Origin of the sequence: Halobacillus litoralis (assembly GCF_009856415.1) — a bacterium.
In the GTDB taxonomy this organism is placed as follows: domain Bacteria; phylum Bacillota; class Bacilli; order Bacillales; family Halobacillaceae; genus Halobacillus; species Halobacillus litoralis_C.
Genome location: NZ_WMEZ01000012.1, coordinates 1 through 56,047 on the forward strand (window position 1 = coordinate 1; position 56,047 = coordinate 56,047).

The following is a 56,047-nucleotide window of genomic DNA, read 5'->3' on the forward strand; positions in this document are numbered from 1 at the left end:
CACCCCGAAGGGATCCACTCGCTTCCCGCGCTCGACTTGCATGTATTAGGCACGCCGCCAGCGTTCGTCCTGAGCCAGGATCAAACTCTCCATAAAAGTTAAGTTTGACTTGCTCATTTGCACACCGAATGTGCTTTGTTTCAAATCTCTTCTATAAAGAAGAAATGTTTTGACGTACTGGTTGGTTCGTTCAGTTTTCAAAGATCAAATGTTTTGCCCGCCGCTTTATCAGCGACTTTATTAGTTTATCACTTTCGGTTGTTTGTGTCAACAACTTTTTTGTGATGTTTTTTCGATGTCGTTTTGGCGACAAGTAATAATTTATCATGCCTGCCTCGCAGTGTCAACAACTTTTCCCGAAAGAATTTCTGTTGTTTTGTTGCGTTGTTTTGTTTTCCGACAACGTTTAATAATATATCACAGCCTAAAAAAGAAAAGCAATGCTTTTTTAGAAATTCATTTAAAAAAAGTTGTTCCAATGAGAAAACGTGCATATGAAAAGCCCTGATCTACATTCAGGGCTTAGTTTTTGACCTTTAGCATTATTGATAAGCTGAAATGATTATAGCATTAATTTTGTTTCTTTTTCCTGGGCATATACTGTAGACACTCTTCTCTTGTTGCAAATCTGCGGAAGATTTGAAAAAGCACTTCATACCTTTCTTCCATCGCTTTTTTCAGTCCTTGGTCGATTCTGTGGTCTCCGAGGTCAAACGTGATTTCTTCCATTTCTCTCTTTAACAAATACTCAATTTCACGACGTTCCTGTTCATTAATCATTAAACCATGCACCTTAAAGGACCTCCCTTGAACAACTCTCTATATTTTTACCCTAAATCTTGTGTTTTTAGCATAGGTTGTCCTTTTTTTCATATGTATAGAACATATTGGAAGGAAGGTGAATCGTGCAATGAGTTTCTACACTTGGAAAGCTGAGCGGATGAAACGCTATGGAATTGTGGTGGCTTTGGCATTTTTCTGTGCCCTCTTTTTGTGGATCGGACAGTGGAGCCAACTCCCCGTCTTTTCTAATGAAGGAGAGCCCCGTGCATTGACACAAGGAAGTGATAAAAATTCGAACGTTGCACTGACATTTAATATAAGTTGGGGGACAGAAAAGGTTCACGACGTGTTGAAGCAGTTAGAAGCCAACAAGGCTCAGGCAACTTTTTTCGTTAGTGGTGAATGGGCAGAGCGTCACCCCGATATTATTAAGGCTATTCATGAAGAGAACCACGAAATCGGGATGATGGGATATAAATACGAAAGTTACCTCGAACAGAAGCCCGCACAAGTACAACAAGATTTGAACCAAGCGAAGGAAGCTTTTGAGAAATTGGGGTTTGAAGAAATCAAATGGATCCGTCCCCCTCATGGTCATATGGACAAAGAGGTATTGAAGATGATCGAAAACGAGGGGATGCAAGCGGTGCAATGGAGCATCAACCCAAGGGACTGGGAAAATCCAGGAACAAACACCATCATAGATACTGTTCTGAATGAGGGGTCTAAAGGAGATATCATTTTAATGCATGCTTCTGACTCGGTGAAACAGACAGCGAAAGCACTTGAGGTCATCTTGCCCGGATTGAAACAAAAAGGACTGAAATTCGTAAACATTACTGAACTAGTCAGTGGTGGTGAATCAGAGACCACTCAAATTGAATAACAAATAAAAAACAACCACCGCTCTTCCTATGCGGTGGTTGTTTTTTATGCAGCTTTTTCAGATGTTTTCGTTATACGGTGCAGTAAAATGAGTTGATAAGCATTACAGATGAACAAAGGGATAATCATCAGCCATACATAATCACTGCCCTGAGCTCTCAAAGCGGGGACCCACTCCACACTCGTGACAACGATCATAAAAAACAGAGCAGGTATAAATGCATGCCACTTCGTTTCCTTTGCTTTTATATAAGCAACGATGACTGAAAGACCAAGAAGTCCTAAGGCTGTCCATAAAAATGGCCAGATGGATGCCCCTTCTGCGGCTTGATATCTAAAGTACACAAGGTCAAAGAGCGTAAAAGCGATTAAGAAGAGTTGAACCGGGATCCATAACGAACGGAAGATTCCCTTCCCAAACTGATTGACTGTCAAATAGGCGAAGAAACCCATTTGACTAATGATGCTGAATATAAATCCAAGGCCCGCAAAAAATAACAATAAGCCAAAGAGCTCAAAGAGTTGGAACGGCTTAAGCACTTCAGCATAAGAATCATATTTAAAAATAAAGCTGATGATCAACGTCGTCAAACCGCCGATCCATAAGGTCGTTAAAAACAACCTTACCCATTTACGACTATTCACGAAAGTTCCCCCTATTATACAAAAGACTTTTCCACCGTATTTTACCACGAAGTCGAGCTTTTTTCCTCCAGTCTTCGTATAATTTCTGTCGAATCGCAAATAGTAAACGTAAGGAGAACTTAAGAAAGGGGACATGCAAAATGTCCAAACTCCGATTCTTATGTCCCGTCCTGCTTCTTGTACTCCTCGCTGCTTGCAGCGGCGCATCAGGTGCAAGTGAACAGACGGATTATGATACAACGAAAAAGATGATCGTTGATATTCTGAAATCGGACGACGGGAAAAAAGCGATGACTGAAGTCCTTTCTGATGAAAAAATGCAGCAACAGATGGCTCTTGAGTCAGAAGTTGTCTCGCAGGCGGTCCAACAGACACTCGTATCTGAAGAAGGAAAAGCTTTTTGGAGTAAATTGTTCTCCGATCCGAAGTTCGTCCAAGAGTTCAGTAAAGTCCTTGAAGATCAGCAGAAAAAGCTGATGAAAGGGTTAATGAAAGATGCTGAGTACCAAAAATTGATGATTGAGCTTTATAAAAACCCTGAAATGATGAAGGAAATGGTTACCGTCATGGAAGGGCAGCAATTCCGTTCGCATCTGCAGAAGACAATTGATGAGACATTGAACAGTCCTGTTTTCCAAGCGAAAATGAGTGAAACCTTATTGAAAGCAGCGGAAAAAATGCAGAGTGGTGGCGGTGGTAAATCCGATTCCTCCAGCGAAGGCGGACAAAGTAGTGGTGAAGAACAATCCGGCGGCGGGAGCAGCGGTGAAGGTGAAAAGAGTCAGCAAGGTTAACCACATGCCAAAAAAAACACGCACTTCTTTTAAGAAGTGCGTGTTTTGATATTAATACTTATCGATTACTTTTGCAGCCATATTACGGTAAATGACACCGATGGGATGATCTGCCTGATAGACAGATGGAGCGAAAACATCCTCTTCTTCGTAAGGCTGTTGAAGCGGCACATGTCCAAGAACACCTGTTTGCAGCGTTTCCGCGAGCTTTACGCCGCCACCTCTACCGAAGACGAACTCTTTGTTTCCGGTCTCTTTACTTTCAAAATAAGCCATGTTTTCAACGACACCAAGAATTTCATGTTCCGTTTTCAGCGCCATTTGCCCAGCACGTGCAGCTACAAAAGCAGCCGTCGGGTGCGGAGTCGTAACGATGATTTCTTTAGAAGATGGAAGCATGGAATGGACATCCAATGCCACATCACCGGTTCCTGGCGGCAAATCAAGAAGCAGATAATCGAGGTCACCCCACTCCACTTCTTTGAAAAAGCTCGTCAACATTTTTCCGAGCATAGGTCCACGCCAGATGATTGGAGAGTTATCTTCTACAAAGAAACCCATCGATACAAGCTTCACGCCGAACCGTTCTACAGGAATAATCTTCTCCCCGCGTACGACTGGTCGTTCTTCTACCCCCATCATATCGGGCACACTGAATCCATAAATATCTGCATCAATGATCCCGACTTTCTTACCAAGGCGTGTTAAAGCTACAGCAAGGTTGACCGTGACCGTAGATTTACCTACGCCACCCTTACCACTCGCAATGGAGATGAATTTCGTTTCTGTATTTCCACCTAGAAGAGAGGCTTCTTGTTCCTGCTCCGCTTCAGGTTGGAACCTTTGAATAACATCATCTGGAAGCTGGTCGAAACGCAAGCCAACCGTTGCCGCTCCCCCGCTTTTCAGCGCATTGACAATTTTCTGCTGCAATTCCATCTGTTCAGCCGTATTTGTCTTTCCGATCAATATTTTTACGCTGACATGATTTTTTTCTTCCTTGATTTTTATCTCTTCAACTCCACCGGTTTCTTCCAACGTTTTATGTAAAAACGGGTCTTCGATTGAATGGAGGATTTCTAGTACTTTTCCTTCTGTCATCAAGCCGGTTCACCATCCTTAGAAATATGTTTCACTATGGCTAGTATAACATATATGAAACGCTTTCTAAGTGATTTGCTTCAATCAGTCTTCAGAAGGAAGCTCTCTTTCTGTGACATACCGGAGCACTCCCTGATAGATGGAGGCTGACATTTTCCTTTGGTAATCATTATCCTTTAACAATTCTCGCTCCCCTGGGTTCGACAAAAACCCGGCTTCCACTAAAACACCTGGGGCTTTTGCGTGTTTAAGTATATAAATATTAGATAAACCAAAAGCTCCGCGATCCGTATTCCCTATATTCTCCTTGATTTCGGATTGAATGAACTTGGCCAAGGTTTTACTTTCCTCATTCTTTGGATAGTAAAAGGTCTGGGCCCCGCTCCACTTCTCAGATGGTATAGCATTCAAATGTAAACTGATGTATAAATCCGCTTCTTTTTCTTCAATGTACTGAACCCTGTTACGGACGTCTTCCGCCTGCCTGCGTCTTGCCTTTTCCGCTTCATCTGAAGCAAGGTCATTGTCATCATCACGGGTAAGGTACACGAGCGCTCCCGCTTGCTGCAAATAATCACGAAGGTACTCAGCCATTTGCAGGGTTATGACCTTCTCTTCCGTCCCATCTTTGCCAGAAGCACCAGCATCAGGTCCCCCATGCCCCGGATCCAGTACAATCACTTTCCCGGAGAGAGGGGACGACCAAACTGTCCACGCATCCTTCGCTTCTTGAATCGGATAGGACACGGCGCACACCAGTACAATGATTCCTGCTAACCATAAAAATGTTTTCAACCTAGGTTTCCGCATGCCTCACACTCCCTTATACTCCTCCCTTTTTCACTATATGGGACAGGGTGGACAAATATGTGAAGGCATGAGAAAGCTTTTTAACAGTTAGGAATCCTGGAAATCATTATCTATCAAATTCACACATGCAACCGAACCCAATTATTTGATGGGTCCATGGTGTAGATGACTCCTTCTTTCTCATCGACAGAAGCTCCCATTTTCCGGATTCTATGGATCGCTTCTTTCCTTGAGTGGTCCTGAGGAAAATGAATATCAAACCATTTCAATCCTGCTTCCTGATCTTCTGGAGCCGGGGCATCGGCGCCCTTCCATGTATTAAGTCCAATATGATGATGGTACTTGGCCGCTGATATAAACAGTGCCTGGTCACCGAGACGGCTCACTATATCAAATCCTAGACCGTCACAATAAAATTGCTTCGCTTGTTCAAGATCAGATACATGGAGATGAATATGTCCCATGACCGTGCGTCCGGGCAGACCCATCCAGCCGGCGTTGGTTTCGAAACGGAACAACTCCTCAAAGTCCAATGGGTCGACCGTCATCTTCACCTCATCCCCCGTCCATTCCCATAAGGACGAGGGACGATCAATATACACTTCAATACCATTTCCATCAGGGTCAGAAAAGTAGATCGCTTCACTAACGAGATGATCAGCTGAAGCCACCTGGACGTTGTTCTTGATCAAGTGTTTAACCAAATCTGCAAGGTCTGCCTTTTCCGGCAAAAGGAGGGCATAATGATACAGCCCCGTTGCTTTTCTATTTGGTGGTATACCATCCTTATCCTCTTCAAGAACAAGAAGCGGTTTTTCTTCCCCTGCACTTAAGGAGACGGTATTACTGGAACGCTCCCATATTTGAAACCCGAAGATGTTTGTATAAAACTCCAACGACCGCTTCAGATCCATGACTCTTAATGTGACTTGAGTAACATGGATGTTTTCTTTTTCATGAAAAAGCATGTGAACCCCTCCATACGTATATCTTTCCCCTCAGTATATCGGAATAGGAATTGTACAGGTATTCATATGCTTTTACGTATGCCTGACCCCGGCTTTGCTTCTATTGGTGCCAGGCACTCGGTCCACAAGATTCAGTGCCTGGCACCACTTATCTGACACCACTTATCAGCAGCCGAAGGTCACTACCATGAGCTAAAAGCATAAAAAAGACTCCCAACCGAGTCGGTTGAGAGTCTTTGGTATAAGCATTGATTAACGCTTGGAGAATTGTGGAGCGCGACGAGCACCTTTAAGACCGTATTTCTTACGCTCTTTCATACGTGCGTCACGAGTCAATAGACCAGCGCGCTTCAATGGTGTACGGTATTCAGGATCCGCTTGTAACAATGCACGAGCGATTCCGTGACGGATCGCACCTGCTTGTCCTGTAAATCCACCGCCATCTACGTTTACATATACATCATAGTTACCTTCAGTTTCTGTAACAGCTAGAGGCTGTTTCAGAATCATACGAAGCGTTTCATATGGGAAAAAGTCTTCAGCATCACGTTTGTTTACTACTACACGACCAGTTCCTGGAACAAGACGTACACGAGCTGTTGAGCTCTTACGACGACCAGTACCTGAGTATTGTACTTGTGCCACTAAGATTACCTCCTTTGATTATCCGCGAAGTTCGTAAACTTCTGGTTTTTGTGCTTCATGCTTGTGGTCCGCACCAGCGTAAACATGAAGTTTCTTGCCCATCTTACGTCCAAGACTTCCTTTTGGAAGCATCCCTTTAACAGCAAGCTCTAGCATTTGCTCAGGGTATTTCGTACGCATTTCGTTAGCCGTACGGGATTTCAAACCACCTACGTGGTTAGAGTGACGATAATAGATCTTATCGTTGATTTTGTTACCTGTAAGTTGGATCTCACCAGCATTGATGATGATGACATGGTCACCTGTGTCAACGTGTGGTGTGTATGTTGGTTTATTTTTACCGCGAAGGATCGCAGCAACTTCGCTCGCTAAACGGCCGAGTGTTTGCCCTGCAGCATCCACAACATACCATTTACGTTCAACGTTGTTTTCATTTGCCATGAAAGTTGTGCGCATATCGGTTTCCCTCCTGAAATGTTTGATTTCTCATAGACTTCGTTACTACTTTATCATTTATCTCAAATACGATTAGTTTTCCGGGGCTAACCGTGGTACAGAAATAAAATGCCATAGAATATAATATAACACCTTGTAACTATATGTCAAGGGCATGCACACCTGGATTCGTTGTTTTTTTAAAAAGGAGTGCACATTTTTGGTTCAAATCCTTCTAGTAAAACACTTCCCATAGGAATAATCCTTGTGGCGGTGCCGTTTTCCCTGCTTCGTTACGGTTTTTCGATTCGATGATCCGTTTTATATCTTCAGGCTTACGTTCGTTTCTGCCGATCTCCAGCAAAGTTCCGACAAGAATTCGAACCATGTTATAGAGAAAGCCTGAGCCACGGAAGACAAAAACCATGTCATTTCCCTCTTTGGTTATCTCTGCTTTATAAATCGTCCGAACCTTGGCCCCTTTGATGTCTGTCTTCGGTGAACAAAAAGAGGTGAAATCATGCTCTCCCTCAAGATGCCTGCACGCTTCTCTCATCCGGTTGATGTCAAGTTCTGCGCGTACGTGGTGAGTATAATGACGGCGGAAGAGATCCGGCTCATGAGCCTGATGGACATAATAGCGGTACTCTTTCCCTTTCGTATCATATCTTGCATGGAATTCTTCAGAAACCTGATCGGCAGAAACGACTTGAATATCATCCGGAAGAAGCGAGTCCAATGCTCTTTTCCAATTAGCCATAGGAATATGGAGGGGCGTATCAAAGTGAATGACCTGACCGATCGCATGCACACGAGCATCCGTCCGTCCTGACGCGACCACTCTCACCTGATCTCCTTTATGCACTTTTCTTAACGCCTTTTCAAGCTCCGCCTGAATGGTATTCCCATTGGGCTGAACTTGATAGCCGGCGTAATTCGTCCCATCATATCGGATGACCATTCGAATTCTTTTCATAGAAAGTTCCTCCACATCAGCTTCTCATCATGAATAGGGCGATGACTAATAGAGCAAACAGGACGTACAAAGAAATATCAAGCTTTGATATCCTCAGCTCCCTTAGCTTTGTACGGCCTTCTCCTCCTTGATACCCGCGTGCTTCCATCGCCATAGCGAGCTCCTCTGCGCGTTTAAAGGCGCTAACGAACAAAGGGACTAGAAGAGGTACAATCGCCTTCACACGGTCCTTTAAAGCGCCTGTGCGAAAATCTACACCTCGAGAGGCCTGGGCTTTGGAAATTTTCTCTGTCTCCTGCATCAATGTGGGAATGAAGCGGAGAGAGATCGACATCATCAACGCCAGTTCATGGACAGGGAACTTCACTTTTTTCAAGGGACCTAACAGCTCCTCGATCGCATCAGTGATTTCAATCGGCGTTGTTGTCAACGTAAGCAGTGAGGTTACAAGGATTAGGAGGAAGAATCTTAACGAAATAGCTCCTCCCTGCACGAGACCCTCTCTGTAAATATCCCAGCCAAATATGGAATAAACAACATCCCCTTCCCTCGTCACAAACAAATGAAGGAGGAAAGTAAACACAATGAGGAACCAGACCGGTTTCAAACCTTTCATAATGTATCGAAATGGCACACGCGAAAGCAAGGCGCTTCCGATAGCAAAGAGAGCAAGGACCCCGTAGCTCATAACAGAGTTAGCAAAAAATACGATCACAACATAAAAGAAAATGATAGCGATTTTCGAACGAGGGTCAAGGCGATGGATCACGGAATCTGTCGGGATATATTGACCGATTATCAAGGAGCTACTCATGATCGCTGCCCCCTCTCACTTTGCGGGCTAATTCTTTTGCTAACTCCGCTATGGTTTCACCTTTATATTCAAGTTCAATTCCAAATTCTTTCTCCGCTTTACTCAAAAAAGCGATGACTTCCGGAACATCCAACTGAACTTTCTCAAGGTCTTCCTTCTGGCGGAAGATCTCCAGTGGTGTCCCTTCTTTGTAAAGTTCCCCTTGGTTCATAATCAAAATGTAGTCGGCGTAGGCAAGGGCATCTTCCATACTATGAGTAACTAGAATGGTTGTCAGTCCCTTTTCATGATGAAGGTCATAAAACATGTCCATCACTTCTCTTTGGCCGCTTGGGTCGAGTCCTGCGGTGGGTTCATCTAAAACAAGGACCTCAGGTTCCATCGCGAGCACCCCCGATATAGCTACACGGCGCATCTGACCACCACTCAAGTCGAATGGCGAACGATCGAGCAACTCTTCAGGCAGCTTCGTTGCTTTAACCGCTGCTTTCGTCCGGCGCTCGATCTCATCTTGGGGAACGCCAAAATTTTGCGGACCGAAAGCAATGTCTTTAGCAACTGTTTCTTCAAACAATTGGTGTTCAGGATATTGAAAAACAACGCCGACTTTTTCACGAAGTTCTCTCAATTGCTTGTTTTTAACACCAGCTTCAATGGTATAGTCACCCAGCTGTATTTTCCCTTCGGTTGGCTGCAGCAGTCCGTTCAAGTGCTGGATCAGCGTCGACTTCCCTGAACCTGTGTGGCCAATCACAGCTACAAAAGATCCAGATTCGATTGAGAAGCTCATATCCTTCAGCGCTTTGTGTTCGAATGGACTGTTCGGTTGATAGGTATAGCTTACGTGGTCAAACGAGATGTGCATAAGTCCTCCAACAACTCCTGGTGATTGAGTGGCTCACGAGATAGGCTCAAACCTTCTGCTTTAAGGTGATCAGCCATTTTACTTACAAACGGAGTATCCAAGCCAATTTCAGTCAACTGTTCTTTTCTAGAGAATACGTCACGCGGTGACCCTTCCATCCAAACTTCGCCACCATTCATGACAATCACTCTTGAAGCCATTGTCACTTCTTGAAGGTCATGGGTGATGGTCACTAATGACAGGTCTCTTTCCCGCTGGACGTCGCTTACGGTCTGCATGATTTCTTTTCTACCTTTTGGGTCAAGCATGGCGGTTGCTTCATCAAGAATAATGAATTCGGGTGATACAGCAAGAACGCTGGCGATAGCCACCCGCTGTTTTTGACCGCCCGATAATCGGTGGGGTTCATGCTTTTCGTAAGCTTCCATACGTACAGAACTCAGGCTTTCTTTGATGCGCTCAACCATAAGTTCTCGACGCATGCCGTGGTTTTCCATTCCGAATGCGACGTCATCTCTGACCGTGGTCCCTACAAATTGGTTATCCGGATTTTGAAAAACCATCCCAACCTGTTTTCTGACTTCCCATACGGTCTCAGGCGTCACTTTCATTCCATCAACAAAAATTTCCCCTTCTTGAGGAAATAAAAGTCCATTCATTAATTTAGCAATCGTCGACTTGCCAGAACCATTGTGACCGATGATGGCCACCCACTCATCTGGACCTATAGTGAAACTCACGTCCTTTAAAACCCAGGGCATGTCTTCCTGGTATTTAAAAGACACATGACGAAACTCGACTTGTCTCTCTCCCATCTGTGTTCCTCCTCTGCTCAACTGACTATTTCCCAGGAAATATGACACCATTTCCTATCAACCGAAGGATGGAACACCTAAATGTCGACCCCATCCTGACGGTATTTTCAACTATTTGGATATAAAAAAAGGGCTGGATGTAACCTCGCGATGAGATTCAGTCCTGCCCTTTAACCCTCATGGTATTCATTAAACTAGTTCAATGATCGCCATTTTCGCTCCATCACCTTTACGCTCGCCTAGCTTAAGCACGCGAGTGTAACCACCTTGACGGTCTTCATAGCGTGGGCCGATGTCAGAGAATAGCTTTTGCAAAGCTGTTTGCTCCCCTTCTTCGTCGGCTTGCGCGTTGTAAAGGAATGATTCAGCTTGACGACGGGCATGTAGATCGCCGCGTTTCCCTAGTGTAATCATTTTTTCTACAACAGAACGAAGCTCTTTCGCTTTAGCTTCTGTTGTTTCCAAACGTTCGTGAATGATCAAGTCTGTCGCTAAGTTGCGAAGTAGCGCCATACGCTGATCACTTGTACGTCCTAGTTTTCTAGCCATTGATAATCCCTCCCTTATCTGAAACTCTTAGATGTGTTCTATCTATTAATCGTCTTTTCTTAGACCTAAGCCAAGTTCGTCCAACTTGTGCTTCACTTCTTCAAGTGACTTGCGACCAAGGTTACGTACCTTCATCATGTCTTCTTCAGACTTATTCGCAAGTTCCTGCACTGTGTTGATGCCAGCGCGTTTCAAGCAGTTGTAAGAACGGACAGAAAGGTCAAGTTCTTCGATCGTCATTTCTAGAACTTTTTCTTTTTGGTCCTCTTCTTTTTCAACCATGATTTCAGCTTTTTGAGCTTCATCTGTAAGGCCTACAAAGATGTTGAGGTGTTCCATATAGATTTTAGCCCCAAGAGAGATCGCTTCTTCCGGACGAATGCTGCCATCCGTCCATACATCCAACGTCAACTTATCAAAGTTAGATGTTTGACCGATTCTAGTGTTCTCTACTTGATACGTTACACGGGATACCGGCGTAAAAATAGAGTCAACTGGAATGACGCCAATTGGTTGATCCTCATGGTTGTTTCCTTCAGCCGGACGATATCCTCGGCCGCGTTCTGCTGTAATACGTGCACGGAAGCTGGAGTTGCTATCTAATGTTGCGATGTGAAGATCTGGATTCAGAACTTCTACATCACTGTCGTGCGTAATGTCAGCCGCTGTAACTTTTCCTTCACCCTGTACATCAATCTCCAAAGTCTTCTCTTCGTCGGAATAAACCTTCAAAGCTAGTTTCTTCAGATTCAGAATGACTGTGGTTACGTCTTCGACGACACCTTCAATGGTTGAGAACTCATGAAGGACCCCGTCAATTTGAACTGATGTGACAGCAGAGCCGGGAAGTGAGGATAATAGGATACGACGCAAGGAGTTCCCTAGAGTTGTACCATACCCACGCTCAAGCGGTTCTACGACGAACTTACCAAAAGTAGACTCATCGCTGATCTCGACCGTTTCAATCTTTGGCTTTTCAATTTCGATCATTTACACTAAACCCTCCTTCAAAACGTCGAAACCCCGGTTAGACAATAGGTCTAACCGAAATTCCTCAGGTAGGCAGTCCCGATAAAAAGACAACTGCATATTTTCTCTGTCTACTGCGGTGCTGATATAAAAGCTATCATAACCCATTATAGACAGGGTGACAAATTCTATTCAGAACTATTATACGCGACGACGTTTTGGTGGGCGGCAACCATTGTGTGGTACTGGAGTTACGTCACGGATTGCCGTGATTTCAAGACCTGCTGCCTGCAGAGAGCGGATCGCTGCTTCACGACCAGCACCAGGGCCTTTAACTGTTACTTCAAGAGTTTTCATACCGTTGTCCATAGCGTCTTTCGCCGCAGCTTCAGAAGCCATTTGAGCAGCGAATGGAGTAGATTTACGGGAACCTTTGAAACCAAGGGATCCAGCACTGCTCCACGCAATAACGTTACCTTGAACATCAGTGATCGTTACGATTGTGTTGTTGAAAGTAGAGCGGATGTGTGCCACACCGGTCTCTATATTCTTTTTCACGCGACGCTTACGACTACGAGTGTTTCCTTTACGTGCCATATAGTTAGCTTACCTCCTTTGTGTTGCTTATTATTTACGTTTGTTAGCCACGGTACGACGTGGGCCTTTACGTGTACGAGAGTTGTTTTTCGTCTTCTGTCCGCGAAGTGGAAGTCCACGACGGTGACGGATTCCGCGATAAGAACCGATCTCGATCAAACGCTTGATGTTAAGAGAGTTCTCACGACGAAGGTCACCTTCCGTGTTGTGTTGTTCCACTGCTTTACGGATTTTACCTAGTTCGTCTTCTGTAAGATCGCGAACGCGAGTGCTTTCAGAAACGCCAGCTTCAGCTAGTACGTCTTTGGCAAGGGATTTACCGATACCGTAAACGTAAGTTAGGGATACGACTACTCGCTTGTCACGAGGAATATCTACACCTGCAATACGTGCCATAAGTTACGTGCACCTCCTTCAGTTTTAGCCTTGTTTTTGTTTATGCTTAGGGTTTTCACAGATAACCATGACTTTACCTTTACGTTTGATGACTTTGCATTTTTCGCAAATTGGTTTTACAGAAGGCCTTACCTTCATCATCCATACCTCCTTTAAGATCGGAGTTTTATTTATAACGGTACGTAATACGTCCTTTAGTTAAGTCATAAGGGGAAAGTTCTACCGTTACCTTGTCTCCTGGTAAGATTCGAATGAAGTGCATGCGAATTTTACCGGAAACGTGAGCTAAAACGGAGTGACCGTTCTCGAGTTCAACCTTGAACTGTGCGTTCGGTAAGGTTTCAACGACGGTCCCTTCTACTTCAATTACATCGTCTTTCGCCATCGAGTTGATCTCCCTTCTTCAAATCAGTCACTGCTTCATTGACATATTTTGATACGGCAAATCGAAGCTTGCCATTTGTGACACGACCAGTTTCCAGAAGGCTGTCCTGGACTTCCGGAGAGATGAAATCCATAAGCTCAACATGTTGCAAATTCTTTTTCTTTGGTCGATCATACTTACGTTTCTCTCCGTCGGCAAGCAGCACAAAGCGGCCATCCAGTACATCGATTACTACCGCGTACTGTCCTGCCTCACGCCCCTGCACAATACGAACAATTTGACCTATTCGCGGACTCGACTCAGATTCGTTCAAAAACGATCACCTTCATTTAGGATTTTGTAAGGATTTCATATCCTTCATCCGTAATTGCTATCGTGTGCTCAAAGTGAGCGCACCTTTTACCATCTTGAGTGACTACCGTCCAGTGGTCTCCGAGCGTCTTCACGTAGCGAGAGCCTGCGTTCACCATAGGTTCTACAGCCAATACCATACCTGGCTTAAGACGTGGACCTTTGTTTGGCGGACCGTAATGAGGAATTTGAGGATCCTCATGCAGCTCCTGACCTACTCCGTGTCCCACATACTCTCTTACAATTGAAAAGCCTTCAGGCTCAACAAAGCTCTGGATCGCATGGGATATATTTGAAAGGCGTACACCTGGTTTTGCTTCATCAAGTCCTTTAAACAATGATTGCTCAGTAACTCTCAACAATTCCATGGTTTCGTCATCGACGGTTCCGACCGGATACGTCCAAGCCGAATCTCCGTGATAACCTTTATATTTGGCACCAATATCGATGCTGATGATATCACCTTCGTTCAACACCCTGTCTCCAGGGATGCCATGAACGAGTTCTTCGTTGACAGATGCACAGATACTTCCACGGAATCCATTATAACCTTTAAAAGATGGGATTGCATCCATACTGCGTATGAATTCATCTGCAATCTTATCCAATTCCCCGGTTGTTATACCTGGTTGGATGTTTTGTTCCAACTTTTGGTGCGTCAAGGCGACGATCCGCCCTGCTTCACGCATAATATCTAATTCCCGTGAAGTCTTACAAATAATCATTCAGCTAGTTCTCCCAGCTTTTGATCGATGTCTTGGAATACTTCGTTGATATCTTTGTCACCTTCGAATGATACCAAGTAGCCTTTCTCTTGGTAGAAATCAAGTAGAGGTTGTGATTGCTCAACATTGACCTCCAGGCGCTTTCTTACGGTGTCAGGTTGATCGTCTTCGCGCTGAATCAACTCAGAGCCATCGTGGTCACACTTGCCGTCTTCTTTCGGCGGGTTGAAGACCACGTGATAGGTAGCACCGCATGTCGGGCAGATGCGTCGTCCAGTAAGACGCTCGATGAGTTGCTCCTTAGGAACATCGATATGAAGGACATAGTCCAAAGACTCTTTCATATCAGTCAAGAGGTTCTCAAGGGCTTCTGCTTGGGCGATTGTCCTTGGGAAACCGTCTAAAAGGAATCCTTTTTGACAATCGGGTTTACTTAGACGCTCGCGAACGATTCCAATGGTCACTTCATCGGGAACCAATTCACCTTTGTCCATATAGGATTTGGCTTCTTTGCCCAGTGCTGTTCCTTCTTTGATAGCTAAACGGAACATATCTCCAGTTGAGATATGAGGGATGTCATATTTTTCGACTATCTTCTCAGCCTGAGTACCTTTACCGGCACCAGGGAGACCCATCAGAATTAAATTCAACGTGTTCCCCTCGCTCTCATTTATTCATTAGCTTTCACGCTAATTATTTAATGAATCCTTGATAGTGGCGCTTCACAAGCTGACTTTCCAGCTGCTTCATGATCTGCAAGGCAACCCCTACAACGATCAGCAAGCCGGTTCCTCCGATTTGGATACTTGGTGGCAACTGAGCGGCAGAGCCCAAGATGATCGGCAGGATAGAGACAGCTGCAAGGAAGATGGATCCTACGAACGTCAATCGGTACATCACACGAGTCAAATACGTTTCCGTATTGGCTCCAGGACGAATCCCCGGGATATACCCGCCTTGCTTCTTCAAGTTTTCAGCCATTTGTTCTGGATTTACCTGAACAAATGTATAGAAATAAGTGAAAGCAATAATCAACGCAACATAGATAATCATTCCAGGCCAGTTTTGATAATCAAATATATATTGAATGACGGAGGCGACTTCGCTGTTCTCAAAAAGTCCAGCGACGGTTCTTGGTGCGATAATGAAAGATATCGCAAAGATGACCGGGATAACTCCTGCAGCATTCACTTTCAGTGGTAAGTGAGTAGAATGCCCACCTACTGGCGAACGGTTAACCAACCGTTTTGCATATTGAATAGGAATCTTACGAAGGGCTTGTTGGATGAAGATAACTCCCACAACAACCGCAACAATAACAAGTACAATCAGAGCGATGATGACCAAGTTGATGAACAATTCTTCTCCGGCACCGGAAATGTATTGATCGTACAACTGGTTCACACCGGTCGGGATTGCAGCAACAATTCCTGCAAAAATCAGGATGGAAATACCATTTCCAACGCCGTGTTCAGTGATTTGCTCACCAAGCCACATAAGAAACGCTGTACCGCCTGTCAAGACAAGAGCAATGATTAAGAATTTCGTAACTCCTGGATCAGCGATCAATTGACCGCCAGCCAGTGCATTAAACCCTATAGACATGCCGATGGCTTGAATGAAAGCGAGCACGATCGTTCCATAGCGGGTAAACTGAGCTAATTTTCGACGGCCGACTTCACCTTGCTTTTTCCATTCCGCAAACTTAGGAACGACGTCCATCTGCAACAATTGCATGATGATGGAAGCTGTAATGTAGGGCATGATCCCCATAGCGAAGATGGAGAAGTTTTGTAATGCCCCGCCTCCGAACGTGTTCAGGAAACCGAACGCATTCTGTTCATCCATGAAATTGATGGCTTCTCTATTTGTAAAAGGAACCGGGATGAATGTTCCCAGGCGAAAAACAATGAGCATCAATAAAGTGAAAATAATCTTCCGTCGAATATCACCCACGCGCATAAAATTGGAGATTGTCCGGAACATTAAATCACCTCAGTTTGACCGCCCGCTGCTTCAATTGCTTCTTTCGCGGAAGCAGAGAACTTGTGAGCTTTCACTGTAAGTTTCTTTTCGATTGAACCTTTAGCTAGTACTTTGATTCCGGCTTTTTGGTTGCTTACCACACCAGACTCTAGCAATAGCTCAGGAGTAACCTCTGTGCCTTCTTCGAAGCGATTCAGTGCATCAAGGTTGATAATCGCAAATTCCTTACGGTGAACGTTAGTGAAACCACGCTTAGGCAGGCGTTGGAAAAGTGGCATTTGACCACCCTCGAAACCTGGACGAGTTTTACTTCCTGAACGCTGACCTTGACCTTTATGACCACGGCCGGAAGTTTTACCATTACCAGATGCCATACCACGACCTACGCGGTTACGTTCTTTACGAGTACCTTTAGCAGGTTTTAGTTCATGCAGTTTCATGCGTTGCACCTCCTTATATCTTTTGTAGAATTAAACTTCTTTTACCGAAACTAGGTGAGACACCTTATTAGCCATACCTCGGATCGCTGGGTTATCTTCAAGTACGACAGTTTGACGGATCTTATTCAGACCTAGCGCCTTGACAGTAGAGCGCTGATCTTGCGGTCTACCAATAACACTGCGCGTGAGGGTAATTTCTAACTGTTTAGCCATTTTATTTCCCTCCTTATCCTACAGTTCTTCTACTGATTTACCACGAAGTTTAGCGACGTCTTCTGCACGCTTAAGCTCGCTAAGTCCAGTGATTGTAGCACGTACCATGTTGATTGGCGTGTTAGAACCAAGTGACTTAGATAGGATGTCTTGAACACCTGCAAGCTCAAGTACCGCACGGACAGGTCCACCAGCGATAACTCCGGTACCTTCTGCTGCTGGTTTCATAAGAATGTTACCTGCACCAAAACGTCCGTTGATTTCGTGAGGAATTGTCGTGTTCTTCACTGGTACTGTGATTAGATTTTTCTTAGCATCATCAATGGCTTTTTTGATCGCTTCCGGTACCTCTTGGGCTTTCCCTGTACCGAATCCGACATGACCATTTTTATCTCCTACTACAACCAAAGCAGCAAAACGGAAACGACGTCCACCTTTAACTACCTTAGCTACACGGTTGATGGTAACTACGCGTTCTTCAAGATCAAGTTTGTTAGGGTCGATGTTTGTAATCATTTATGTCCCTCCTTTAACTATTAAAATTCTAGGCCGGCTTCGCGAGCGGCTTCAGCTAGTGCTTTCACACGTCCATGATACAAGTAACCTCCACGGTCGAATACAACAACTTTAAAACCGTTGTCGATCGCACGCTTAGCCACTAATTCACCGACTTTTTGAGCAGCCTCGACATTGCCTGTAGCATCAAGGTTGAAGTCATTGTCGACAGTAGACGCACTTGCTACTGTTACTTGGCTTTCATCGTTGATTAGCTGAGCATAAATGTGTTTGTTAGAGCGATATACGTTCAAGCGTGGGCGTTCAGCTGTGCCAAAGACGTTCTTACGAACGCGTGCATGACGCTTTTTACGTACGACATTTTTATCTGCCTTCGTGATCATCAGGGTCACTCCTTTCTATACGTTAGCTACGAACCTTACTTAGCTGTTTTACCTTCTTTTCTGCGTACATATTCGCCTTCGTAGCGAATTCCTTTACCTTTATAAGGCTCTGGAGGACGGATCGCACGAATCTTCGCAGCGACAGCACCAACAAGTTCTTTGTCGATCCCTTTAACTGTTACTTTCGTGTTGGATGGAACTTCGATTTCGATACCTTCATGGTTATCGACTTCAACAGGGTGAGAGTAACCAGCGTTGATTACAACATTTTGCCCCTGTTTTTGCGCACGGTAACCTACACCAATGATTTCAAGACTCTTCTCATAGCCTTTAGAAACACCTTCAACCATGTTACCGATCAGGCTGCGGGTAGTACCGTGAAGAGCACGGTGTTCTTTGTGGTCGCTCGGACGAGCTACAGTAAGAACGTTGTCCTCTACTTTAACTGTGATGTCCTTGTGGAATGTACGAGTCAATTCCCCTTTAGGACCTTTAACTGTAATCGTGTTGTTATCCTGGGTGATTTCTACACCTTCAGGAATTTCAAGTGATTTTAAACCTACGCGAGACATATTTTTGCACCTCCTGTCTGATCTGTTTTTTTACCAGACGTAAGCTAGAACTTCGCCACCGATGGCTTGTTCGCGAGCTTCTTTGTCTGTCAATACACCTTTTGAAGTGGAAACGACGGCTACGCCTAGACCGTTAAGAACTTTCGGAAGTTCTTCAGCGTTAGCGTAAACACGTAGACCTGGCTTACTGATACGTTTCACACCAGTGATAACACGCTCGTTGTTCTGACCGTACTTAAGGAAGATGCGAAGAACTCCTTGTTTGTTGTCTTCAACAAATTCGTAGTCACGTACAAAACCTTCACGCTTAAGGATATCAGCAATTTCTTTCTTCACGTTGGAAGCTGGTAGTTCAAGCTTCTCGTGACGTACCATGTTTGCGTTACGAATACGCGTCAGCATATCTGCAATTGGATCTGTCATTGTCATAACTCATTTACCTCCTTCCCGAATTCGGGTTTACCAGCTGGCTTTTTTGACACCAGGGATTTGTCCTTTATATGCAAGTTCACGGAAACAAATACGGCAAAGCTTAAACTTACGAAGTACGGAATGCGGGCGTCCGCAGCGTTCACAACGAGTGTACTCTTGGACTTTGTACTTCTGTTTACGCTGTTGCTTCGCGACCATTGATTTTTTAGCCACTATTTTCCCTCCTTATAGTTAGCTCATTATTTTTGGAACGGCATACCGAACTGAGCTAGAAGTTCACGTGCATCTTCGTCAGAGTCAGCTGTAGTGACAATAACGATATCCATACCACGCACTTTGTTTACTTTATCGTAATCGATTTCTGGGAAAATCAATTGCTCTTTAACACCAAGCGTGTAGTTTCCACGACCGTCGAAAGCTTTCTTAGAAATACCACGGAAGTCACGCACACGTGGAAGAGATACGGCGATCAGTTTTTGGAGGAATTCGTACATGCGCTCTCCACGAAGTGTAACCTTCGCACCGATTGGCATACCTTCACGTAGGCGGAATCCTGCAATTGATTTCTTCGCTTTAGTGATAACTGGTTTCTGTCCAGTGATCAATGTTAGTTCTTCTACAGCTGTGTCAAGTGCTTTCGCGTTTTGAACAGCATCACCTACACCCATGTTGACAACGATTTTCTCAACTTTTGGTGTTTGCATGATGGAGTCATATTCAAATTTGTTCATCAAAGATGAGACAACTTCTTCTTGATATTGTTTCTTTAGTTCGTTCATCGTGTGGCCCTCCTTTCTTCTATGGCTTATTTATCTAGTGCTTCACCAGATTTTTTCGCGATACGAACTTTCTTGCCGTCCTCGACTTTGTAACCAACACGTGTCGGCTCACCAGTCTTAGGGTCGATTGGCATTACGTTGGATACGTGGATCGCAGCTTCTTGTGTTAGGATTCCACCTTGTGGATTTTCCTGAGAAGGCTTCGCGTGCTTCTTCACTTCGTTCACACCTTCAACAAGAACACGATCTTTCTTCGGATAAGCTTCAAGGATTGTTCCTTGCTTGCCTTTATCCTTACCAGTAATCACCATTACTTTGTCACCTTTTTTTACGTGCATTCTTCGCGCACCTCCTTAACAAGGCTTTTCATTCAGGCTTTTATAATACTTCTGGAGCTAGAGATACAATCTTCATGAATTTAGCATCACGAAGTTCACGAGCTACCGGTCCAAAGATACGAGTACCGCGTGGTCCTTTGTCATCACGCACGATTACTGCTGCGTTTTCATCAAAACGGATGTAAGAACCATCTTTACGGCGCACTCCACTCTTAGAACGTACGATAACAGCTTTAACAACTTCACCTTTTTTAACAACGCCCCCTGGTGTTGCCTGCTTCACAGTAGCAGTGATGATATCACCAATGTTAGCTGTTTTGCGGCCGGATCCACCCAATACTTTGATCGTTTGGATTTCACGAGCACCAGAGTTATCTGCGACTTTCAGACGAGATTCCTGTTGAATCATACAATGTAACCTCCCTTCGGATTAACTCCGAGCGAACTTTATTTAGATAATGACAGACTCTTCAACAACTTCTAGAAGACGGAAACGCTTAGAAGCAGACAATGGACGAGTTTCCATGATGCTTACGATGTCGCCGTTTTTCGCTTGGTTGTTTTCGTCATGAGCTTTGAACTTTTTGGAATACTTTACGCGCTTGCCGTAAAGTTTGTGGAACTTATAAGTTTCTACTAGTACAGTGATGGTTTTATCCATCTTGTCAGAAACGACACGGCCAGTATAAACTTTACGATTATTACGTTCAGTCATGTGAGGGTGACCTCCTCTCATCTATTAGTTATTTACGCCTAGCTCACGTTCACGAGCAACAGTTTTCATACGTGCGATGGACTTGCGAACTTCACGGATACGTGCAGTGTTCTCAAGTTGACCTGTTGCCAATTGGAAGCGTAGGTTGAAAAGTTCTTCTTTAAGAGACTTAACTTTTTGTTCAATTTCGGCAGTGGTTAATTCACGGATCTCATTAGCCTTCATTGATTTCACCACCAATTTCTTCACGTTTTACGAATTTCGTACGGATCGGCAGTTTGTGTGAAGCAAGACGCAACGCTTCGCGTGCAACTTCTTCAGATACACCTGCGATCTCGAACATAATTTTCCCTGGCTTCACAACAGCTACGAAACCTTCTGGAGCACCTTTACCGGAACCCATACGTACTTCTAGGGGCTTAGCAGTATAAGGCTTATCAGGGAAGATTTTAATCCAAACTTTACCGCCACGCTTCATGTAACGAGTCATCGCAATACGCGCTGCCTCGATTTGGCGGGCTGTGATCCATGCTGGATCGATTGCTTGCAAACCATATTCACCGAATGCTACTTCAGTACCGCCTTTTGCACGGCCTTTTAAGCTAGTACGGTGTTGACGACGATATTTAACACGTTTAGGCATTAACATAATGCTTTTCCCCCTTCCTTACTTGTCAGTTTTAGTTGGAAGGACTTCTCCACGATAAATCCACACTTTAACACCAAGCTTACCGTAAGTAGTGTCAGCTTCTGCAGTTCCGTAATCGATGTCTGCACGAAGTGTGTGTAGTGGTACTGTTCCTTCACTGTAATATTCAGCACGAGCGATATCCGCGCCACCTAGACGACCGGATACTTGGGTACGAATACCTTTAGCTCCTGCACGCATAGAGCGTTGGATTGTTTGTTTTTGAGCACGACGGAAAGATACGCGGTTTTCCAATTGACGTGCGATATTGTCTGCTACAAGTGTAGCGTCAAGATCTGGCTTTTTCACTTCAACGATGTTGATGTGAACGCGTTTACCAGTTAGTTGGTTTAGAGCTTTACGAAGTGCTTCAACTTCAGAACCGCCTTTACCGATAACCATTCCTGGCTTAGCTGTGTGCACAGTGATGTTTACACGGTTTGCTGCGCGTTCGATTTCTACCGTAGAAAGAGCAGCATCTTTAAGACGATTTTCAACATATTCACGAATCTTAATGTCTTCATGTAACAAGTCTGCATAGTCTTTGCCAGCGTACCACTTGGATTCCCAATCGCGGATGACGCCAATACGAAGACCTACCGGATTAATTTTTTGACCCACTGATTATCCCTCCTTTTTTTCTGATACGACCACTGTAATGTGGCTTGTGCGTTTGTTGATTTGGCTTGCGCGGCCCATTGCACGAGGACGGAAACGTTTAAGAGTTACGCCTTCGTTTACAAACGCTTCGGAAACGTATAGGTTTTCCGGGTCCATTTCATAGTTGTGTTCTGCGTTAGCGATCGCGGAGTTAAGAAGTTTCTCAACTACTGGAGATGCGCCACGCTGTGTTAGACGTAGTGTAGCTAGAGCTTCACCTACATTTTTTCCTCGAATTAAATCAATTACCAAACGAGCTTTACGAGGAGCGATACGAACGGTTTTAGCAACTGCTTTAGCTTGCATTAGAGTGCCTCCTCTCTATATTAACGTTTTGTTTTCTTGTCGTCGCCAGAGTGTCCCTTAAACGTACGGGATGGCGCGAATTCACCTAGTTTATGACCTACCATATCTTCAGTCACATAAACTGGTACGTGCTTACGACCGTCATAAACGGCGATTGTGTGTCCGACGAAGTTAGGGAAGATCGTAGAACGGCGAGACCAAGTCTTTACGACCTGCTGCTTATTATCTTCGTTCAACTTCTCGACTTTTTTCATTAAATGATCATCTACAAAAGGTCCTTTTTTCAGGCTGCGGCCCATGAATAAACCTCCCTTCGCGATTGAGAGACGGGTGTTATTGCCCGCCCGACAATCCCGTTATTTTTTACCGCGTCTACGCACGATATATTTATCAGACGGCTTGTTGCGTTTTCTCGTTTTGTATCCAAGAGTTGGTTTACCCCATGGAGATACTGGAGATGGCATACCGATTGGTGCGCGTCCTTCACCACCACCGTGTGGGTGATCACTAGGGTTCATTACGGAACCACGTACTGTAGGGCGCTTACCTTTCCAACGAGAACGTCCAGCTTTACCTACGCTGATTAGTTCGTGCTCAAGGTTACCAACTTGACCGATTGTTGCACGGCAAGTGCTTAGTACCAAGCGAACTTCACCAGAAGTCAGGCGTACAAGCGTGTATTTTTCTTCACGACCAAGGATTTGTGCAGAAGCACCTGCAGAACGGACAAGCTGTCCTCCGCGTCCTGGCTTAAGTTCTACGTTGTGTACGATTGTACCAACTGGAATGTCTTTCAACTGAAGTGCATTACCTGGTTTGATATCTGCACCTTCACCAGAAATAATTTCCGTTCCAACCTTCACGCCTTTTGGAGCTAGGATGTAACGTTTTTCACCATCAACATAATTGATTAGTGCAATGTTAGCGGAGCGGTTCGGATCATATTCGACTGTAGCAACGCGTCCAGGTATTCCATCTTTGTCACGCTTGAAGTCGATAATACGATACTGACGCTTGTGGCCTCCGCCCTGATGACGAACTGTCAGCTTACCCTGGTTGTTACGTCCACCTTTTTTATGAAGTGGAGTGACAAGGGAGCGTTCAGGTTTGTCAGTTGTGATTTCAGCGAAATCAGATACTGACATGTGTCGACGACCGTTAGTAATTGGTCTGAACTTTTTAATCGCCATCTTTATTTCCCTCCTTCATATTTCAATTCGTATATTTTATGCTTCGAAGATTTCTAGATCTTCACTGTCCTGAGTCAAAGTGATGACTGCTTTCTTACGATCAGAGCGGTAGCCGCCGTAACGACCCATACGCTTGAATTTACCTTTTAGGTTCATTGTGTTGACAGATGCAACTTGAACACCAAAGACTTCTTCAACTGCTTTTTTAATTTCAGTTTTGTTAGCTTTCGGGCTAACTTCAAACGTATACTTCTTTTCTCCCATAAGATCAGCAGAATGTTCAGTAATGACGGGGCGCTTGATAATATCGCGTGGTTCTTTCATTATGAGAGCACCTCCCCTGCTTTTTCAGCTGCTTCCTTAGTAAGGATCAGCTTGTCATGCGTTAGCAAGTCTAACACACTTACTTGTTCTACAGGAAGACTTTTCACTGTAGGGATGTTGTTAGATGAAAGAGTTACATTTTCGTCTGCTTCTGCAGTAACGATCAATGCTTTCTCGTTAACATCTAGGGCTTTTAGGATGTTTGCAACTTCTTTTGTTTTTGGAGCATCTAGAGATAGGCTCTCAAGAACAATGATGTTGTCTTCCTTCACTTTAGAAGAGAAAGCAGACTGAAGTGCCAAACGACGTACTTTTCTAGGCATTGTGTAGCTGTAGCTGCGTGGTGTAGGACCAAATACAGTTCCGCCACCTACCCATTGTGGGCTACGGATGGATCCTTGACGTGCACGGCCTGTACCTTTTTGGCGCCATGGTTTACGTCCGCCGCCACTAACTTCAGAACGTCCTTTTACTTTGTGTGTGCCTTGGCGAAGATTCGCGCGTTGCATCAACACAGTTTCGTGTAATACGTGAGTATTCGGTTCAATTCCAAAAACGGATTCATTCAGTTCGATTTCACCAACGTTAGAACCGCTTTGGTTTAATAGTGCTACTTTAGGCATGACATATCCTCCCTTCGTTTATTATTTGCTAGCCTTAATTGCACTTGTGATCTTAACGTAAGACTTTTTCGCGCCTGGTACATTACCTTTGATAAGTAGTAGATTACGCTCAGCGTCCACTTTTACTACTTCAAGGTTTTGTAGAGTTACTGTTTCGCCACCCATTTGTCCTGCAAGGCCTTTGCCTTTGAAGACTTTGGACGGGTCAGCACCTTGTCCCATAGAACCGGAACGACGGTGGAAACGGGAACCGTGAGTTTTAGGTCCAGTAGATTGGTTATGGCGCTTGATTGCACCCTGGAATCCTTTACCTTTAGAAGTTCCTGTAACGTCAATTGCGTCACCAGCTTCGAAAATATCAACTTTAACCTCTTGACCTAGTTCAAAGTCATCAAGGTTTGTATTACGGAATTCACGAACGTAGCGCTTAGGTGTTGTGCTTGCTTTATCAGCGTGCCCTTGGGCAGCTTTCTTCAAGCGGTTTGACTTTTCATCAGCAAAACCTAGTTGGATCGCTTCATAACCGTCGTTTTCTGTTGTTTTCTTTTGAAGAACAACGTTTGGCTCAGCCTGAACGACTGTTACTGGGATCAACTCACCATTTTCAGAGAAAATTTGAGTCATGCCGACTTTTCGTCCTAAGATTCCTTTCGTCATCCGTTACACCTCCTATTATCTTTACGATTTATTTATAGTTTGATTTCGATATCCACACCAGATGGTAGATCCAAACGCATAAGTGAATCAACAGTCTGTGGTGTTGGATTAACAATGTCGATTAAACGTTTGTGTGTGCGCATTTCGAACTGCTCACGAGAGTCTTTATACTTGTGAGTCGCACGAAGTACAGTATAAACAGAACGCTCTGTTGGAAGCGGGATCGGACCAGATACATTAGCTCCGGAACGCTTCGCAGTGTCAACAATCTTTTCTGCGGACTGATCAAGTACTCTGTGATCATACGCCTTTAAACGAATACGAATTTTCTCTTTTGCCATTATTTTCCCTCCTTCTTCGCCCATTTTTGAAATAGACATTCTCCGCGAAAAAAACTTGACCACCAGCCATGGCAAAGGGGCCGGGTGTGTCAACAACCTTTCGCTTCATCGCCTTTTATGACCAACATTACTTATTATATAGAAGAAATGCGGTCATTGCAAGGATAAATCCATAATTATTTTCATCACGGACACTTAAAATATTATACTAGCGTTCAGGACGTTTTTCAAGGGGAAACCACGTATTCATAGGGTTTCCGCTGAGATTCTTTGACTGCCTCTTTGAAATCCATTGTCCATTAAAACAAATTTGCGTAAGATTATCAACCATCTCTGTGTTAAGAATGATGTTCTGAAAATTGAAAGACCTTAATGAAATACCGCATCTATTTAATTCCAAGTCCACATAAGATGATATACGTATTTCGAAACAACCGGACTAGCAATTCTCCCATCTACAATTACCTCACTACTCAAAGCCTCCGCGCCTGTCCTTAATAGAATTTCAATAGTATAAGTAGTCGCATTTAACTGAACAGGAACATATTCGGCACGCCGTCCTGTATGATTAGAAAATTATGACGTTGAAAAGTAAGACCCTGACCCTTCATGTCCTAAAGCCTCCATATAGTAAACGAACAAATCATATCATGCGAGATGAGGAATGAGTCGTAGAAACATATATTTTCATTAAAAAAGAGCAACAGCCGCAAGCTGTTGCTCTCTATATAGGATAGTACTGAAATTACTTAGTGATTTCAGAAACTACGCCAGAACCTACTGTACGTCCACCTTCACGAATGGAGAAACGAGTTCCGTCCTCGATCGCGATTGGGGAGATAAGTTCTACAGTCATTTCAACGTTGTCCCCAGGCATAACCATTTCTACGCCTTCAGGAAGTTGAATAACACCAGTTACGTCCGTAGTACGGAAGTAGAACTGTGGGCGGTAGTTAGAGAAGAATGGAGTGTGACGTCCACCTTCGTCTTTAGCTAGTACATAAACTTCAGCTTTGAAGTTTGTGTGTGGAGTGATAGAACCAGGCTTAGCTAGTACTTGACCACGGTTGATGTCTTCACGCTTAACACCACGTAGAAGTGCACCGATGTTGTCTCCAGCTTCAGCGTAATCTAGAAGCTTACGGAACATTTCAACACCAGTTACAGCAGTTTTGCTGGACTCTTCAGCCATACCGATGATTTCAACTTCGTCACCGACTTTAACTGTTCCACGCTCAACACGACCAGTTGCAACTGTACCACGACCAGTGATAGAGAATACATCCTCAACTGGCATCATGAATGGCTTGTCAGTGTCACGGTCTGGAGTTGGAACATACTCGTCAACTGCGTCCATAAGATCGTAGATTGCTTGCTCATACTTCTCTTCACCTTCAAGAGCTTTAAGAGCAGAACCGCTGATTACTGGTACGTCATCACCATCGAAGTCGTACTCAGAAAGAAGATCGCGAACTTCCATTTCTACTAGCTCAAGAAGCTCTTCGTCGTCTACCATGTCAACTTTGTTCAAGAATACAACGATAGCTGGTACACCTACGTTTTTAGAAAGTAGGATGTGCTCACGAGTTTGTGGCATTGGACCGTCAGCTGCAGATACAACTAGGATCGCGCCGTCCATTTGAGCAGCACCAGTGATCATGTTCTTAACGTAGTCCGCGTGACCTGGGCAGTCAACGTGTGCATAGTGACGGCTTTCTGTTTCGTACTCAACGTGTGCAGTGGAGATTGTGATTCCACGCTCACGCTCTTCAGGAGCACCGTCAATCATGTCATATGCCATTGCTTCACCAGAACCAGAACGCTTGTGAAGTACAGTCGTGATCGCTGCAGTTAGAGTTGTTTTACCGTGGTCAACGTGTCCAATTGTACCAATGTTAACGTGGGACTTGGACCGGTCAAATTTTTCTTTACCCATTGTATATTTCCTCCTTTAGATAAGTAACAAGTTTGGTTTTCAAGATTTATGATGCAGCTTAGGAGTAAGCAATAGTCACTCCTAAGCTTACAATACAAGTTATACTTTAACTCGTCTAAAAAATCAATTATTCACCAGCATTTTTCTTAATGATTTCCTCAGAGATGCTCTTCGGAACTTCTTCATAGTGGTCGAAGTGCATTGTGTACGTACCACGGCCTTGAGTGTTGGAACGCAACGCAGTTGCATAACCGAACATCTCAGATAGTGGAACGAATGCTTTAACCACTTGTGCATTACCACGAGTTTCCATGCCTTCTACACGTCCACGACGGGAAGTTACGTCACCCATGATGTCGCCCATGTATTCCTCAGGAATAACAACTTCTACTTTCATCATTGGTTCAAGTAGAACAGGCTTACACTTGTTTTTCGCCTCTTTAAGTGCCATGGAAGCGGCAACTTTAAAGGCCATTTCGTTGGAGTCGACATCGTGGTAAGAACCGTCGTAAAGAGTCGCTTTGATGTCTACCATAGGGTATCCAGCCAATACACCGTTTTCCATAGACTCTTTAATACCTTGTTCTACAGATGGAATGTATTCACGTGGTACAACACCACCGACGATCTTGTTAACGAATTCGAAACCAGCGCCTTCTTCGTTTGGCTCGAACTCAACCCATACGTGACCAAATTGTCCACGACCACCGGATTGACGTACGAACTTACCTTCCACTTGTGCACTACCGCGGAATGTTTCACGGTAAGCAACTTGCGGAGCACCAATGTTCGCTTCAACTTTGAACTCACGCTTCAGACGGTCAACGATGATGTCCAGGTGAAGTTCACCCATACCTGCGATGATCGTTTGACCAGTTTCAACGTTTGTTTCAGTTTGGAACGTTGGATCCTCTTCAGCTAGTTTTCCAAGAGCGATGGACATCTTATCTTGGTCAGCTTTAGATTTAGGCTCGATAGCAACAGAGATTACCGGATCAGGGAATTCCATGGACTCAAGAATAACAAGACTCTTTTCGTCACATAGCGTATCACCCGTACCTGTATCTTTAAGTCCTACCGCACCTGCGATATCCCCTGCATACACAGTGGAGATCTCTTCACGAGAGTTTGCGTGCATCTGCAGGATACGACCTACACGCTCACGCTTGTCTTTCGTGGAGTTTTTCACGTATGAACCAGCATTCAAAGTACCGGAATACACGCGGAAGAAAGTCAATTTACCTACATAAGGGTCTGTCGCAACTTTAAATGCCAATGCAGAGAATGGCTCGTTGTCGTCAGGCTTACGTACAACTTCTTCTTCTGTTTGTGGTACGTGACCTTCAATTGGAGGTACATCTAGTGGAGATGGTAGATAATCGATAACACCATCAATTAGAAGTTGAACTCCTTTGTTCTTGAAGGCAGAACCACAGAATACTGGGTAGAATTCAACACTTAGAGTTGCTTTACGGATGGCATCCTTAAGCTGGTCGTTTGTGATTTCTTCTCCCTCTAGATACTGCATCATCAAGTCTTCATCAAGTTCTGCGACAGCTTCTACTAGCTTGCCACGGTACTCTTCAGCTTGATCTTTGTAGTCGTCAGGAATCGGGCGTGCTTCAGCACGTGTTCCCAAGTCGTCCATGTAGTAGTATGCTTCCATCGTTACTAGGTCGATGATTCCTTCGAATTCATCTTCCGCACCGACAGGAAGTTGAACAGCTGCTGCATTTGCTCCTAGGCGGTCTTGCAACGTACCTAGGGAGTAGATGAAGTCAGCTCCGATTTTGTCCATTTTGTTAATGAAGACAATACGAGGAACACCGTATGTCGTAGCTTGGCGCCAAACAGTTTCTGTTTGAGGCTCAACACCAGATTGTGCGTCAAGGACAGCTACGGAACCATCAAGTACACGCAGGGAACGTTCAACTTCAACAGTGAAGTCTACGTGTCCTGGAGTATCGATGATGTTGATACGGTGACCTTTCCACTGAGCAGTCGTAGCGGCGGAAGTGATTGTAATTCCGCGCTCTTGTTCCTGCTCCATCCAGTCCATTTGGGAAGCTCCTTCGTGAGTTTCACCAATCTTGTGGATACGTCCTGTGTAGAAAAGAATACGCTCTGTCGCCGTTGTTTTACCAGCGTCGATGTGAGCCATTACCCCGATATTCCGAGTCTTTTCCAAGGAGAACTCTCTAGCCATGCATCTTTCTCCTTCCTGTTTGAACCTTTTATTTTTTGGTGATTACCAGCGATAGTGAGCGAATGCTTTGTTCGCTTCCGCCATCTTGTGCATTTCTTCGCGACGCTTCACAGATGCACCTGTGTTGTTAGCAGCATCTAGAATTTCGTTAGCTAGGCGCTCTTCCATCGTTTTCTCTCCGCGAAGACGCGCATAGTTTACGATGAAACGCAAGCCTAGTGCCTGGCGACGTTCTGGACGAACCTCAACAGGTACCTGATAGTTGGAACCACCTACACGACGAGCGCGTACCTCCAATACAGGCATTACGTTCTTCATTGCTTGATCAAATGCTTCCATAGCGTCATTGCCGCTACGTTCTTGAACAAGTTCAAATGCTTTATAAAGGATTTTCTGTGCTTTACCGCGCTGACCGTTAACCATGATTTGGTTGATCAAGCGAGTAACAAGCTTAGAGTTATACATTGGATCTGGTAACACATCACGTTTAGCTACTGGACCTTTACGTGGCATATGTTCCCCTCCCTTCTTCGATGTTTTTATTTAAGCGATATTTGCATATCGATTATTTTTTAGCTTTTGGCTTTTTCGTACCGTATTTGGAACGACCTTGCATACGGCCATCAACACTTGCTGTGTCAAGAGCACCACGTACAACGGTGTAACGTACACCTGGCAAGTCTTTAACTTTACCGCCACGGATAAGAACAACACTGTGTTCTTGAAGGTTGTGGCCTTCACCAGGGATATAAGCGTTAACCTCAAGCTGGTTAGTAAGACGAACACGTGCATACTTACGTAGGGCAGAGTTCGGTTTCTTAGGTGTCATTGTTCCAACACGAGTGCAAACCCCACGTTTTTGTGGAGATGAAAGATCAGTCATACGCTTTTTATAGCTGTTGTAGCCTTTGTTCAAAGCTGGAGAGTTAGACTGCTTTGTTTTGCTCACGCGTCCTTTGCGTACCAATTGGTTAATTGTTGGCATGTTTGTATCCTCCCTTCGTACTTTTTTAATACCACACATCCAGGTGGTTCATAAAAAGGCAAAAAACAAAGCTTTCGCGCAGAACGCCAAAACTTTATTGCTTTATCGCCACTGTAGCCGCACCAACATCAATACCACATGCATTCCCGAGCTCCTCCATCGAAGGTACCCGTGTGTGAGGAATGTTCAGTTGTTGGGCTAATTTAGCTACTTTAAGTGTCATCGACTGATCAGCATCGTCAGCCGTTATGACTTCAACCACTTCGCCATTTTTCATGGCTTTCAGTGTTTGTTTGGTTCCAATGATTATATCGGATTTAGCCTGTGCTACTTTTTCATAAGACATCTTCATATCCTCCAAAGTAACAAGGATAAATGGAAGCACCTTGATTATATTATCACTCACCCAAATGCATGTCAACTGCATCCGGGTGAGTTTTTTGTGCTTCCTTTAATTTTACACCTTGTTAACATCTACTTCTTTATTTTAAGAATGTGTGACTTCTTCCGTCACTTCTGGAACCTCTTGTCTTTGTTGCTCGGATTGCGCTTGGATCTTGCGGTAACGAGTCATACCCGTACCTGCAGGAACAAGCTTACCGATAATAACATTCTCTTTCAATCCTAGCAACTCATCGCGCTTACCTTTAATCGCTGCGTCTGTAAGGACACGTGTCGTTTCCTGGAAGGATGCAGCAGATAGGAAGCTGTCTGTTTCAAGAGACGCTTTGGTAATACCAAGGATGACTGGACGGCCGACTGCCGGCTGGCCACCTTCCATAAGCGCTTTTTGGTTCGCTTCTTTGAATTGGTGAATTTCAAGTAGAGAACCAGGAAGTACATCGGTGTCACCCGAATCAAGGACACGTACTTTACGAAGCATCTGGCGTACCATAACTTCAACGTGCTTATCGGAGATTTCCACCCCTTGCATTCGGTAAACTTTCTGTACTTCTTTGAGAAGGTATTCTTGAACGCCATCAAGGCCTTGTACAGTCAGCAATTCTTTAGGATCAATCGAACCTTCAGTCAGAGGTTCACCTGCTTTGACCTCATCTCCAACCGACACTTTCATACGTGCACCATATGGAGCTGTGTAAGAACGTGATTCTACTGCGCCTTGTACGACGATTTCCTGCTTCTCTTTGACTTCATTGATTTCATGAACCGTACCATCAATTTCTGAGATAACGGCTTGACCTTTCGGATTACGTGCTTCCACGATCTCCTGGATACGCGGAAGACCCTGCGTGATATCGTCTCCGGCTACACCACCTGTGTGGAAGGTACGCATTGTAAGCTGTGTACCTGGCTCACCGATGGACTGTGCAGCGATGATTCCGACTGCTTCACCGACTTCAACTTCATCACCTGTTGCAAGGTTACGGCCATAACACTTCTTACAAACACCATGTTTCGTATTACATGTGAATGCCGTACGGATCACGATCTCTTCAATGCCAGCATCAACGATTTGACGTGCGACATCTTCATAAATGACTTCATTTCTTTCAACCATAACAGCATCGGTTTCAGGATGTTTCACTGTCTGGAACGCTGTACGTCCGATAAGGCGATCAATCAATGGTTCGACCACTTCGGTTCCCTCTGTCAATGCTGCTACAGGAAGACCTCGGTCTGTTCCACAATCATCCTCACGAACAATGACATCCTGCGCTACGTCTACAAGACGACGCGTCAAGTAACCGGAGTCAGCTGTCTTAAGGGCCGTATCAGCAAGTCCTTTACGGGCTCCGTGTGTAGAGATGAAGTACTCGAGTACCGTCAGACCTTCACGGAAGCTTGACTTGATCGGAAGTTCAATGATTCGTCCAGCCGGGTTAGCCATCAGACCACGCATACCAGCAAGCTGCGTAAAGTTAGAGGCGTTACCACGGGCTCCAGAATCACTCATCATGAAGATTGGGTTACGCGGGTTCAAGGATTTCATCAGACGGTTCTGAATATCATCTTTAGCCGCAGACCAAATTTCGATGACGCGATCGTAACGTTCTTCTTCTGTGATCAGACCACGACGGAACTGTTTCAAGACTTTATCCACTTTCTCCTGTGCTTCATCAAGGATTTCCTGCTTCTCTGGAAGTACGACAACGTCGGATACACCGACAGTAATACCGGCCTTCGTTGAGTAAGCAAACCCAAGGTCCTTCATGCGGTCAAGCATCTTAGACGTTTCACTGATGGAGAAACGCTTGAACACTTCTGCGATGATATCACCAAGGATCCCTTTCTTGAATGGAGATACTTCTTCACGCTTAGAAATCTCTTCACGGATATCTGTACCTTTTTCAATGAAGTAGTGATCAGGAGTCTTGATTTCCAAGTTCTCTTTCGTCGGTTCATTGATATATGGGAATGAATTCGGCAGCATTTCGTTGAAGATCAACTTACCTACTGAAGTCAGTAGAAGCTGCTGATTCTGTTTTTCCGTAAATGTTTCGTTATTTAATGAGCTAGCCTGAACAGCTACACGAGTGTGCAGATGAGCATAGCCATTTTGGTAAGCCATTAGAGCTTCGTTCAAGTCTTTGAAGAACATGCCTTCTCCGATGGCACCTTTTCTCTCAAGAGTCAGGTAGTAGTTACCTAATACCATGTCCTGGGAAGGTGTAACGACCGGCTTACCATCCTTAGGGTTAAGGATGTTTTGAGCAGCAAGCATCAAGATACGCGCTTCCGCCTGAGCTTCTGAAGATAGTGGCACGTGTACGGCCATTTGGTCTCCATCGAAGTCAGCGTTGTATGCGGTACATACAAGCGGGTGCAGACGAATGGCACGACCTTCAACAAGAGTCGGTTCAAAGGCCTGGATACCCAAACGGTGCAATGTTGGTGCACGGTTGAGCAGAACCGGGTGTTCTTTGATGACGTCCTCAAGGACATCCCATACTTCGTGGTGTACGCGCTCGATCTTACGCTTCGCTGATTTGATGTTATGAGCAAGACCTCGGGATACGAGTTCTTTCATAACGAATGGTTTGAACAATTCAAGGGCCATTTCCTTTGGAAGACCACATTGGTACATCTTCAAGGATGGTCCTACGACGATAACAGAACGTCCGGAATAGTCGACACGCTTACCTAGCAAGTTCTGACGGAAACGTCCTTGCTTACCTTTCAACATGTGAGAAAGGGATTTAAGCGGTCGGTTCCCTGGTCCTGTAACAGGACGACCGCGACGACCATTGTCAATCAAGGCATCGACAGCTTCCTGCAGCATACGCTTCTCGTTTTGAACGATGATTGTCGGTGCGCCAAGATCCAACAAACGCTTCAAGCGGTTGTTACGGTTGATCACACGACGATACAAGTCGTTCAAGTCAGAAGTTGCAAAACGTCCACCGTCAAGCTGGACCATTGGACGAAGTTCCGGTGGGATGACCGGAAGAACGTCAAGAATCATCCATGATGGATCGTTTCCTGAGTTACGGAAGGATTCTAATACTTCAAGACGCTTGATTGCACGTGTACGACGTTGTCCTTGAGCTGTTTTCAGCTCTTCTTTCAACGTATCTACTTCACCATCAAGGTCTATATCGAATAGAAGCTTACGGATGGCTTCCGCACCCATAGCTGCCTGGAATCCTTGTCCGAACTTCTCACGGTAAGAGCGGTACTCTTTTTCAGAAAGCAATTGCTTCTTCTCAAGAGCCGTCTCACCTGGGTCCGTAACGATATAGGCTGCGAAATAGATAACTTCCTCAAGAGCTCTCGGTGACATATCTAACACAAGACCCATACGGCTAGGGATTCCTTTGAAGTACCAAATGTGAGAGACAGGGGCAGCTAGTTCAAGGTGCCCCATACGCTCACGGCGAACTTTCGCCTTTGTTACTTCTACGCCACAGCGGTCACAAACGACTCCTTTATAGCGGACGCGTTTATATTTTCCGCAGTGACATTCCCAGTCTTTCTGCGGGCCGAAAATTCGCTCGCAGAAAAGACCGTCTTTTTCTGGTTTCAACGTACGATAGTTGATGGTTTCTGGCTTCTTAACCTCACCGTAGGACCAAGAACGAATCTTATCCGGTGAAGCCAGGCCTATTTTCATATACTCAAAGTTATTTACATCTAGCAAGGGGCCTACCTCCCTTTCAGTATCCAGGTTTTACCCTAAGCTTAGAACACGAGCAGCAGCAGTGTTTCTATCTTAATCGTCTAAGTTCAAATTCTCGGATTCTTTGGTTTGCTCTTCTTCGATATCACGCATTTCGATCTCTTGCTCATCAGCAGAAAGGATCTTCACATCCATACCTAAACTCTGAAGCTCTTTAATCAGAACCTTAAATGATTCAGGGACGCCAGGTTCAGGGACGTTGTCACCTTTAACGATGGCTTCGTACGTTTTCACACGTCCGACGACATCATCTGATTTAACAGTCAAGATTTCTTGAAGAGTGTAAGCAGCACCGTATGCTTCAAGTGCCCATACCTCCATCTCACCGAAACGCTGTCCACCGAATTGTGCTTTACCACCAAGCGGTTGCTGTGTAACCAAGGAATACGGTCCAGTAGAACGAGCGTGCAGTTTATCGTCAACCATGTGCGCCAGTTTAATCATATACATGACACCAACGGATACACGGTTATCAAATGGATCACCTGTACGTCCATCATATAGGATCGTCTTAGCATCACGAGCCATACCGGCTTCTTGTAATGTTTCCCAAACGTCTTCCTCTCGTGCACCATCAAATACTGGGGTAGCAATTCTTTCACCCATCAAACGAGCAGCCATACCCATGTGCAACTCTAGTACCTGACCGATGTTCATACGCGATGGAACACCTAGTGGGTTCAACATGATGTCTACCGGTGTACCATCCGGAAGGAAAGGCATATCTTCTTCTGGAAGAATCTTAGAAATAACACCTTTGTTTCCGTGACGACCGGCCATCTTATCACCTTCAGAAATCTTACGCTTCTGAACGATGTAGACACGAATCAATTGGTTCACACCTGGTGGAAGTTCGTCACCGTCTTCACGGTTGAAGATTTTCACATCAAGGACAATTCCGCCTGCACCGTGTGGCACACGCAAGGAAGTGTCACGAACTTCACGGGCTTTTTCACCGAAGATTGCGTGAAGAAGACGTTCTTCTGCAGATAGTTCTGTCACACCTTTTGGCGTAACTTTACCAACAAGCAGATCTCCATCGCTTACTTCAGCACCTACGCGAATAATTCCGCGGTCGTCCAAGTCACGAAGAGCATCTTCCCCAACGTTTGGAATGTCACGAGTGATTTCTTCTGGTCCAAGCTTCGTGTCACGAGCTTCAGATTCATATTCTTCAATATGAATGGACGTGTACACATCATCTTTGACGAGACGTTCACTCATGATGATCGCATCCTCATAGTTGTAACCATCCCATGTCATGAAGGCAACAAGCGGGTTTTGACCCAATGCCAGTTCACCCATATCCATGGAAGGTCCATCAGCCAGGATTTCACCTTGCTTCACGCGATCTCCTTTAGAAACAATCGGGCGCTGGTTGTAACAGCTTCCCTGGTTGGATCGAATGAATTTCTGTAGACGATAACGATCAAGATCTCCTTCAACCTCTTTGCCATCTACTTCAGAAATACGGCGGACACGAACTTCTTTCGCTTCTACGCGCTCAACAATTCCTTCGTGTCTGCAAATGACCGCAGCGCCAGAGTCTTTACCAGACACATACTCCATACCTGTACCGACAAGCGGCGCATCAGGTTTGAGCAATGGTACAGCTTGACGCTGCATGTTCGCACCCATCAAGGAACGGTTGGAGTCATCGTTCTCAAGGAAAGGAATACATGCGGTCGCTGCAGATACAACCTGCTTCGGTGATACGTCCATGTAGTCGATACGGTCACGACTGACAACGGTGTTCTCACCACGGAAACGAGCGATAACTTCTTCATCTGTAAAAGCTCCATCATCTTCAAGCTTGGCGTTCGCCTGAGCTACAACGTAATTGTCTTCCTCATCAGCTGTCAGATAATCGATTTGAGCTGTTACTTTATTGGTATCTGGATCAACACGGCGGTAAGGTGTCTCGATGAAACCAAACTCATTCACTTTCGCATAGGAGGAAAGGGAGTTGATCAAACCGATGTTTGGACCTTCCGGCGTTTCGATCGGACACATACGACCATAGTGGGAGTAGTGTACGTCACGAACTTCAAATCCTGCACGCTCACGAGTCAGACCACCAGGTCCCAATGCTGAAAGACGGCGCTTGTGCGTCAGTTCTGCTAGCGGGTTCGTTTGGTCCATGAACTGAGACAATTGCGAGCTTCCAAAGAACTCTTTAATGGATGCAATAACAGGACGAATATTAATTAATTGTTGTGGTGTGATGGAAGATGTATCTTGAATCGACATACGCTCACGAACCACACGCTCCATACGGGAAAGACCGATACGGAACTGGTTCTGCAGCAATTCACCAACAGAACGCAGACGGCGGTTTCCAAGGTGGTCGATGTCATCTGTTCCACCAACATCGTGCAACAAGTTGAAGAAATAGCTGATAGAAGAAAGAATATCCGCAGGAGTAATGTTCTTCACGTCACGGTCAATGTTTGCATTGCCGATGACATTGATGGAACGTTCACCTTCTGGGTCCGTCGGATCAACGATTTTGACAGACTGAACCTGGATAGGATCTTCAAGGACTCCGTCTACCGGGTCTAGCGTTTCTTCACTCAATGTTCCCTCTTCATCATCAAAATGTGGAATCAGCTTATTCAATAGACGACGATCGATCTTGTCCCCTTTTTCAGCGATCACTTCGCCTGTCTCTTCATCCACTAGCGTTTCTGCGAGCGTCTGATTGAACAAGCGATCTTTGATGTGAAGCTTTTTATTCATTTTATAACGACCAACACGAGCTAGATCATAGCGTTTCGGGTCGAAGAAACGGGAAACAAGCAAGCTTTTCGCATTTTCCACTGTTGGCGGCTCGCCAGGGCGTAGACGCTCGTAGATTTCAAGCAACGCTTTCTCTGTGTTTTCCGTATTGTCTTTTTCCAACGTGTTCTTCAAGTATTCGTTATCACCAATAAGATCAATGATCTCCTGGTCTGTTCCGAATCCTAGAGCACGTAAAAGCACGGTGATCGGTAACTTACGAGTACGATCGATACGGACGTGCACCACGTCTTTCGCATCGGTTTCAAACTCAAGCCACGCTCCGCGGTTCGGGATGACGGTAGCTGTGTAACCTCTCTTACCATTCTTGTCAATCTTTTTGTTAAAGTACACGCTAGGAGAACGAACAAGCTGAGAAACGATAACACGCTCTGCACCATTGATTACAAAGGTACCTGTGTCTGTCATAAGTGGGAAATCTCCCATGAATACTTCTTGTTCTTTCACTTCTCCTGTCTCATTATTCAAGAGACGTACTTTCACACGAAGTGGTGCGTTATATGTTACGTCGCGATCCTTTGACTCATCGACTGGATACTTTGGTTCGCCAAGACTGTAGTCCACAAACTCCAATGACAAATTACCTGTGAAATCTTCGATTGGGGAAATATCCTGGAACATTTCCTTCAAACCTTCTTGTAAGAACCAATCGTAAGAAGCGGTTTGAATTTCAATCAAGTTCGGTAATTCTAATACCTCACTGATGCGTGCGTAACTTCTGCGCTGGCGGTGTCGTCCATACTGAACTAGTTGACCTGTCAACTGATTCACCCCTCAAATCAAGCATTTTAATAACGAAAAAAGGGTCCGGCAAGACATGCCGAACAGGCTTGCGGTTGATCTTGCCACAAGCACTATTTAAACATCCGTTTCACAACGAATGGTGATTCTTCATTTCTCTCTAACGTTAGACAAAAAAGAAAAAGGCTTTTCATACATAAAAACCTCATTTACTTTCAGTGTTCGATTTTACCATTCTGACCATCTATCAACTTTTTATACACATTTCTAAAAAAAGACTTGACAGAGTTCAGATATATTGGCATTTTTCAATACTAGCACAACCAATAGGGCTAGTCAAACTTTTTAGCTTTAAGGATGTAATACCCTTTCCGCTTATCCACGACCTCTGCATTTCCGAACAATTCTTCGAGTTTCTGCTTCGCAGACGGCGCCCCCTGTTTCTTTTGAATCACGACCCACAACTCCCCTTCAACAAGTAGAGCTTCCTTCGCTTCTTCAAACATCTTGTGGACGACTTGTTTTCCGGCTCGAATGGGCGGGTTTGTTAGAATAGCAGCAAACTTCCGATCTTCTATCCCCTTAAAACGATCACTTTCTTGAATCGTAATGTTCCCCACATTATTGTCCGTCGCATTTTTCTTTGCAAGTCCCAAAGCTCTCTCATTAACGTCGACCATGAATACGTGACGGTCTTCGTAAGCTTTAGCTAGAGACAAACCGATTGGCCCATACCCACAACCAAGATCAAGAATGTTCCCTTGGACTCCCGGTTCTTGGAAGGTTTCGATCAATAAACGCGATCCGAAATCCACTTCTTTTTTAGAAAAGACGGCATGATCCGTCGTGAATGTGAACACATGACCAAGCAACTCAAAGTTCCACACCTTTTCTTCACTGCTCGTCGTTGTTTTCTTTGAATAATAATGCTCCGACATAATCCGAACACCTTCTTTTTCATCTATTGAAATGGCAAGGTTTAATCCTGGTCACAGCAAATCTAGCAAAACATGTAGAACCTTGCTAAATATGCCTGTTAAGAAAAAGAAAGCCCGCCGATAAATCAGCGAGCTTTACTTTAAACATTCTCTTACTTAACTTCGACAGAAGCGCCTGCTTCTTCAAGCTTAGATTTGATTTCTTCAGCTTCTTCTTTAGAAACAGCTTCTTTGATTGTTGCCGGAGCACCATCAACCATTTCTTTCGCGTCTTTAAGACCAGCACCAGTGATTTCACGTACTGCTTTAACTACTTTGATCTTAGAAGATCCAGCAGATTCTAGTACTACATCAAATTCAGTTTGCTCTTCAGCAGCTTCGCCACCTGCAGCAGGCGCGCCAGCAGCAACTGGAGCTGCAGCAGATACACCAAATTCTTCTTCAATTGCTTTAACTAGGTCGTTAAGCTCAAGAACAGACATTTCCTTAATCGCTTCGATAATTTGTTCGTTAGACATGAGAAATTTCCTCCTTAGTTTTTGTTGTTATAGTTTAAACGAACGCTAACTTACGCGCTTTCTTCTTCTTTTTGATCCGCGATCGCTTTCGTAGCGTAAGCGAAGTTGCGGATAGGTGCTTGTAGTACGCTTAGGAACATAGATACAAGACCTTCGTAGTTTGGAAGGTTTGCAAGTTCTTTGATTTGCTCAAGAGTTGCAACTTGTCCTTCAACTACCCCACCTTTGATTTCAAGGCTTTCGTGATCTTTAGCGAAGTTGTTCAATACTTTAGCCGCAGCTACAGCATCGTCTTCATGGAATGCGACAGCTGTCGGTCCTTGAAGGACTTCTTTAAGATCAGATAGTTCTACTTCGTCAGCAGCACGACGGACCATTGTGTTTTTATACACTTTGAAATCTACGCCTGCTTCACGAAGCTGGGTACGAAGTTCAGTAACTTCTGCTACATCAAGTCCGCGGTAGTCTACAACGACTGCAGATTTACTGTTGCGGAACTTGTCAGCCAAGTCAGATACAATCTGTTTCTTCTGTTCGATAACACTGCTCATTGTTCCACCTCCTATTGACTTTTCATCATACCGTTCGAAGGTTTTACTCATAAAAAAAACACCTCCACATAGACATGGAGGTGTTTCATAGAGCAGGGCAGTTCGCGCTGCTCTATTTATATCACACACCTCGGCAGGACTTTAAGCGGAGATCCGCACCTGCTGTCTACGGTATAACGTATTTATTTATACAACGCTACCTAGTATATATCGTAGATAACGGAAAGTCAACACTTTTTTATTACTTCGTGTAACCAGAAACGTCTACTTTGATTCCAGGCCCCATCGTAGATGAAACAGCAGCGTTACGCATATAAGTTCCCTTAGATGCTTGTGGCTTCGCTTTAACAAGTGTTTCAGTGATTGCTGCGAAGTTTTCAGCCAACTTGTTCTCATCGAAAGAAGCTTTTCCGATTGGAACGTGGATGTTCGCTGCTTTATCAACGCGGTATTCTACTTTACCTGCTTTGATTTCGTTAACAGCTTTTTCTACTTCGAATGTCACTGTACCTGTTTTAGGGTTCGGCATAAGACCTTTTGGTCCTAGTACACGACCTAGCTTACCAACTTCAGCCATCATATCAGGAGTTGCTACTACGACATCAAACTCGAACCAACCTTGGTTGATCTTGTTGATTAGGTCTTGTTCACCTACGTAGTCAGCACCTGCTGCTTCTGCTTCTTTCGCTTTATCACCTTTAGCGAAAACAAGCACACGCTGAGATTTACCTGTACCGTGTGGAAGCACCATCGCGCCACGGATCTGTTGGTCCGCTTTTTTAGGATCTACACCTAGACGGAATGCTGCTTCGACAGTTTCGTCAAAGTTCGCTTTTGAAGTTTCTTTTACAAGCTTGATGGCTTCTTGCACATCATAAGCTTTTGTACGGTCAACAAGCTTCGCTAGCTCTTGTTGCTTTTTCGTTTTCTTAGCCATTATTAATTTCCTCCTCGTTGTGGTTTTAACGGATTTTCCTCCCACGAATAAAGGTTGCGAAAGAGTCACAAGCTCCATTTCCGCAACCTTTTCCTATCTCCATGTGACGCTGTGGGATTAATCTTCGATCGTGATTCCCATGCTGCGCGCTGTACCTTCAACCATGCGCATTGCAGCTTCAACGTCAGCAGCGTTCAAATCAGGCATTTTCGTTTCTGCGATTTCGCGCACTTGGTCGCGTTTAACAGAAGCTACTTTGTTACGGTTCGGTTCACCGGAACCTGATTCAACTCCTGCCGCTTTCTTAAGAAGAACAGCAGCTGGTGGAGTTTTCGTAACGAATGTAAAGGAACGGTCCTCATAAACCGTAATTTCTACTGGAATGATCGTACCTGCTTGTTCCTGTGTACGAGCGTTAAACTCCTTACAGAATCCCATGATGTTAATACCTGCTTGACCTAGTGCTGGTCCAACCGGCGGTGCTGGGTTCGCTTTACCTGCAGGAATCTGAAGCTTTACAACATTAATAACTTTTTTAGCCACGAGACACACCTCCTTAAAGTCCGTGATGTGGTAATAGGGTTCAACCCCTCCCACTCATTGCGATATCTACGCAATCGCCCTCTTTTGGGGCGCATATAGAACATAAAAATTCTAGCATCTTTATTCCCAATATGCAAGGGGAGAGATAAATTTTATAATTTTTCGATTTGGGTAAAGTCTAACTCTACCGGCGTTTCACGCCCGAACATATTCACATGGACTTTCACTTTTTGTTTGTCCGTATCAATATATTCAATGGATCCTGTGAAGTTTGCGAAAGGTCCGTCTGTTACTTTAACACTTTCCTTAACCTCGAAGTCAACCTCTGCTTTCGGCTGTTCGTTCATGCCCATACGCTTAAGAACCGTTTCTACTTCTTCAGGCAGGAGAGGGATCGGCTTGGATCCGGAACCGGTGGATCCGACGAAACCAGTGACACCTGGCGTATTACGTACCACGTACCAGGAATCATCTGTCATGACCATCTCGGCCAAAACATAACCAGGGAATACTTTTTTCTTCGCCACTTTCCTCTTGCCATTTTTAATTTCTGCTTCTTCGTCCTCGGGAACAAGAACACGGAAGATCTTGTCTTCCATTCCCATTGATTCCACACGCTTCTCCAAGTTTGTTTTCACCTTGTTCTCATAACCTGAATAGGTGTGCACTACATACCATCTTTTTTCCATATTCGCAGGACAAGTGCTTGCCCTTCCCTCCCTTATACTAGAGTTGATGAATATTACTCCAACATGAAAAAACCCGCTGGACGGGTTTTTTGTAAGTCTATCTCCTATTATAGCATAAAATCCACTCTACTATTCTTGAGCGATGAGTTCAAGCACCTGGGAAATCCCAAGATCTACAATAGCGAAGAATACAGCTACGAAAGTGACAGTCAAAATAACCGTAACCGTGTACTTCCACAGTTCCTGACCTTTAGGCCAACTAACCTTTTTCATCTCTCGTGCTACATTCTTGAAGAACTTAAACATGCTGTAATACCCCCAAACTTGCGCCAACTGGCTTCCTTCTCTATTTCGTCTCGCGGTGTAAAGTATGCGTTCCGCATTTTTTACAAAACTTGCGGACTTCAAGACGTTCGGATTGGTTGGATCGATTTATATATGAACTATAATTCCGACTTAAACATTCTGTACAAGCTAAAATGACTTTTTTTCTCATTATCCGTCACCTCAATCTAGAGAGGTTTACACATACTCACTAAATGTAGCACTCTTACCGATTACTGTCAATGCAGCTTTCATAGAGTGATTTCATTGACTTCCAGGTATTTTTCCAGCTTCCTCTTCACACGTTGTAAAGCGTTATCAATAGATTTCACGTGTCGATCAAGCTCAACCGAAATCTCCTGGTAGGAACGTCCGTCCAAGTAGAGGGTCAGCACTTTTTTTTCTAAATCACTTAATAACTCTGACATTTTCTCTTCCATGTCTGAAAACTTCTCTTTATTCACAATCAATTCTTGTGGGTCGATCGCTTTTGAACCAGCGATAACATCCAATAATGTCCGATCTGATTCCTCATCATAAATAGGCTTGTCCAAAGAAACGTAGGAATTCAATGGGATATGTTTCTGTCTCGTGGCGGTTTTAATTGCGGTGATAATTTGACGGGTGACACATAATTCTGCAAAGGCTTTGAAGGATGACAATTTACCCTCTCTGTAATCGCGGATGGCTTTGTAAAGACCGATCATCCCTTCCTGGACGATATCCTCCCGGTCTGCGCCAATAAGAAAGTAAGTCCGAGCTTTCGCGCGCACAAAATTCTTGTACTTATTGATCAAGTAATCTAGCGCCTGGACTTGCCCTTGATTAATCCGTTCAACGACTTCTTCGTCATCAAGCTTGCTAAGATCCAAATCGTTGGTGCTTTTCTCCGTTTGTAAGATGCTCACACAGGATCCCTCCGACCGTGCTACCTCAATATAGCAATATTATACAGTACGATTCTGAAAAGCGTCAACAAGTTGTCAGAATTATTTATCTCCTCGGCGCCATTTTTCAAAGAGTTCCCGTACCTCTTTGTTGATTGGTATTTTAGATTGATAGGGATATTGATTCTGGCTTTCGACATCTTTCTCTATTTGGTTTTCAATATTCTTCAATTCGATATACAGCTCTCTTGCTGATTTCCTGAAGGCTCCCTGCCCGAAAATAGTGCGTTGTTCTGCATAGTCTGAGGTTGCTACATAGACTTGTGTACGAACATCATTCAATTCTCCAGCCAGTTTTTCTATCCGTTCATCAGCGGTTTCGTTTTCTTTTGTAAAGATAACTTCCACTTTGTAATTTTTTTGTTTTTTTTCAACTCCCCGGACATGGTAAGCATCAAAAACGATCATGATCCGGTCCCCGGTGTAGGATTGATACTCCGCCATCATCTCTATAAGGAGATCCCGGGCCTGCCCGAGATCTTTCTCCTTCAGATTTTTCAATTCCGGCCAAGCGCCAATCATATTGTATCCATCGACAATTAAGACATTCATGCCTTATTCCCCTAACGGATGGCGCTTCCTATAGACTTCGTACATCAAAAGGGAAGCGGCTACAGATGCGTTCAAAGAAGTTACTTCTCCAGCCATCGGCAGACTGACCGTCCAATCACACTTCTCTTTCGTTAATCGGCTCATGCCGCGACCTTCACTTCCAATGACGAGGGCAATCGGCATTTTCCCGTCAAGCTCCCGGTAATCTTCTGTGCCTACAGCGTCTGTACCCACCACCCAGACGAACCTTTCCTTCAACTCATCAATCGTCCTGGCAAGGTTCGTTACACGTGCAACTGGAATATATTCGATCGCACCTGTCGACGTTTTCGCAACGGTTGCTGTTAAAGACACAGAACGCCTCTTCGGTATGATGACACCATGTGCTCCTGCCGCATCTGCCGTCCTAAGAATAGAACCAAGGTTATGAGGGTCTTCAATTTCATCACAAATAATGAAAAATGGAGGCTCGTCCTTTTCTTCCGCTTTCGCAAATAAATCTTCCAAATCACTGTATTCATACGCAGCCACCGAAGCAATGACCCCCTGGTGATTTCCATCAACGAGCTGATCAATTTTCTTCTTGGGCACTTTTTGAACAATGAGCCCATTTTCTTTGGCCAGCTGCTCAAGCTTTTTATATGCCTGGTGCTGCAGCTGATCCGATACCATCACTTTATTGATCGGTCTGCCTGACCGGATGGCTTCCTGGACCGAATTCTTTCCGATGATCCATTCTCCATTCATTACGCTTCACTCCTTTCTTCAACGATTTGAATTGCATGTTGTATCAACGTTTCCAGCCGCTCCGTCTGTCCGGCCAAATACAAAAATCCCAACACTGCTTCGAACGCGGTCGAATAACGATAGGTCTGTACGTTGGTGTTTTTAGGGACGGATCCCGATTTTGCGTTCCGTCCTCTCCTAAGCACCCCTTCTTCTTCTTCCGTGAGCTTTCCTTCTTCCTGCCATACACGGACCACATCCGCTTGCGATACAGCCGACACGAATTGGATGGCTGTCTGGTGAAGGTGTTGAGGCTTCACCTCTCCTTTTTGTAGCAAGTGCTGTCTGACATAAAGCTCATAAACAGAGTCGCCCATGTAAGCGAGGGCAAGACTCTTCATCTGTTTCGCATTTGCGATTGTCATCGTCTTACCCCCGCTTCCATCTCGTGCCTTGGGATGTATCTTCAAGGATGATGTTGCGATCTTTCAACTCATCACGTATTTCGTCGGCACGCGCAAAGTCACGGTTCTTTCTAGCTTGCTTACGCTCCTCAATCAGGGCGTCCACTTCTTCATCAAGCAATTCTTCCTGCGCCTGCAGTTGAATGCCGAGGACACCTGTCAATTCTTCAAACAACTCTTCAAAAGCCGTTAAGACTTTTTCGTGGGTCTGGTCTTCCTGTAAATATAAGTTCGCCGACTTAGTCAAGTCAAACAGGACAGAAATCGCATTCGCCGTGTTGAAGTCATCATCCATTTCTTTAATGAATTGCTCTTTAAAACCAGCAACCTTATCAAGCCACTCGCCTTGATCTTCCTCCAAGCTCATCGTGGAATTTTTTCGGTGCTGGATGTTTTCATACGCATTCTTGATACGGTCAAAGCTGCTTTTCGCCCCTTTCAACAACTCATCACTGAAGTTGATCGGGTGACGGTATTGAACACTCAGCATGAAAAAGCGGATCACTTGAGGATCATGCTTTTTCACTAGATCATGGGCAAGGATGAAGTTTCCGAGGGACTTCGACATTTTTTCGTTGTCGATATTAATATACCCGTTATGCATCCAATAGCGCGCAAAAGATTCCCCGTTATGAGCTTCTGATTGCGCAATTTCATTTTCATGGTGTGGGAAGGTCAAATCCTGCCCACCCGCATGAATATCGATGGTTTCTCCAAGGTATTTCTTCGCCATTGCGGAGCACTCGATGTGCCACCCCGGTCGGCCGCTTCCCCAAGGACTTTCCCAAGTGATTTCGCCTTCTTTTGCATCTTTCCAAAGGGTGAAATCAAGCGGGTCTTCTTTTTTATCCCCGATTTCAATGCGGGACCCGGATCTTAGCTCATCGATGGACTGGTGAGAAAGCTTTCCGTATTGATCGAAGGAGCGCGTACGGAAATACACGTCCCCGCCCGCTTCATAAGCGAATCCTTTATCGATCAACCCCTGGATAAAGCTGATAATCTCATCCATGTTTTCCGTCACACGCGGATGATCCACTGCTTCTTTCACACCTAGTGCACCAACATCTTCTTTGTAAGCCGTAATGAAACGATTGGCGATATCTGTGACTCCCTCGCCCATTTCATTCGCCGCTTTAATCAATTTGTCATCGACATCTGTAAAGTTGAGCACATAGTGTACATCATAACCTCTGTACTCAAAATATCTTCTCACCGTATCGAAAACGATCGCCGGTCTTGCATTCCCGATGTGAATGTAGTTATAGACCGTAGGACCACAAACGTACATTTTCACTTTTCCTTCTTCCAGCGGATGGAACGGTTCCTTTTTTCTTGTCAGTGTGTTGTATATGTTAATTGCCATGTTGGTTCACTCCTTTGGTTTCCTCCATTTGTTTGCGCAGTTCCGCCATTTCCTTCTCGATCTCGTTCAACCGGTCGTACACAGGGTCTGGAAGTTTGTGATGGTCCAGGTCCTTCTTTTGGACTTTCTTGCCATCTTGAATGACGACATGACCAGGGATGCCGACGACTGTTGAATTGTTCGGAACATCGTGGAGCACCACAGAACCGGCCCCTACCTTAGAGTTTTCCCCGATTGTGATCGACCCCAGCACTTTCGCCCCTGTGGCTACTAATGAGTTATCAAGGAGAGTGGGATGTCTTTTGCCTTTTTCTTTTCCCGTCCCTCCGAGCGTCACTCCTTGAAAGATCGTCACATTATCTCCAATCTCACACGTTTCCCCGATGACGACCCCCATGCCGTGGTCGATGAAGAAACGACGCCCGATTTTCGCTCCGGGATGGATTTCAATGCCTGTCAGGAAACGGCTCCATTGGGAAATGAGCCGAGCCAGGAAGAAAAACTTCCGTTTGTGACAAGCATGGGCCACCCGATGCGCCCATATGGCATGCAGTCCTGAATACGTCAGGATCACTTCAATATAAGAACGAGCAGCAGGATCTTGATCGAACACCACATCGACATCTTCTTTAAACATTTTGAACAGCCCCATACTTGCTCCCCTCCTTGTACTGAAACAGAAGCAGTTCCAATAAAAATAAAAAACGCGCCTTTGTGCCAATGGCACAGAGACGCGTCGAACGTGGTTCCACTCTGTTTGGGATCGGCTTTTTTGCCTTTCCCCGCTTCACCCTTGATAACGGAAGGTACCCGCTTCGGCATACTTCGTTCAGCCGAAGACTCCGAGGTGCATTTCAAAGGCTTCTCAACGAATCACTTCCAGCCGTGGTGATTCTCTCTGTAGAAGAGGGGGCCTCTTACTTCTCCTCATCAACGTTTCGTATAGGTATCTCTACTATATGATATTCTTTCCCACTTGTGAACGAATTAAGCTTGCAACTTGCTTAATACATCATTCAGACGGACCGTTACGGTTTCCAGCCCAAGCAAGTGAATCGCGTTCGGAAGTTCAGGGCCGTGGGTTTGACCTGTTGTAGCTACACGGACAGGCATGAACAGCTTCTTCCCTTTATGGCCGGTTTCTTTCTGAACCGCTTTGATTTGCTTTTTAATGTTTTCAGGTGTGAATTCTTCCAGCTCATGAAGGTTCTTCTTGAACGTTTCCAGTACTTCAGGTACTTGTTCCCCTTCAAGGACTTCCATCGCAGCTTCATCATACTGAATTTCCTGTTTGAAGAACAATTCGGTAAGCTCGACGATTTCTGCTCCGTAGCTCAATTGTTCCTGATAAAGGCTGATTAGTTCGTGTGCCCACTTGCGATCTTCTTCGCTCATATCCTGAGACAAACGTCCAGCCTCAACTAAATGAGGAAGAGCAAGATCGACAACACGGTCCAAATCAGAGGCTTTGATGTATTGGTTGTTCATCCATTTCAGTTTCGCAGGATCGAAGACAGCTGGTGAAGTGGAAAGTCTGTCCGCATCAAAGATCTCAACAAGCTGATCCTGTGTGAAAATTTCTTCTTCCCCAACTGGCGACCAGCCTAGTAAAGTGATGAAGTTGAAAAGAGCTTCTGGCAAATAACCAAGATTCTTATACTGCTCAATAAACTGAAGAATGTGTTGATCACGTTTGCTCAGTTTTTTGCGCTCTTCATTGAGGATCAACGTCATATGACCGAACTTCGGAGGTTCCCAATCGAACGCTTCGTACACCATCATTTGTTTCGGTGTATTGGAAATATGCTCTTCTCCACGAAGGACGTGTGTAATTTTCATTAAGTAATCATCAATCGCAACAGCGAAATTATACGTTGGTGTTCCGTTCTGCTTAACGATGACCCAATCTCCAAAATCGCTGGATTCAAAAGTGATGTCGCCACGGACGATATCATTGAACGTGTACGTATGGTTTTCAGGAACACGGATACGAATACTAGGCTTACGGCCCTCCGCTTCGAATGCTGCGATTTGTTCCTCTGTAAGGTCGCGGTGCGCCCCAGAGTATTTCGGCGCTTCGCCTCGTGCCATTTGCGCTTCCCGTTCTGCTTCAAGCTCTTCGGATGTCATATAGCATTTGTAGGCAAGACCACGTTCCAACAATTCGTCGACATATTTCTTATAAATATCCAGACGTTCCATCTGACGGTAGGGACCGTATTCGCCCCCTATTTCTGAACTCTCGTCCCATTCGATTCCCAACCACTTCAAGTAGTCGAGCTGGCTCTTTTCTCCACCCTCGACGTTTCGTTTTTCATCTGTATCCTCAATACGGATGACTACCTTTCCACCTGCATTTTTCGCATAAAGGTAGTTGAATAGGGCAGTCCTTGCATTACCAATGTGAAGGTGCCCTGTCGGACTTGGTGCATAACGCACCCGTACTTCGTTAGACATAATTGTTCTCCTTTCCTATTCCGGTCTATATCCTTGACTTATTTTATCATTTTTTGTCTAGGAATGCTGTTTATTTTGCAAAAGGACAACCGCTTGAGCAGCAATCCCTTCTTTGCGGCCCGTAAAGCCGAGTTTCTCCGTAGTCGTTGCTTTCACGTTGATCCGTCCAGGTTCAACCCTAAGGAGAGAAGCAATGTTTTCACGGATTTGTTCAATGTATGGAGCCATTTTTGGTGCCTGGGCAATGACCGTACAATCCATATTCCCAAGTTCATACCCATGCTCTGTCACGATATCCCACACATGCTGCAGCAATTTGCCAGAGTCTGCATCTTTAAATGCCGGATCAGTGTCTGGAAAATGTTTACCGATGTCTCCTTCGCCAATTGCTCCAAGACAGGCATCTGCAATGGTGTGAAGCAGAACATCTGCGTCTGAATGGCCAAGCAGCCCTTTCTCATGTGGAATTTCAATACCTCCAATGATACATGGACGTCCTTCCGTCAACTGGTGTACATCAAATCCTTGGCCGACACGAAACATAGGGCCATCCTCCACCTTTCCATTTGTTTGATTATTCAAGTAAGCTTGGGCTTTATGTAAGTCTTCTGGAGTCGTAAGCTTGATATTGTCATAGCTTCCCTTTACGATTGCCACTTCTTTGTCCAACCGCTCCACGAGGGAAGCGTCATCTGTGCCGTAGTATCTGCTTTTCCTCGCTCGTTCATGCGCTTCATAAATTAAATCATAAGAGAAGGCTTGAGGTGTCTGAGCTGCCCATAACGTACTTCTATCCAGTGTATCCAAACCATGATCAGACTTCTGCTTGATTGTATCCGTCACAGGTACGGCAAGAAGAGCCGCCTCTTTTTCGTACACCGTTGCAGACAGTTCGTGTAAGAGCTCCTGGGGTACAAACGGGCGCGCCCCGTCATGAATAAACACAGGAAGCTTTCTGTTTCGAACGGTTTGCAGCCCTGCAAACACACTATCCTGACGTTCTGCTCCCCCATCAACAAGTTGAACCGATTGGCGGAGTGGATATTCTTTTAGAAGTTTTTCCATTTGAGACCGTTCGCGTTCATTCGTTACTAAGATCAACTCTTCACACCACTCATCCTGATCAAAGACGGAAAGGGTGTGACAGATCAATGGCTGGTTACCGATTTTCAAGAACTGCTTATTGCGACCAGCGAGCATCCGCTTGCCCTGTCCTGCCGCAAGTATAATGGCTGTATATTTTTTCATGCGTATCCATCCTACGTTTGTTTAGACGTTCATAAAACAACAAAAGCGATAACACGCATGTTATCACTTTTGTCATTCTCTATTTGTTTATACCGTTTTTACAAGGCTTTTTCAAGTGATTTCGGCTTTGCAAAAATCATACGGCCGGCTGATGTCTGCAGCACGCTTGTAACTACGACTTCAATCGTCTTCCCGATAAAGTCTTTTCCTTCTTCGACCACGATCATTGTACCGTCATCCAAGTAGGCGACCCCTTGATTTTGCTCTTTCCCGTCTTTGATCACTTGAATCGTCATCTCTTCTCCTGGAAGCACGACCGGTTTAACAGCGTTCGCAAGATCATTAATGTTCAAGACTTGGACATTTTGAAACTCACAAACTTTATTCAAGTTGAAATCGTTCGTTACAACAATTCCGTCCATGACCTTCGCAAGCTTCACAAGCTTACTGTCTACTTCCTGGATGTCTTCGAAGTCTCCTTCGTAAATTTCAACATTCACAGGGAGATCCTTTTGAAGACGGTTCAAAACGTCCAATCCACGGCGACCACGGTTTCTTTTCAGGCCATCGGATGAATCGGCGATGTGCTGCAATTCTTCCAATACGAATTGTGGGATCACAATCGTTCCTTCAAGGAAATGTGTATCACAAATATCCGCGATGCGGCCATCAATGATGACACTTGTATCCAAAATCTTTCGTTTCGGTACCAAAGCAGGATCGACCGTAGAATCTCCTTGAAGTTCATCTTCCGGCTTCTTGTCTTTCTTTGAAACCAAGTTCAAGAATTCGTCTTTCCGCTTAAAACCAACTTGAAAACCGAAGTAACCTAATAAGAAGGTTAAAAAGATCGGGACGACCTGGTTAACCACTTGAATCTGGATATCTTGTACAGGGATATTGATCAAGTAGGCGATGATCAGCCCGACAATCAAACCGAGGCTACCAAACAGCAAATCCGCTACCGGTGCCCGAACGAGTGTATCCTCGACCCACCTTAAAAAATCGACAATATAATCCACAATCCAAAAAGTAAATAAAAATAATATAAGTGCTCCTAGTACGGCCCCTAAGACAGATTGAATCCAATTCTGCCAAGTCAGCCCCATGGTTGTAAACAGCTCTGGGAAATAGAGGTAACCGATGGTTCCGCCGGTTATGACAATAAACAACTGTACGATACGTTTAAGCACTTGTATTCACCTCCTCAAACACAGTATGACCAAACCTAACAACCATTAACCATATAAAAAAGGAATGATGGTTTTTAACTTAGCACAACTTCCAAATTAAGTCAATGAGTAAACAAATTATCATACCATATTGTTCACAAATAAGTCAATGTTCTTATATATGTCGGTCCACGAACAATTGTTCTTGTATGCGATCAAGCCCATCCCTGATTTTCATAGCACGGATTTCTCCGACACCATCGACTTCCACAAGCTCTTTAGGAGAAGCCTGAATCAGTTCTTCCAACGTACCGAACCTTTCGACCAAGTGTTCAATAATGAGGACGGGAAGTCTTGGAATCCGGCTTAAAATCCGGTATCCTCTTGGAACGATAGGATCCGACAACTTCGTATTCGGTGAATACCCCATGAGTTTCAATACCTGCTCATCTGAAAGAAGCTCCGTATTGGTGATTTCCTGCATTTTTCTCAAAATATAATAAGGTTCATAATCCGGACGCTTACTATAATCGCGTAAAAGCAATGTCGCTTCATCTTCAATATTCGAGACTAATTCCGTCAATTGCAGCTGAATCAAACGCCCCTCTGTACCTAGTTCATTCACATAGTTCAAAATCTCTGTCTTCGTCCGGAGTACCATCTCAATCCGGTGGACGACCTGAACGACTTCAGAAAAGGATACCATGTTTTCAAACTCCATCGCACCGAGGTTCGTCACGCTTTGGTCGAGCACATTTTTATATTTTTCCAACGTCTGAATCGCCTGGTTGGCCTTCGTCAAAATGACACCAATATCTTTCAGTGAGTAACGGAGAGAACCTTTATACAACGTAATCACATTTCGACGCTGGGATATAGCAATGACGAGAGCACCCGTCTGTTTAGCCACACGCTCTGCCGTCCGGTGTCTCATCCCCGTTTCTGTGGATAGGATATCCGGGTCCGGCATCAATTGCGCATTAGCAAAAAGAATCCGGGTCCCTTCATCATTCAAAATTAATGCCCCATCCATTTTCGCCAGTTCGTAAAGGTGAGCGGGAGTGAAATCAGACTGGATATGGAACCCGCCATCCACGAGGTCCCTCATATGATCCCCGTATCCGAGCACAATCAGCCCACCCGTTTTAGCACGCAGGACGTTATCAATTCCATCTCTCAGAGGTGTACCCGGGGCCACCAACTGGAGAATTTCTCCGATTCCATTTTCTTTGATTTCATGCCATTCCATTTATGAATCCCCCAGTGTAACCTTCATCGCCTCCTGAACGGTGCTGACACCGATCACTTCGATTTGAGAAGGAGGCGTCCAGCCATCCATGTTCTTCTTCGGAATGATGACCCTTTTGAAGCCTAACTTCGCCGCTTCCTGGACTCTTTGCTCAATTCTTGCAACTCTTCGTATCTCACCCGTCAAGCCAACTTCCCCAACGACCACATCATCTCCATTTGGAGACTGATTCCGGAAACTTGAGGCAATGCTGATCGCAACGGCTAAATCAATCGCCGGCTCATCCAATTTCACGCCACCAGCGACTTTTACGTAAGCATCCTGGTTCTGAAGCAGGAGCCCTGCTCTCTTTTCCAAAACAGCCATTAAAAGCGGTACACGGCTGTTATCAAGACCTGTAGCCATCCGTCTCGGGTTTCCGTATGCCGTCGGTGAGATCAAGGCTTGTATTTCTACAAGTACCGGTCTTGTCCCTTCCATGGAAGCCACCACGATTGAACCCGCAGCCCCTTGCGAACGTTCTTCCAGGAAAATTTCTGAAGGGTTCAGAACCTCTTCCAGGCCTTTCTCCTTCATTTCAAAGATTCCCATTTCATGAGTACTTCCAAAACGGTTCTTCACACTTCTTAGAATTCTGAATGTGTGATGCTGCTCTCCTTCGAAATAAAGGACGGCATCCACCATATGTTCAAGCAGACGTGGGCCGGCAATGGAACCTTCTTTAGTAACATGCCCCACGATGAAAATAGGGATACCTTTGCTTTTAGCGATTCTCATCAAGTGACTTGTACATTCACGAACTTGGGAAACGCTCCCCGGAGCAGAGGTCACATCTTCTTTGAAAATGGTCTGGATTGAATCTATGACCACAAATTTTGGTTCAATGTTTTCAATTTGGTTGATGACATCCTGTAAGTTTGTTTCCGGTAAAACATAGAGTTCATCGGATGTAATATCCAAACGCTCGGCCCGAAGCTTCGTTTGTCGCGATGACTCCTCCCCGGATATGTAGAGGACAGGAAAGTCTTTTTTCGCGATCTGTGCAGAGACCTGAAGTAAAAGAGTGGATTTACCGATTCCCGGATCCCCGCCAATCAAAACTAGAGACCCCGCCACGATTCCTCCACCTAACACCCGGTTAAACTCAGGCATATCTGTCGGCATACGTGGTTCTTTTTGCGACTTTATTTGTGTGATTTTTTCAGGTTTCGTTGTTGCGGAAGTGGAGCTTGTCTGAAACACATGTCTGGAATTCGCCGGAGCAGCTGTCATTTCTTCAACCAGCGTGTTCCATTGATTACACCCCGGACATTTTCCCATCCATTTAGGTGTCTCATACCCACATTCCTGGCAAACAAACTTCGTTTTCCTTTTTGCCAAGATTATCTCGCTCCTTATTCTTATTATTCTATACGTAAAAGATTGTGAATCAGTTTCACGATCTTATCAATTGTATTAAATCATTCTAGTAAAATCATAGCGGAAGAAGAAAAAAATCGGAAGGCAAACCCTTCCGATTTTTCTTAGGCTCTGTTCACTATATGATGAATTTCTATGAAATAGAAGAAGGGGAGCAGCCCTTCATCCTCGTCATTTCCACCATCTGTGTGATCCGAGTCTTCCTGCTTCTATACAACTATTTTAATTCGTAGACTCTTGCTGGGTATGAACCACAAAGTTCTTATCATCATCAAGCTCAATTTTCACACTTTGCCCTTTGGCGATGTTTTCTTTCAAGAGTTCTTCTGAAAGCAGGTCTTCCACATTCTTTTGTATAGAACGGCGCAATGGACGTGCTCCGTATTCCGGATCGAACCCTGATTCTGCAATATGCTGAATAGCGGCATCCGATAAGACGAAGTCAATCTCTTGTTCTTTCAGACGTTTACGCAGTTCTTCGACCATCAATGTCACAATATCTTTCATGTGTTTTCTCTCCAGGGAGTGGAAAACAATCGTTTCATCGATACGGTTCAAGAACTCAGGACGGAACGCTTTCTTCAAAGCATCTGTCACTTTCGATTTCATATCTTTATAATCCTGATCGGTATCACCCATGGAGAAGCCAACATATTTGTTCTGTTTCAATTCTTGAGCACCGACGTTGGATGTCATGATCAGCACGGTGTTACGGAAATCTACGACGCGTCCTTTGGAATCGGTTAGACGACCATCCTCAAGAACCTGAAGCAAAATGTTGAATACTTCCGGATGCGCTTTTTCAATTTCGTCAAGCAGGACCACAGAGTAAGGCTTATTGCGTACTTTCTCTGTTAATTGTCCGCCTTCATCATAGCCGACATAACCTGGAGGTGAACCGACAAGGCGGGACGTACTGTGTTTTTCCATATACTCGGACATGTCGATTCGGATCATCGCATCTTCTTCTCCGAACATGCTCTCTGCTAATGCACGAGCAAGCTCTGTTTTACCTACACCTGTTGGTCCAAGGAAGATGAACGAACCGATTGGACGTTTCGGATCTTTAAGTCCGGCACGGGCACGTCGAATCGCTTTGGAAATTGCTTTGACCGCTTCTTCCTGGCCGATGACACGATTGTGGAGCGTATCTTCAAGATGAAGGAGGCGTTCGCTTTCATCTTTCGTCATTTTGGATACAGGTATTCCCGTCCAAGTGGATACGACAGAAGCAATATCCTCCACTGTAACTTCGGAATCTTCCTGCCCTTGCTTTTCTTTCCACTCATCTTTCGTTTGTTCCAGTTCATCTCTCAAGCGCTGCTCACTGTCTCTTAAGGAAGCAGCTTTTTCAAATTCCTGACTCTGTACAGCGGCATCCTTCTCTTTTCGCACTTCCTCAAGCTTTTGCTCTAACTCTTTCAAGTTCGGTGGAGCTGTGTAGGAACGCAGGCGCACTTTGGATGCAGCT

General features: G+C 44.8%; 70 protein-coding genes, 1 rRNA gene, 1 pseudogene and 2 other annotated features (1 of these 74 cut by a window edge). Of the genes and pseudogenes, 2 read left to right on the forward strand and 70 right to left on the reverse strand.

Annotation, left to right across the window (positions count from 1 at the left end; translation table 11 throughout):
- Positions 1–96: ribosomal RNA gene (locus GLV98_RS18600) — 16S ribosomal RNA — on the reverse strand; the annotation flags it as partial.
- Positions 97–570: 474 nt separating this feature from the next.
- On the reverse strand, positions 571–792 hold the full coding sequence (locus GLV98_RS18605; protein WP_160917533.1) for a hypothetical protein: 222 nt from the start codon (positions 790–792) through the stop codon (positions 571–573).
- 118 nt (positions 793–910) lie between these two features.
- Here GLV98_RS18605 and pdaB point away from each other — a divergent pair, with 118 nt between their 5' ends.
- Positions 911–1,669 carry a polysaccharide deacetylase family sporulation protein PdaB gene (pdaB, locus tag GLV98_RS18610; RefSeq protein ID WP_160917534.1) on the forward strand — a complete coding sequence of 253 codons (759 nt, stop codon included), beginning with the start codon at positions 911–913 and terminating at the stop codon, positions 1,667–1,669.
- 44 nt (positions 1,670–1,713) lie between these two features.
- On the opposite strand, the gene GLV98_RS18615 is transcribed toward pdaB, so the two are convergent.
- Complete coding sequence (locus tag GLV98_RS18615; protein ID WP_160917535.1) at positions 1,714–2,313, reverse strand: KinB-signaling pathway activation protein; 600 nt, start codon at positions 2,311–2,313, stop codon at positions 1,714–1,716.
- A 140-nt stretch (positions 2,314–2,453) separates the two neighbouring features.
- On the opposite strand from GLV98_RS18615, the gene gerD reads away from it, so the two are divergent.
- Entirely contained in the window at positions 2,454–3,107 is a 654-nt protein-coding gene (gerD, locus tag GLV98_RS18620) for a spore germination lipoprotein GerD (protein ID WP_160917536.1), read from the forward strand.
- Between the two features lie 51 nt (positions 3,108–3,158).
- Here the strand turns inward: gerD and GLV98_RS18625 are convergent, their stop codons facing one another.
- From GLV98_RS18625 to clpC, 67 genes and pseudogenes are all read right to left on the reverse strand, one after another.
- Entirely contained in the window at positions 3,159–4,208 is a 1,050-nt protein-coding gene (locus tag GLV98_RS18625) for an Mrp/NBP35 family ATP-binding protein (RefSeq protein WP_394220057.1), read from the reverse strand.
- Between the two features lie 84 nt (positions 4,209–4,292).
- The gene (gene cwlD, locus GLV98_RS18630) at positions 4,293–5,018 is read right to left on the reverse strand and encodes an N-acetylmuramoyl-L-alanine amidase CwlD (RefSeq protein WP_160917538.1); all 726 of its coding nucleotides are present in this window, start codon (positions 5,016–5,018) and stop codon (positions 4,293–4,295) included.
- A gap of 119 nt (positions 5,019–5,137) precedes the next feature.
- Positions 5,138–5,986, reverse strand: a complete 849-nt coding sequence (locus GLV98_RS18635; RefSeq protein ID WP_160917539.1) for a VOC family protein — start codon at positions 5,984–5,986, stop codon at positions 5,138–5,140.
- Between the two features lie 252 nt (positions 5,987–6,238).
- Positions 6,239–6,631: a 30S ribosomal protein S9 gene (gene rpsI, locus GLV98_RS18640; protein ID WP_075038155.1), complete on the reverse strand. Its 393-nt coding sequence runs from the start codon at positions 6,629–6,631 to the stop codon at positions 6,239–6,241.
- 18 nt (positions 6,632–6,649) lie between these two features.
- Positions 6,650–7,087, reverse strand: coding sequence for a 50S ribosomal protein L13 (gene rplM / locus GLV98_RS18645; RefSeq protein WP_146818442.1), 438 nt, complete (start codon positions 7,085–7,087; stop codon positions 6,650–6,652).
- A gap of 214 nt (positions 7,088–7,301) precedes the next feature.
- A complete protein-coding gene (gene truA / locus GLV98_RS18650; RefSeq protein ID WP_160917540.1) occupies positions 7,302–8,042 on the reverse strand; it encodes a tRNA pseudouridine(38-40) synthase TruA in 741 nt (246 codons plus the stop codon).
- Positions 8,043–8,058: 16 nt separating this feature from the next.
- Entirely contained in the window at positions 8,059–8,856 is a 798-nt protein-coding gene (locus tag GLV98_RS18655; RefSeq protein WP_160917541.1) for an energy-coupling factor transporter transmembrane component T family protein, read from the reverse strand.
- Positions 8,849–9,721, reverse strand: coding sequence for an energy-coupling factor ABC transporter ATP-binding protein (locus tag GLV98_RS18660; protein WP_160917542.1), 873 nt, complete (start codon positions 9,719–9,721; stop codon positions 8,849–8,851). The genes GLV98_RS18655 and GLV98_RS18660 overlap by 8 nt, the downstream gene beginning before the upstream one ends.
- On the reverse strand, positions 9,697–10,536 hold the full coding sequence (locus GLV98_RS18665; RefSeq protein ID WP_160917543.1) for an energy-coupling factor ABC transporter ATP-binding protein: 840 nt from the start codon (positions 10,534–10,536) through the stop codon (positions 9,697–9,699). The genes GLV98_RS18660 and GLV98_RS18665 overlap by 25 nt, the downstream gene beginning before the upstream one ends.
- Positions 10,537–10,725: 189 nt before the next feature.
- Complete coding sequence (gene rplQ / locus GLV98_RS18670) at positions 10,726–11,085, reverse strand: 50S ribosomal protein L17 (protein ID WP_160917544.1); 360 nt, start codon at positions 11,083–11,085, stop codon at positions 10,726–10,728.
- A gap of 45 nt (positions 11,086–11,130) precedes the next feature.
- Positions 11,131–12,075 (reverse strand): DNA-directed RNA polymerase subunit alpha, encoded by a 945-nt coding sequence (locus GLV98_RS18675; protein ID WP_089654419.1) that lies wholly within the window; start codon positions 12,073–12,075, stop codon positions 11,131–11,133.
- Between the two features lie 180 nt (positions 12,076–12,255).
- Positions 12,256–12,651: a 30S ribosomal protein S11 gene (gene rpsK, locus GLV98_RS18680; protein ID WP_146818455.1), complete on the reverse strand. Its 396-nt coding sequence runs from the start codon at positions 12,649–12,651 to the stop codon at positions 12,256–12,258.
- 30 nt (positions 12,652–12,681) lie between these two features.
- Positions 12,682–13,047 carry a 30S ribosomal protein S13 gene (gene rpsM, locus GLV98_RS18685; protein WP_146818457.1) on the reverse strand — a complete coding sequence of 122 codons (366 nt, stop codon included), beginning with the start codon at positions 13,045–13,047 and terminating at the stop codon, positions 12,682–12,684.
- A gap of 24 nt (positions 13,048–13,071) precedes the next feature.
- Complete coding sequence (gene rpmJ, locus GLV98_RS18690) at positions 13,072–13,185, reverse strand: 50S ribosomal protein L36 (protein ID WP_002509257.1); 114 nt, start codon at positions 13,183–13,185, stop codon at positions 13,072–13,074.
- 28 nt (positions 13,186–13,213) lie between these two features.
- A complete protein-coding gene (infA, locus tag GLV98_RS18695) occupies positions 13,214–13,432 on the reverse strand; it encodes a translation initiation factor IF-1 (RefSeq protein ID WP_008636026.1) in 219 nt (72 codons plus the stop codon).
- Entirely contained in the window at positions 13,410–13,745 is a 336-nt protein-coding gene (locus GLV98_RS18700; protein ID WP_035511657.1) for a KOW domain-containing RNA-binding protein, read from the reverse strand. The genes infA and GLV98_RS18700 overlap by 23 nt, the downstream gene beginning before the upstream one ends.
- Before the next feature lie 16 nt (positions 13,746–13,761).
- The gene (map, locus tag GLV98_RS18705) at positions 13,762–14,508 is read right to left on the reverse strand and encodes a type I methionyl aminopeptidase (protein ID WP_160917545.1); all 747 of its coding nucleotides are present in this window, start codon (positions 14,506–14,508) and stop codon (positions 13,762–13,764) included.
- Entirely contained in the window at positions 14,505–15,158 is a 654-nt protein-coding gene (locus GLV98_RS18710) for an adenylate kinase (protein WP_115895002.1), read from the reverse strand. The genes map and GLV98_RS18710 overlap by 4 nt, the downstream gene beginning before the upstream one ends.
- Positions 15,159–15,201: 43 nt before the next feature.
- Positions 15,202–16,494: a preprotein translocase subunit SecY gene (gene secY, locus GLV98_RS18715; protein ID WP_160917546.1), complete on the reverse strand. Its 1,293-nt coding sequence runs from the start codon at positions 16,492–16,494 to the stop codon at positions 15,202–15,204.
- Positions 16,494–16,934: a 50S ribosomal protein L15 gene (rplO, locus tag GLV98_RS18720; protein ID WP_089654425.1), complete on the reverse strand. Its 441-nt coding sequence runs from the start codon at positions 16,932–16,934 to the stop codon at positions 16,494–16,496. The genes secY and rplO overlap by 1 nt, the downstream gene beginning before the upstream one ends.
- A gap of 30 nt (positions 16,935–16,964) precedes the next feature.
- Positions 16,965–17,147, reverse strand: coding sequence for a 50S ribosomal protein L30 (gene rpmD / locus GLV98_RS18725; protein WP_089654426.1), 183 nt, complete (start codon positions 17,145–17,147; stop codon positions 16,965–16,967).
- An 18-nt stretch (positions 17,148–17,165) separates the two neighbouring features.
- On the reverse strand, positions 17,166–17,660 hold the full coding sequence (gene rpsE / locus GLV98_RS18730; RefSeq protein WP_326315280.1) for a 30S ribosomal protein S5: 495 nt from the start codon (positions 17,658–17,660) through the stop codon (positions 17,166–17,168).
- A 23-nt stretch (positions 17,661–17,683) separates the two neighbouring features.
- On the reverse strand, positions 17,684–18,046 hold the full coding sequence (rplR, locus tag GLV98_RS18735; RefSeq protein ID WP_115895005.1) for a 50S ribosomal protein L18: 363 nt from the start codon (positions 18,044–18,046) through the stop codon (positions 17,684–17,686).
- Positions 18,047–18,081: 35 nt separating this feature from the next.
- Positions 18,082–18,618 carry a 50S ribosomal protein L6 gene (gene rplF / locus GLV98_RS18740; RefSeq protein ID WP_160917547.1) on the reverse strand — a complete coding sequence of 179 codons (537 nt, stop codon included), beginning with the start codon at positions 18,616–18,618 and terminating at the stop codon, positions 18,082–18,084.
- Positions 18,619–18,648: 30 nt separating this feature from the next.
- A complete protein-coding gene (rpsH, locus tag GLV98_RS18745) occupies positions 18,649–19,047 on the reverse strand; it encodes a 30S ribosomal protein S8 (RefSeq protein WP_008636048.1) in 399 nt (132 codons plus the stop codon).
- 30 nt (positions 19,048–19,077) lie between these two features.
- Positions 19,078–19,263, reverse strand: a complete 186-nt coding sequence (locus tag GLV98_RS18750) for a type Z 30S ribosomal protein S14 (RefSeq protein WP_160917548.1) — start codon at positions 19,261–19,263, stop codon at positions 19,078–19,080.
- A 26-nt stretch (positions 19,264–19,289) separates the two neighbouring features.
- Positions 19,290–19,829, reverse strand: coding sequence for a 50S ribosomal protein L5 (gene rplE, locus GLV98_RS18755; protein WP_160917549.1), 540 nt, complete (start codon positions 19,827–19,829; stop codon positions 19,290–19,292).
- A 26-nt stretch (positions 19,830–19,855) separates the two neighbouring features.
- Positions 19,856–20,167, reverse strand: a complete 312-nt coding sequence (gene rplX / locus GLV98_RS18760) for a 50S ribosomal protein L24 (protein WP_035511676.1) — start codon at positions 20,165–20,167, stop codon at positions 19,856–19,858.
- 40 nt (positions 20,168–20,207) lie between these two features.
- Positions 20,208–20,576: a 50S ribosomal protein L14 gene (gene rplN / locus GLV98_RS18765; protein WP_035511677.1), complete on the reverse strand. Its 369-nt coding sequence runs from the start codon at positions 20,574–20,576 to the stop codon at positions 20,208–20,210.
- Positions 20,577–20,618: 42 nt separating this feature from the next.
- A complete protein-coding gene (gene rpsQ / locus GLV98_RS18770) occupies positions 20,619–20,882 on the reverse strand; it encodes a 30S ribosomal protein S17 (RefSeq protein ID WP_035511679.1) in 264 nt (87 codons plus the stop codon).
- A gap of 24 nt (positions 20,883–20,906) precedes the next feature.
- Positions 20,907–21,107, reverse strand: coding sequence for a 50S ribosomal protein L29 (rpmC, locus tag GLV98_RS18775; protein WP_008636054.1), 201 nt, complete (start codon positions 21,105–21,107; stop codon positions 20,907–20,909).
- Positions 21,097–21,531, reverse strand: coding sequence for a 50S ribosomal protein L16 (gene rplP / locus GLV98_RS18780; RefSeq protein WP_027953416.1), 435 nt, complete (start codon positions 21,529–21,531; stop codon positions 21,097–21,099). Before rplP ends, rpmC begins: the two co-directional genes overlap by 11 nt.
- Positions 21,525–22,191, reverse strand: a pseudogene (gene rpsC / locus GLV98_RS18785) (30S ribosomal protein S3). The gene rplP and the pseudogene rpsC overlap by 7 nt, the downstream one beginning before the upstream one ends.
- Before the next feature lie 3 nt (positions 22,192–22,194).
- Positions 22,195–22,536 (reverse strand): 50S ribosomal protein L22, encoded by a 342-nt coding sequence (rplV, locus tag GLV98_RS18790; protein ID WP_035511684.1) that lies wholly within the window; start codon positions 22,534–22,536, stop codon positions 22,195–22,197.
- Positions 22,537–22,556: 20 nt separating this feature from the next.
- Positions 22,557–22,835 (reverse strand): 30S ribosomal protein S19, encoded by a 279-nt coding sequence (gene rpsS, locus GLV98_RS18795; RefSeq protein WP_035511685.1) that lies wholly within the window; start codon positions 22,833–22,835, stop codon positions 22,557–22,559.
- A 57-nt stretch (positions 22,836–22,892) separates the two neighbouring features.
- A complete protein-coding gene (gene rplB, locus GLV98_RS18800) occupies positions 22,893–23,726 on the reverse strand; it encodes a 50S ribosomal protein L2 (RefSeq protein WP_160917551.1) in 834 nt (277 codons plus the stop codon).
- A 36-nt stretch (positions 23,727–23,762) separates the two neighbouring features.
- Positions 23,763–24,050 (reverse strand): 50S ribosomal protein L23, encoded by a 288-nt coding sequence (gene rplW / locus GLV98_RS18805; RefSeq protein ID WP_160917552.1) that lies wholly within the window; start codon positions 24,048–24,050, stop codon positions 23,763–23,765.
- Positions 24,050–24,673, reverse strand: a complete 624-nt coding sequence (gene rplD / locus GLV98_RS18810; protein WP_160917553.1) for a 50S ribosomal protein L4 — start codon at positions 24,671–24,673, stop codon at positions 24,050–24,052. The genes rplW and rplD overlap by 1 nt, the downstream gene beginning before the upstream one ends.
- 21 nt (positions 24,674–24,694) lie before the next feature.
- The gene (gene rplC / locus GLV98_RS18815; RefSeq protein ID WP_089654434.1) at positions 24,695–25,330 is read right to left on the reverse strand and encodes a 50S ribosomal protein L3; all 636 of its coding nucleotides are present in this window, start codon (positions 25,328–25,330) and stop codon (positions 24,695–24,697) included.
- Between the two features lie 32 nt (positions 25,331–25,362).
- The gene (gene rpsJ / locus GLV98_RS18820) at positions 25,363–25,671 is read right to left on the reverse strand and encodes a 30S ribosomal protein S10 (RefSeq protein ID WP_089654435.1); all 309 of its coding nucleotides are present in this window, start codon (positions 25,669–25,671) and stop codon (positions 25,363–25,365) included.
- Between the two features lie 745 nt (positions 25,672–26,416).
- Positions 26,417–27,607: an elongation factor Tu gene (tuf, locus tag GLV98_RS18825; protein WP_160917554.1), complete on the reverse strand. Its 1,191-nt coding sequence runs from the start codon at positions 27,605–27,607 to the stop codon at positions 26,417–26,419.
- A gap of 127 nt (positions 27,608–27,734) precedes the next feature.
- Positions 27,735–29,813 carry an elongation factor G gene (gene fusA, locus GLV98_RS18830; RefSeq protein WP_115824706.1) on the reverse strand — a complete coding sequence of 693 codons (2,079 nt, stop codon included), beginning with the start codon at positions 29,811–29,813 and terminating at the stop codon, positions 27,735–27,737.
- Positions 29,814–29,855: 42 nt separating this feature from the next.
- The gene (gene rpsG, locus GLV98_RS18835; RefSeq protein ID WP_160916734.1) at positions 29,856–30,326 is read right to left on the reverse strand and encodes a 30S ribosomal protein S7; all 471 of its coding nucleotides are present in this window, start codon (positions 30,324–30,326) and stop codon (positions 29,856–29,858) included.
- Between the two features lie 52 nt (positions 30,327–30,378).
- Positions 30,379–30,798: a 30S ribosomal protein S12 gene (gene rpsL, locus GLV98_RS18840; RefSeq protein WP_089654439.1), complete on the reverse strand. Its 420-nt coding sequence runs from the start codon at positions 30,796–30,798 to the stop codon at positions 30,379–30,381.
- Positions 30,799–30,892: 94 nt separating this feature from the next.
- Entirely contained in the window at positions 30,893–31,144 is a 252-nt protein-coding gene (locus GLV98_RS18845; RefSeq protein WP_089654440.1) for a 50S ribosomal protein L7ae-like protein, read from the reverse strand.
- A gap of 141 nt (positions 31,145–31,285) precedes the next feature.
- On the reverse strand, positions 31,286–34,897 hold the full coding sequence (rpoC, locus tag GLV98_RS18850; RefSeq protein ID WP_160917555.1) for a DNA-directed RNA polymerase subunit beta': 3,612 nt from the start codon (positions 34,895–34,897) through the stop codon (positions 31,286–31,288).
- 72 nt (positions 34,898–34,969) lie between these two features.
- Positions 34,970–38,497 (reverse strand): DNA-directed RNA polymerase subunit beta, encoded by a 3,528-nt coding sequence (gene rpoB / locus GLV98_RS18855; RefSeq protein WP_160917556.1) that lies wholly within the window; start codon positions 38,495–38,497, stop codon positions 34,970–34,972.
- 311 nt (positions 38,498–38,808) lie between these two features.
- On the reverse strand, positions 38,809–39,414 hold the full coding sequence (locus GLV98_RS18860) for a class I SAM-dependent methyltransferase (RefSeq protein WP_160917557.1): 606 nt from the start codon (positions 39,412–39,414) through the stop codon (positions 38,809–38,811).
- Between the two features lie 152 nt (positions 39,415–39,566).
- Positions 39,567–39,932, reverse strand: a complete 366-nt coding sequence (gene rplL, locus GLV98_RS18865) for a 50S ribosomal protein L7/L12 (protein ID WP_160917558.1) — start codon at positions 39,930–39,932, stop codon at positions 39,567–39,569.
- Positions 39,933–39,982: 50 nt separating this feature from the next.
- Entirely contained in the window at positions 39,983–40,483 is a 501-nt protein-coding gene (gene rplJ, locus GLV98_RS18870) for a 50S ribosomal protein L10 (protein ID WP_160917559.1), read from the reverse strand.
- Between the two features lie 43 nt (positions 40,484–40,526).
- Positions 40,527–40,673: a sequence feature (ribosomal protein L10 leader region), on the reverse strand.
- A gap of 51 nt (positions 40,674–40,724) precedes the next feature.
- On the reverse strand, positions 40,725–41,420 hold the full coding sequence (rplA, locus tag GLV98_RS18875; protein WP_089654445.1) for a 50S ribosomal protein L1: 696 nt from the start codon (positions 41,418–41,420) through the stop codon (positions 40,725–40,727).
- A gap of 117 nt (positions 41,421–41,537) precedes the next feature.
- Positions 41,538–41,963: a 50S ribosomal protein L11 gene (rplK, locus tag GLV98_RS18880; protein WP_035511717.1), complete on the reverse strand. Its 426-nt coding sequence runs from the start codon at positions 41,961–41,963 to the stop codon at positions 41,538–41,540.
- Between the two features lie 152 nt (positions 41,964–42,115).
- Positions 42,116–42,652 carry a transcription termination/antitermination protein NusG gene (gene nusG, locus GLV98_RS18885; protein ID WP_146818487.1) on the reverse strand — a complete coding sequence of 179 codons (537 nt, stop codon included), beginning with the start codon at positions 42,650–42,652 and terminating at the stop codon, positions 42,116–42,118.
- 129 nt (positions 42,653–42,781) lie between these two features.
- Complete coding sequence (gene secE, locus GLV98_RS18890) at positions 42,782–42,958, reverse strand: preprotein translocase subunit SecE (protein WP_160917573.1); 177 nt, start codon at positions 42,956–42,958, stop codon at positions 42,782–42,784.
- Positions 42,959–42,998: 40 nt separating this feature from the next.
- Positions 42,999–43,148 (reverse strand): 50S ribosomal protein L33, encoded by a 150-nt coding sequence (gene rpmG / locus GLV98_RS18895; RefSeq protein ID WP_074736204.1) that lies wholly within the window; start codon positions 43,146–43,148, stop codon positions 42,999–43,001.
- Positions 43,149–43,227: 79 nt separating this feature from the next.
- Positions 43,228–43,884 carry an RNA polymerase sporulation sigma factor SigH gene (gene sigH, locus GLV98_RS18900; protein WP_160916726.1) on the reverse strand — a complete coding sequence of 219 codons (657 nt, stop codon included), beginning with the start codon at positions 43,882–43,884 and terminating at the stop codon, positions 43,228–43,230.
- A gap of 81 nt (positions 43,885–43,965) precedes the next feature.
- A complete protein-coding gene (locus tag GLV98_RS18905) occupies positions 43,966–44,475 on the reverse strand; it encodes an NYN domain-containing protein (protein WP_160917560.1) in 510 nt (169 codons plus the stop codon).
- A gap of 3 nt (positions 44,476–44,478) precedes the next feature.
- Positions 44,479–45,222, reverse strand: coding sequence for a 23S rRNA (guanosine(2251)-2'-O)-methyltransferase RlmB (rlmB, locus tag GLV98_RS18910; protein WP_160917561.1), 744 nt, complete (start codon positions 45,220–45,222; stop codon positions 44,479–44,481).
- Complete coding sequence (locus tag GLV98_RS18915; RefSeq protein WP_160917562.1) at positions 45,222–45,626, reverse strand: Mini-ribonuclease 3; 405 nt, start codon at positions 45,624–45,626, stop codon at positions 45,222–45,224. Before GLV98_RS18915 ends, rlmB begins: the two co-directional genes overlap by 1 nt.
- A gap of 4 nt (positions 45,627–45,630) precedes the next feature.
- Entirely contained in the window at positions 45,631–47,031 is a 1,401-nt protein-coding gene (gene cysS, locus GLV98_RS18920; RefSeq protein ID WP_160917563.1) for a cysteine--tRNA ligase, read from the reverse strand.
- Complete coding sequence (cysE, locus tag GLV98_RS18925) at positions 47,021–47,677, reverse strand: serine O-acetyltransferase (protein ID WP_160917574.1); 657 nt, start codon at positions 47,675–47,677, stop codon at positions 47,021–47,023. The genes cysS and cysE overlap by 11 nt, the downstream gene beginning before the upstream one ends.
- 78 nt (positions 47,678–47,755) lie before the next feature.
- Positions 47,756–47,974: a binding site (T-box leader), on the reverse strand.
- Positions 47,975–48,018: 44 nt separating this feature from the next.
- Complete coding sequence (gene gltX / locus GLV98_RS18930) at positions 48,019–49,488, reverse strand: glutamate--tRNA ligase (RefSeq protein WP_160917564.1); 1,470 nt, start codon at positions 49,486–49,488, stop codon at positions 48,019–48,021.
- 57 nt (positions 49,489–49,545) lie between these two features.
- Positions 49,546–50,736 carry a bifunctional 2-C-methyl-D-erythritol 4-phosphate cytidylyltransferase/2-C-methyl-D-erythritol 2,4-cyclodiphosphate synthase gene (locus tag GLV98_RS18935; RefSeq protein WP_160917565.1) on the reverse strand — a complete coding sequence of 397 codons (1,191 nt, stop codon included), beginning with the start codon at positions 50,734–50,736 and terminating at the stop codon, positions 49,546–49,548.
- Between the two features lie 98 nt (positions 50,737–50,834).
- Positions 50,835–51,929 carry a PIN domain-containing protein gene (locus GLV98_RS18940; protein WP_160917566.1) on the reverse strand — a complete coding sequence of 365 codons (1,095 nt, stop codon included), beginning with the start codon at positions 51,927–51,929 and terminating at the stop codon, positions 50,835–50,837.
- Positions 51,930–52,083: 154 nt separating this feature from the next.
- Positions 52,084–53,157 (reverse strand): DNA integrity scanning diadenylate cyclase DisA, encoded by a 1,074-nt coding sequence (gene disA / locus GLV98_RS18945; protein WP_160917567.1) that lies wholly within the window; start codon positions 53,155–53,157, stop codon positions 52,084–52,086.
- Complete coding sequence (radA, locus tag GLV98_RS18950; protein ID WP_115895011.1) at positions 53,158–54,537, reverse strand: DNA repair protein RadA; 1,380 nt, start codon at positions 54,535–54,537, stop codon at positions 53,158–53,160.
- 261 nt (positions 54,538–54,798) lie between these two features.
- A protein-coding gene (gene clpC / locus GLV98_RS18955) for an ATP-dependent protease ATP-binding subunit ClpC (RefSeq protein ID WP_160917568.1) crosses the window boundary here: on the reverse strand, positions 54,799–56,047 show its 3' portion. 1,211 nt of this gene lie beyond the right edge of the window; the window shows 1,249 of its 2,460 coding nt (coding positions 1,212–2,460); the start codon falls outside the window, past its right edge; the stop codon is at positions 54,799–54,801.

Coding starts and splice junctions, on each gene's coding strand:
- rlmB (WP_160917561.1), bottom strand. CDS start 45,222: ATGAATGGAGAATGGATCATCGGAAAGAATTCGGTCCAGGAAGCCATC.
- rplE (WP_160917549.1), bottom strand. CDS start 19,829: ATGAACGAACTAAAGAAACAATATCAAGAAGAAGTTGTCTCATCTTTG.
- fusA (WP_115824706.1), bottom strand. CDS start 29,813: ATGGCTAGAGAGTTCTCCTTGGAAAAGACTCGGAATATCGGGGTAATG.
- GLV98_RS18860 (WP_160917557.1), bottom strand. CDS start 39,414: ATGTCGGAGCATTATTATTCAAAGAAAACAACGACGAGCAGTGAAGAA.
- rplD (WP_160917553.1), bottom strand. CDS start 24,673: ATGCCTAAAGTAGCACTATTAAACCAAAGCGGTTCTAACGTTGGTGAA.
- rpsJ (WP_089654435.1), bottom strand. CDS start 25,671: ATGGCAAAAGAGAAAATTCGTATTCGTTTAAAGGCGTATGATCACAGA.
- truA (WP_160917540.1), bottom strand. CDS start 8,042: ATGAAAAGAATTCGAATGGTCATCCGATATGATGGGACGAATTACGCC.
- rplW (WP_160917552.1), bottom strand. CDS start 24,050: ATGAAAGAACCACGCGATATTATCAAGCGCCCCGTCATTACTGAACAT.
- rpsH (WP_008636048.1), bottom strand. CDS start 19,047: ATGACAATGACAGATCCAATTGCAGATATGCTGACGCGTATTCGTAAC.
- rplN (WP_035511677.1), bottom strand. CDS start 20,576: ATGATTCAACAGGAATCTCGTCTGAAAGTCGCAGATAACTCTGGTGCT.
- GLV98_RS18905 (WP_160917560.1), bottom strand. CDS start 44,475: ATGAATGTCTTAATTGTCGATGGATACAATATGATTGGCGCTTGGCCG.
- GLV98_RS18660 (WP_160917542.1), bottom strand. CDS start 9,721: ATGCACATCTCGTTTGACCACGTAAGCTATACCTATCAACCGAACAGT.
- map (WP_160917545.1), bottom strand. CDS start 14,508: ATGATTATTTGTAAGACTTCACGGGAATTAGATATTATGCGTGAAGCA.
- GLV98_RS18915 (WP_160917562.1), bottom strand. CDS start 45,626: ATGACAATCGCAAATGCGAAACAGATGAAGAGTCTTGCCCTCGCTTAC.
- GLV98_RS18845 (WP_089654440.1), bottom strand. CDS start 31,144: ATGTCTTATGAAAAAGTAGCACAGGCTAAATCCGATATAATCATTGGA.
- rpsG (WP_160916734.1), bottom strand. CDS start 30,326: ATGCCACGTAAAGGTCCAGTAGCTAAACGTGATGTGTTACCAGATCCA.
- rpsQ (WP_035511679.1), bottom strand. CDS start 20,882: ATGACTGAACGTAATAATCGTAAAGTTTATACTGGCCGTGTCGTTTCT.
- rpmD (WP_089654426.1), bottom strand. CDS start 17,147: ATGGCTAAACAGTTAGAAATTACCCTCACGCGCAGTGTTATTGGTAGA.
- cwlD (WP_160917538.1), bottom strand. CDS start 5,018: ATGCGGAAACCTAGGTTGAAAACATTTTTATGGTTAGCAGGAATCATT.
- rplC (WP_089654434.1), bottom strand. CDS start 25,330: ATGACGAAAGGAATCTTAGGACGAAAAGTCGGCATGACTCAAATTTTC.
- GLV98_RS18675 (WP_089654419.1), bottom strand. CDS start 12,075: ATGATCGAAATTGAAAAGCCAAAGATTGAAACGGTCGAGATCAGCGAT.
- GLV98_RS18635 (WP_160917539.1), bottom strand. CDS start 5,986: ATGCTTTTTCATGAAAAAGAAAACATCCATGTTACTCAAGTCACATTA.
- rpsK (WP_146818455.1), bottom strand. CDS start 12,651: ATGGCACGTAAAGGAAACACTCGTAGTCGTAAGCGTCGCGTGAAAAAG.
- rplX (WP_035511676.1), bottom strand. CDS start 20,167: ATGCACGTAAAAAAAGGTGACAAAGTAATGGTGATTACTGGTAAGGAT.
- GLV98_RS18655 (WP_160917541.1), bottom strand. CDS start 8,856: ATGAGTAGCTCCTTGATAATCGGTCAATATATCCCGACAGATTCCGTG.
- pdaB (WP_160917534.1), top strand. CDS start 911: ATGAGTTTCTACACTTGGAAAGCTGAGCGGATGAAACGCTATGGAATT.
- rplF (WP_160917547.1), bottom strand. CDS start 18,618: ATGTCTCGCGTAGGTTTAAAATCACTTGAAATTCCTGAAGGTGTAGAA.
- tuf (WP_160917554.1), bottom strand. CDS start 27,607: ATGGGTAAAGAAAAATTTGACCGGTCCAAGTCCCACGTTAACATTGGT.
- gerD (WP_160917536.1), top strand. CDS start 2,454: ATGTCCAAACTCCGATTCTTATGTCCCGTCCTGCTTCTTGTACTCCTC.
- disA (WP_160917567.1), bottom strand. CDS start 53,157: ATGGAATGGCATGAAATCAAAGAAAATGGAATCGGAGAAATTCTCCAG.
- rplA (WP_089654445.1), bottom strand. CDS start 41,420: ATGGCTAAGAAAACGAAAAAGCAACAAGAGCTAGCGAAGCTTGTTGAC.
- rplB (WP_160917551.1), bottom strand. CDS start 23,726: ATGGCGATTAAAAAGTTCAGACCAATTACTAACGGTCGTCGACACATG.
- rplQ (WP_160917544.1), bottom strand. CDS start 11,085: ATGGCTAGAAAACTAGGACGTACAAGTGATCAGCGTATGGCGCTACTT.
- GLV98_RS18625 (WP_394220057.1), bottom strand. CDS start 4,208: ATGACAGAAGGAAAAGTACTAGAAATCCTCCATTCAATCGAAGACCCG.
- rplP (WP_027953416.1), bottom strand. CDS start 21,531: ATGTTAATGCCTAAACGTGTTAAATATCGTCGTCAACACCGTACTAGC.
- rpsS (WP_035511685.1), bottom strand. CDS start 22,835: ATGGGCCGCAGCCTGAAAAAAGGACCTTTTGTAGATGATCATTTAATG.
- rpmC (WP_008636054.1), bottom strand. CDS start 21,107: ATGAAGGCTAATGAGATCCGTGAATTAACCACTGCCGAAATTGAACAA.
- rpsM (WP_146818457.1), bottom strand. CDS start 13,047: ATGGCACGTATTGCAGGTGTAGATATTCCTCGTGACAAGCGAGTAGTC.
- rpsL (WP_089654439.1), bottom strand. CDS start 30,798: ATGCCAACAATTAACCAATTGGTACGCAAAGGACGCGTGAGCAAAACA.
- infA (WP_008636026.1), bottom strand. CDS start 13,432: ATGGCGAAAGACGATGTAATTGAAGTAGAAGGGACCGTCGTTGAAACC.
- gltX (WP_160917564.1), bottom strand. CDS start 49,488: ATGTCTAACGAAGTACGGGTGCGTTATGCACCAAGTCCGACAGGGCAC.
- rplR (WP_115895005.1), bottom strand. CDS start 18,046: ATGATCACGAAGGCAGATAAAAATGTCGTACGTAAAAAGCGTCATGCA.
- cysS (WP_160917563.1), bottom strand. CDS start 47,031: ATGGCAATTAACATATACAACACACTGACAAGAAAAAAGGAACCGTTC.
- rplV (WP_035511684.1), bottom strand. CDS start 22,536: ATGCAAGCTAAAGCAGTTGCTAAAACCGTTCGTATCGCTCCTCGTAAA.
- rpmJ (WP_002509257.1), bottom strand. CDS start 13,185: ATGAAGGTAAGGCCTTCTGTAAAACCAATTTGCGAAAAATGCAAAGTC.
- GLV98_RS18935 (WP_160917565.1), bottom strand. CDS start 50,736: ATGAAAAAATATACAGCCATTATACTTGCGGCAGGACAGGGCAAGCGG.
- rplM (WP_146818442.1), bottom strand. CDS start 7,087: ATGCGCACAACTTTCATGGCAAATGAAAACAACGTTGAACGTAAATGG.
- secE (WP_160917573.1), bottom strand. CDS start 42,958: ATGTTTAAGTTCTTCAAGAATGTAGCACGAGAGATGAAAAAGGTTAGT.
- secY (WP_160917546.1), bottom strand. CDS start 16,494: ATGTTCCGGACAATCTCCAATTTTATGCGCGTGGGTGATATTCGACGG.
- GLV98_RS18665 (WP_160917543.1), bottom strand. CDS start 10,536: ATGGGAGAGAGACAAGTCGAGTTTCGTCATGTGTCTTTTAAATACCAG.
- nusG (WP_146818487.1), bottom strand. CDS start 42,652: ATGGAAAAAAGATGGTATGTAGTGCACACCTATTCAGGTTATGAGAAC.
- rplO (WP_089654425.1), bottom strand. CDS start 16,934: ATGAAACTGCATGAACTAAAACCTGCTAAAGGTACTCGTAAAGAACGT.
- rplL (WP_160917558.1), bottom strand. CDS start 39,932: ATGTCTAACGAACAAATTATCGAAGCGATTAAGGAAATGTCTGTTCTT.
- rpmG (WP_074736204.1), bottom strand. CDS start 43,148: ATGAGAAAAAAAGTCATTTTAGCTTGTACAGAATGTTTAAGTCGGAAT.
- rplJ (WP_160917559.1), bottom strand. CDS start 40,483: ATGAGCAGTGTTATCGAACAGAAGAAACAGATTGTATCTGACTTGGCT.